The 57,671-nt window shown below is 41.1% G+C and carries 48 protein-coding genes and 1 riboswitch (2 of these 49 running past the window's edge); of the genes, 13 read left to right on the forward strand and 35 right to left on the reverse strand.

Annotated features, from left to right (window positions below; translation table 11 throughout):
• The 7 genes from CC97_RS01775 to CC97_RS01805 all read right to left on the reverse strand — a co-directional run.
• On the reverse strand, positions 1-1,727 hold the 5' portion of the coding sequence (locus CC97_RS01775) for a DUF262 domain-containing protein (RefSeq protein WP_044973461.1). 16 nt of this gene lie to the left of the window's left edge; 1,727 of the gene's 1,743 nt are visible here — the first part of the coding sequence; it begins with the start codon at positions 1,725-1,727; its stop codon lies beyond the left edge, outside the window.
• Positions 1,728-2,038: 311 nt separating this feature from the next.
• A complete protein-coding gene (locus CC97_RS01780) occupies positions 2,039-2,665 on the reverse strand; it encodes a hypothetical protein (protein WP_044973462.1) in 627 nt (208 codons plus the stop codon).
• Positions 2,666-2,725: 60 nt separating this feature from the next.
• Entirely contained in the window at positions 2,726-4,456 is a 1,731-nt protein-coding gene (locus CC97_RS01785) for a hypothetical protein (RefSeq protein WP_197021802.1), read from the reverse strand.
• 364 nt (positions 4,457-4,820) lie between these two features.
• Complete coding sequence (locus CC97_RS01790) at positions 4,821-5,036, reverse strand: hypothetical protein (RefSeq protein ID WP_044973464.1); 216 nt, start codon at positions 5,034-5,036, stop codon at positions 4,821-4,823.
• An 87-nt stretch (positions 5,037-5,123) separates the two neighbouring features.
• Positions 5,124-5,199: riboswitch (cyclic di-GMP riboswitch) on the reverse strand.
• A gap of 87 nt (positions 5,200-5,286) precedes the next feature.
• Positions 5,287-6,219, reverse strand: a complete 933-nt coding sequence (locus CC97_RS18435; RefSeq protein ID WP_049962613.1) for a competence protein CoiA family protein — start codon at positions 6,217-6,219, stop codon at positions 5,287-5,289.
• Between the two features lie 18 nt (positions 6,220-6,237).
• The gene (locus tag CC97_RS01800; RefSeq protein WP_156036735.1) at positions 6,238-7,395 is read right to left on the reverse strand and encodes a hypothetical protein; all 1,158 of its coding nucleotides are present in this window, start codon (positions 7,393-7,395) and stop codon (positions 6,238-6,240) included.
• 34 nt (positions 7,396-7,429) lie between these two features.
• A complete protein-coding gene (locus CC97_RS01805) occupies positions 7,430-7,756 on the reverse strand; it encodes a hypothetical protein (protein WP_044973466.1) in 327 nt (108 codons plus the stop codon).
• A gap of 158 nt (positions 7,757-7,914) precedes the next feature.
• Here CC97_RS01805 and CC97_RS01810 point away from each other — a divergent pair, with 158 nt between their 5' ends.
• Positions 7,915-9,237, forward strand: coding sequence for an IS1380 family transposase (locus CC97_RS01810; protein ID WP_044973808.1), 1,323 nt, complete (start codon positions 7,915-7,917; stop codon positions 9,235-9,237).
• Positions 9,238-9,371: 134 nt separating this feature from the next.
• Here CC97_RS01810 and CC97_RS01815 read toward each other — a convergent pair whose 3' ends face one another.
• Positions 9,372-9,878: an AraC family transcriptional regulator gene (locus CC97_RS01815; RefSeq protein ID WP_044973467.1), complete on the reverse strand. Its 507-nt coding sequence runs from the start codon at positions 9,876-9,878 to the stop codon at positions 9,372-9,374.
• Between the two features lie 266 nt (positions 9,879-10,144).
• A complete protein-coding gene (locus CC97_RS01820; protein ID WP_044973468.1) occupies positions 10,145-10,486 on the reverse strand; it encodes a hypothetical protein in 342 nt (113 codons plus the stop codon).
• Positions 10,487-10,966: 480 nt separating this feature from the next.
• Between CC97_RS01820 and CC97_RS18440 the strand changes: the two genes are divergently transcribed.
• The 3 genes from CC97_RS18440 to CC97_RS01835 all read left to right on the forward strand — a co-directional run bounded on the left by CC97_RS18440 (position 10,967) and on the right by CC97_RS01835 (position 14,067).
• Positions 10,967-11,731 carry a GNAT family N-acetyltransferase gene (locus CC97_RS18440; protein WP_049962614.1) on the forward strand — a complete coding sequence of 255 codons (765 nt, stop codon included), beginning with the start codon at positions 10,967-10,969 and terminating at the stop codon, positions 11,729-11,731.
• Between the two features lie 186 nt (positions 11,732-11,917).
• A complete protein-coding gene (locus tag CC97_RS01830) occupies positions 11,918-12,289 on the forward strand; it encodes a hypothetical protein (protein WP_044973469.1) in 372 nt (123 codons plus the stop codon).
• Positions 12,290-12,309: 20 nt separating this feature from the next.
• Positions 12,310-14,067 carry a transposase gene (locus tag CC97_RS01835; RefSeq protein ID WP_044973470.1) on the forward strand — a complete coding sequence of 586 codons (1,758 nt, stop codon included), beginning with the start codon at positions 12,310-12,312 and terminating at the stop codon, positions 14,065-14,067.
• A gap of 342 nt (positions 14,068-14,409) precedes the next feature.
• Here CC97_RS01835 and CC97_RS01840 read toward each other — a convergent pair whose 3' ends face one another.
• The 8 genes from CC97_RS01840 to recJ form a co-directional block, all read right to left on the reverse strand.
• Positions 14,410-15,582 carry an ATP-binding protein gene (locus CC97_RS01840; protein ID WP_049962616.1) on the reverse strand — a complete coding sequence of 391 codons (1,173 nt, stop codon included), beginning with the start codon at positions 15,580-15,582 and terminating at the stop codon, positions 14,410-14,412.
• A gap of 153 nt (positions 15,583-15,735) precedes the next feature.
• On the reverse strand, positions 15,736-15,984 hold the full coding sequence (locus tag CC97_RS01845; protein ID WP_044973471.1) for a hypothetical protein: 249 nt from the start codon (positions 15,982-15,984) through the stop codon (positions 15,736-15,738).
• Between the two features lie 139 nt (positions 15,985-16,123).
• Positions 16,124-16,549, reverse strand: a complete 426-nt coding sequence (locus CC97_RS01850) for a DUF3592 domain-containing protein (RefSeq protein WP_044973472.1) — start codon at positions 16,547-16,549, stop codon at positions 16,124-16,126.
• A 93-nt stretch (positions 16,550-16,642) separates the two neighbouring features.
• Positions 16,643-18,007 carry a 23S rRNA (uracil(1939)-C(5))-methyltransferase RlmD gene (gene rlmD, locus CC97_RS01855; RefSeq protein WP_049962617.1) on the reverse strand — a complete coding sequence of 455 codons (1,365 nt, stop codon included), beginning with the start codon at positions 18,005-18,007 and terminating at the stop codon, positions 16,643-16,645.
• Between the two features lie 38 nt (positions 18,008-18,045).
• Positions 18,046-19,497: a coproporphyrinogen dehydrogenase HemZ gene (gene hemZ / locus CC97_RS01860; RefSeq protein WP_044973473.1), complete on the reverse strand. Its 1,452-nt coding sequence runs from the start codon at positions 19,495-19,497 to the stop codon at positions 18,046-18,048.
• Positions 19,498-19,504: 7 nt separating this feature from the next.
• Complete coding sequence (locus CC97_RS01865; protein WP_044973474.1) at positions 19,505-20,134, reverse strand: MBL fold metallo-hydrolase; 630 nt, start codon at positions 20,132-20,134, stop codon at positions 19,505-19,507.
• Entirely contained in the window at positions 20,127-22,328 is a 2,202-nt protein-coding gene (locus CC97_RS01870; RefSeq protein ID WP_044973475.1) for a bifunctional (p)ppGpp synthetase/guanosine-3',5'-bis(diphosphate) 3'-pyrophosphohydrolase, read from the reverse strand. Before CC97_RS01870 ends, CC97_RS01865 begins: the two co-directional genes overlap by 8 nt.
• A complete protein-coding gene (gene recJ / locus CC97_RS01875; protein WP_044973476.1) occupies positions 22,304-24,358 on the reverse strand; it encodes a single-stranded-DNA-specific exonuclease RecJ in 2,055 nt (684 codons plus the stop codon). The genes CC97_RS01870 and recJ overlap by 25 nt, the downstream gene beginning before the upstream one ends.
• A 379-nt stretch (positions 24,359-24,737) precedes the next feature.
• On the opposite strand from recJ, the gene CC97_RS01880 reads away from it, so the two are divergent.
• From CC97_RS01880 to CC97_RS01895, 4 genes are all read left to right on the forward strand, one after another.
• The gene (locus CC97_RS01880) at positions 24,738-25,877 is read left to right on the forward strand and encodes a DNA repair exonuclease (RefSeq protein WP_044973477.1); all 1,140 of its coding nucleotides are present in this window, start codon (positions 24,738-24,740) and stop codon (positions 25,875-25,877) included.
• Entirely contained in the window at positions 25,867-28,527 is a 2,661-nt protein-coding gene (locus tag CC97_RS01885; RefSeq protein WP_044973478.1) for a hypothetical protein, read from the forward strand. Before CC97_RS01880 ends, CC97_RS01885 begins: the two co-directional genes overlap by 11 nt.
• Positions 28,528-28,722: 195 nt before the next feature.
• Positions 28,723-29,034 (forward strand): type II toxin-antitoxin system RelB/DinJ family antitoxin, encoded by a 312-nt coding sequence (locus tag CC97_RS01890; protein WP_044973479.1) that lies wholly within the window; start codon positions 28,723-28,725, stop codon positions 29,032-29,034.
• A complete protein-coding gene (locus CC97_RS01895) occupies positions 29,027-29,335 on the forward strand; it encodes a type II toxin-antitoxin system RelE/ParE family toxin (protein ID WP_044973480.1) in 309 nt (102 codons plus the stop codon). Before CC97_RS01890 ends, CC97_RS01895 begins: the two co-directional genes overlap by 8 nt.
• Before the next feature lie 175 nt (positions 29,336-29,510).
• Here CC97_RS01895 and CC97_RS01900 read toward each other — a convergent pair whose 3' ends face one another.
• From CC97_RS01900 to CC97_RS01960, 13 genes are all read right to left on the reverse strand, one after another.
• A complete protein-coding gene (locus tag CC97_RS01900) occupies positions 29,511-30,224 on the reverse strand; it encodes a hypothetical protein (protein ID WP_044973481.1) in 714 nt (237 codons plus the stop codon).
• Positions 30,225-30,333: 109 nt separating this feature from the next.
• Positions 30,334-31,698, reverse strand: coding sequence for a sensor histidine kinase (locus tag CC97_RS01905; RefSeq protein WP_044973482.1), 1,365 nt, complete (start codon positions 31,696-31,698; stop codon positions 30,334-30,336).
• Complete coding sequence (locus CC97_RS01910) at positions 31,691-32,404, reverse strand: LytTR family DNA-binding domain-containing protein (protein WP_044973483.1); 714 nt, start codon at positions 32,402-32,404, stop codon at positions 31,691-31,693. The genes CC97_RS01905 and CC97_RS01910 overlap by 8 nt, the downstream gene beginning before the upstream one ends.
• Before the next feature lie 249 nt (positions 32,405-32,653).
• Complete coding sequence (locus CC97_RS01915) at positions 32,654-32,845, reverse strand: hypothetical protein (RefSeq protein WP_044973484.1); 192 nt, start codon at positions 32,843-32,845, stop codon at positions 32,654-32,656.
• Between the two features lie 123 nt (positions 32,846-32,968).
• Positions 32,969-34,210 carry a folylpolyglutamate synthase/dihydrofolate synthase family protein gene (locus CC97_RS01920; protein ID WP_044973485.1) on the reverse strand — a complete coding sequence of 414 codons (1,242 nt, stop codon included), beginning with the start codon at positions 34,208-34,210 and terminating at the stop codon, positions 32,969-32,971.
• On the reverse strand, positions 34,210-36,828 hold the full coding sequence (locus CC97_RS01925) for a valine--tRNA ligase (protein ID WP_044973486.1): 2,619 nt from the start codon (positions 36,826-36,828) through the stop codon (positions 34,210-34,212). Before CC97_RS01925 ends, CC97_RS01920 begins: the two co-directional genes overlap by 1 nt.
• Positions 36,829-36,957: 129 nt before the next feature.
• Complete coding sequence (locus CC97_RS01930) at positions 36,958-38,223, reverse strand: DUF1015 domain-containing protein (RefSeq protein WP_044973487.1); 1,266 nt, start codon at positions 38,221-38,223, stop codon at positions 36,958-36,960.
• Between the two features lie 17 nt (positions 38,224-38,240).
• Positions 38,241-39,173, reverse strand: coding sequence for a GTP-binding protein (locus CC97_RS01935; RefSeq protein ID WP_049962618.1), 933 nt, complete (start codon positions 39,171-39,173; stop codon positions 38,241-38,243).
• Positions 39,174-39,272: 99 nt separating this feature from the next.
• Positions 39,273-40,457 carry a CobW family GTP-binding protein gene (locus CC97_RS01940; protein WP_044973488.1) on the reverse strand — a complete coding sequence of 395 codons (1,185 nt, stop codon included), beginning with the start codon at positions 40,455-40,457 and terminating at the stop codon, positions 39,273-39,275.
• Positions 40,381-40,755, reverse strand: a complete 375-nt coding sequence (locus CC97_RS01945; RefSeq protein WP_049962619.1) for a DUF1292 domain-containing protein — start codon at positions 40,753-40,755, stop codon at positions 40,381-40,383. Before CC97_RS01945 ends, CC97_RS01940 begins: the two co-directional genes overlap by 77 nt.
• 31 nt (positions 40,756-40,786) lie before the next feature.
• Positions 40,787-41,791: a rod shape-determining protein gene (locus tag CC97_RS01950; protein WP_044973489.1), complete on the reverse strand. Its 1,005-nt coding sequence runs from the start codon at positions 41,789-41,791 to the stop codon at positions 40,787-40,789.
• Between the two features lie 15 nt (positions 41,792-41,806).
• Positions 41,807-42,490 carry a phosphoribosyltransferase family protein gene (locus CC97_RS01955; RefSeq protein ID WP_044973490.1) on the reverse strand — a complete coding sequence of 228 codons (684 nt, stop codon included), beginning with the start codon at positions 42,488-42,490 and terminating at the stop codon, positions 41,807-41,809.
• Complete coding sequence (locus CC97_RS01960) at positions 42,462-44,666, reverse strand: ATP-dependent RecD-like DNA helicase (RefSeq protein WP_242848096.1); 2,205 nt, start codon at positions 44,664-44,666, stop codon at positions 42,462-42,464. The genes CC97_RS01955 and CC97_RS01960 overlap by 29 nt, the downstream gene beginning before the upstream one ends.
• Before the next feature lie 196 nt (positions 44,667-44,862).
• Between CC97_RS01960 and CC97_RS01965 the strand changes: the two genes are divergently transcribed.
• From CC97_RS01965 to CC97_RS01980, 4 genes are all read left to right on the forward strand, one after another.
• Positions 44,863-45,900 (forward strand): D-alanine--D-alanine ligase, encoded by a 1,038-nt coding sequence (locus CC97_RS01965; protein ID WP_044973492.1) that lies wholly within the window; start codon positions 44,863-44,865, stop codon positions 45,898-45,900.
• A gap of 42 nt (positions 45,901-45,942) precedes the next feature.
• Positions 45,943-47,301 carry a UDP-N-acetylmuramoyl-tripeptide--D-alanyl-D-alanine ligase gene (gene murF, locus CC97_RS01970; RefSeq protein WP_049962620.1) on the forward strand — a complete coding sequence of 453 codons (1,359 nt, stop codon included), beginning with the start codon at positions 45,943-45,945 and terminating at the stop codon, positions 47,299-47,301.
• A 256-nt stretch (positions 47,302-47,557) separates the two neighbouring features.
• On the forward strand, positions 47,558-49,657 hold the full coding sequence (locus tag CC97_RS01975) for a glutamine synthetase III (protein WP_044973494.1): 2,100 nt from the start codon (positions 47,558-47,560) through the stop codon (positions 49,655-49,657).
• Between the two features lie 75 nt (positions 49,658-49,732).
• Positions 49,733-51,286 carry an ABC-F family ATP-binding cassette domain-containing protein gene (locus tag CC97_RS01980; protein WP_044973495.1) on the forward strand — a complete coding sequence of 518 codons (1,554 nt, stop codon included), beginning with the start codon at positions 49,733-49,735 and terminating at the stop codon, positions 51,284-51,286.
• A gap of 198 nt (positions 51,287-51,484) precedes the next feature.
• Here the strand turns inward: CC97_RS01980 and CC97_RS01985 are convergent, their stop codons facing one another.
• Both CC97_RS01985 and CC97_RS01990 read right to left on the reverse strand, forming a co-directional pair.
• Positions 51,485-51,874 carry a serpin family protein gene (locus tag CC97_RS01985; RefSeq protein ID WP_044973496.1) on the reverse strand — a complete coding sequence of 130 codons (390 nt, stop codon included), beginning with the start codon at positions 51,872-51,874 and terminating at the stop codon, positions 51,485-51,487.
• Positions 51,840-53,456 (reverse strand): serpin family protein, encoded by a 1,617-nt coding sequence (locus CC97_RS01990; RefSeq protein ID WP_044973497.1) that lies wholly within the window; start codon positions 53,454-53,456, stop codon positions 51,840-51,842. The genes CC97_RS01985 and CC97_RS01990 overlap by 35 nt, the downstream gene beginning before the upstream one ends.
• A gap of 374 nt (positions 53,457-53,830) precedes the next feature.
• Between CC97_RS01990 and CC97_RS01995 the strand changes: the two genes are divergently transcribed.
• Complete coding sequence (locus tag CC97_RS01995) at positions 53,831-54,802, forward strand: GTP-binding protein (RefSeq protein WP_044973498.1); 972 nt, start codon at positions 53,831-53,833, stop codon at positions 54,800-54,802.
• Between the two features lie 137 nt (positions 54,803-54,939).
• Here CC97_RS01995 and CC97_RS02000 read toward each other — a convergent pair whose 3' ends face one another.
• From CC97_RS02000 to CC97_RS02010, 3 genes are all read right to left on the reverse strand, one after another.
• Positions 54,940-56,670: an alpha-amylase family glycosyl hydrolase gene (locus tag CC97_RS02000; protein WP_044973499.1), complete on the reverse strand. Its 1,731-nt coding sequence runs from the start codon at positions 56,668-56,670 to the stop codon at positions 54,940-54,942.
• 131 nt (positions 56,671-56,801) lie between these two features.
• Entirely contained in the window at positions 56,802-57,305 is a 504-nt protein-coding gene (locus tag CC97_RS02005; protein ID WP_044973500.1) for an NUDIX hydrolase, read from the reverse strand.
• A 50-nt stretch (positions 57,306-57,355) separates the two neighbouring features.
• A protein-coding gene (locus tag CC97_RS02010; RefSeq protein WP_044973501.1) for a GGDEF domain-containing phosphodiesterase crosses the window boundary here: on the reverse strand, positions 57,356-57,671 show its 3' portion. The gene runs 1,379 nt beyond the window's last position; 316 of the gene's 1,695 nt are visible here — the last part of the coding sequence; its start codon lies beyond the right edge, outside the window; it ends in the stop codon at positions 57,356-57,358.

The raw sequence follows: 57,671 nt of genomic DNA on the forward strand, positions 1-57,671 counted from the left end.
TTTGATTTAAGATATTCCATAAACGTATCCATTATCAGATTATATCTTGATACAATTTCTGATTCAGTAAAGTCGTAATCTGCTTTGTTACCGAGAACAACAAGCTCATGTACTTTACTTGCTTCTTTCTGCTGTCCTTTACTGTTTACAAAACCGACGTAATATTTCTTCTTATCTGAAAACTTATAATCAGACGCTCTAATATTGATTCTTTTTTCAAGAATCGCCTTGTTTCCGAGACTTTCAATATTATTACTATCTTTCAAAGGTTCGTTTTCATTTCTCTTTCTTGCGTAAATATGTTCGATCTCATAAACAGTATTTATATCAATAAGCTGCTGAGCGTTATCATTAAATGCCCACCATACAAGCATTGATTTTGTAATCGCTCTTGTATTTCCAAAAGCGTAGTTATCGAACTTGTTTCTTGTATTTGCCGTCTCAAAACAATAATCAGAAAAATCTACTGTTTCATTATTTATGATTTTAATCATCTCGGCATAAACAGGTGTTCTTAGAGCATTAACGCCCGGATTAACAACAGCATATGCCCAGATAAATGCAGTTATACGATTCAGAAAAGCATAAAACTTTTCATCTTCAAGAATGCCATTCTGATCTCTGTTCACCAGATAATAAACCGAAACAATATACGTCCACATACCATTTGGAGCATAGTTTAAAACAAACAGGCGACGTAAAATTCTATCCGAGAAGCGCTGATCATCCTGTTTAGCAACGTCATTCCAGAAGTTTGCGAGATCGATCAAATTCTCAAAAGTTTCTTCTTTTTTGAGCAAAGCATAATTATTTCTCTCGTAAAACTTTCGTAACGCTTCAGTTGTAGAAGATTTAACTCCTGCTTTTGCACGTTCATAGTACATATATCTTGTGAATGCTTCATCCATAGGTGTTCCGGAAATCGGATGATATATGTCGTTACAGAGAACTTCGAGATCTTTCCATCTCTTAATGAATTCATCTTTTTTACCTAAAGATGAATAATACTTATAGAACTGCGCTTTGAAAATATCAGCATCTGAAAGCGGTTTACCTCTGTCATTAAGAGTTGAGAAAATACGAAGAGCTGTATCCTGAGACTCAGCTTCAATCGGAAGCAAAACACAGTTATTCAGAATTCTGATTGGTAAGAAAGAGAAAAAGTCAGGATAACCATTAATGAAGTCGCTGATTTGCTTCTGGAAGAAACGATAGTTCTTAGCGTATACGCTCTTATTATTATCACTTACCGTTCCCGTCCTCAATATATCAAGAAATTCCTGCTTATCATTATCTGTAGCTACTTCTGAGTTAATCTTAAGCTTCGCCTTATCAGGTTCACCGAACTCATCTGTTTTCCAGAGACACTGTGAAATAATCTTTGCAGTTTTAATTGCTTTATCACTCTGCATGTTTCCGAATTTTGCGTAGAACGCTCTGAGTAACAGCATTAACGTTGTTAAACGCTGCTGACCATCTATGATTTCCATTTTTCCTTCTTCGTTTTTAAAAGTTACAACTGGTCCAAGGAAATACTCATCGTTATCACTGTCAAATTTATCACAGTCATCCTCCGGAAAAGCAAAAGCAAATATGTCATCCCATAATGTCTGACATTCTTTTTCTCCCCAGGCATAAGGACGCTGATAATCCGGAATCAAGAAATCCGATTTTTTGTCACTGAATAAGTCTTTGATTATTTTCTGATCAATGTTTAGTTTAGACATTACATACCCCTTTCAACGCCGTAATATGGCGATTTAAAAATCATTAATAATACCCCTTGGTTATATCGTATCATAATTCATAGTCCTATTGTCAGGACATTGAAAGTCAGCAAATCAATTTAGGTAAATTTGCACATAACCATATCATTTATTATAACATAATTTCATCAAATTTTCAATAGAACTATAACATTTTTACGTTTAATGAGTGGTTATGATTTTATTCAAATTTAAATGTGAATTATCAAAGAATCCCTGGCAACACGAATTGTCAGGGATTCACTCAAACCTAATCTATACTATCACTTTACTTACTCGTTTTTACTTTTCTTAGAGTAATCCTTTGGAAAATACTTTTTCCCAAGCTGCCATAAATATTTGTCGATTTCCTTAAGATCAAATTTTTCAAGGCGGTAATATTTCCTGAACTCGACAATGACTTTCTTGAACATCTCATAGTTTTTCAGATCCTTTTTCTTGAACGTAAAAAACTCATGATGATCTCGAAAATAACACAAAACCTTTTCAACATAGATATCGTAAATAGGATATTCCAAAGGAGAATGATGGCTACAGTACTTTGTTGCAAAAGAATAGAAATTCTTCACAACACCTTCTTTCACAGTAACTTTCTGTAAATTTGAGACTAATGTCATATCAGCCTTATTAAGACGCTTATCAATATTTAGTGATAAGATATGCTTCGCAACTGAATTTACAGAATAAATATTAGTGCTGTAAAAATCATTCAGAGTTGCAACCTTTAAAAGAATTTCTGACAGATCTTTGTTTTCAGGACAAAAATCCTTGAATAACTTATCAAGTGCTTTTTCCTGAAGATAATAGTTTTGCATATCATCTGCCTTGTCCCAGTCACGAAGATATTTTTCAACCTGCTTGATAGATGGACGAGGTATTTCTTTTTCTGCGTTTTTCATAACTTGATTCCTCCTGCTAATAATCGTTTCATTAATTCAATAGAATTTCTGTCTTTTTTACTACAAATTAGAAGCCATCTTCATTTTATCATACTGAGCAAGCTGAACGGCGCATTTCTCAGCACTTGCATATTCAAAATACTTTACAGGTATCTTCTTTGATCTGACTATCTCCATTATCTTACTGTACTTGTTATGTGGCATTGCATTTGTCTGCATCCATACAACATCAGCATTTCTTATAAGATTAACATCCGGTGTATCATAAGGATCAATAAACTTTACATTCGGAAGCAACTTCACAATCACTTTCAGCCATGTAGCGTGTCCGCCATAAACAACTACTCTTTCAGCAGTTTTATATGGGAATGTTACACCTGTTTCCTCAGTATCAGAATCATTTTCGCTGTCATTCTGAAGTTTGTAAATCAGTTCACGAAGTTCATAAAGTTCTTGGCTTTCCTCGGAAGACTGCTCCTTCATCTTTCTGATCGTTTCATTAAGCTTTTCGACTTCTTTTCCTGATGAGTACAGTTTACTGTTAAGCTCCTCAATTTCTTTATTCTTGAGGGCAATAATATCGCTTAGTTCCTTTACAGATGGTTTAATTTTATCTTCAGCTTTCTGGGCGTTGATTCTTTCTTCAGTGTACAGTACATTATGAAAATCATATTTGGCAGTTGCTGATCGTATTAATCCTTTATAAAATCGGAGGGTTTCTGCTTCTTCAGGGCTAAATCCTGAATCAATAAACGCTTCGACTGTTTCAAATTTTCTGCTCATAAATCTTGGCGGAACAATATACGAATCAGAATAGAGTATCTGAGCAATGTTACGAGGATCTAATTTATCCTGCTGAATATCTAGCCCGACACGGTGCCAAATGTATGCGTCGTTATATTTTAAATCATAATCTGCTTCATAATTCTTGTCATCATCATATAAATTCTCGGTTTCTGATATGTTTTTTCCATTCTTTTCATCCAAAGATTCTGTACAAAAAGATTCATCCAGAAGATCGTACATTTCATCATTTCGCAGTGCAAACCAAGGGAGCAGTTGCGAAGCATATCCACATATACAATCTGGAACTTGAGGAATCCATGCAAGATCATCACCTATATCAATGAGATAAAGAAATGCAAATATAATCTCATAAGGATTATTTATGCCGAATTTTCTGACACGTTTTTCTTCTGTCTTCTGTATAACCACAGCCATCGATGCATAAATTTCATAGCATGATTTTATTCGCTGGTACTTAAGTCTTTCAAGTTCTTCGAAGTAAGCGTCAATTTTCGAATTAATCCGTGATATTTCGTCTTCTTCGAATTTATCATAATCGTCATCTTCTGCAAATCTATTTTCAGGTTTATAAAAAAGAATACTATTCTGGACAATATCTTTGTCAGGTTTACTGCTAATTTGTTCAAGAACAGCTATTTCCTTTTTTATTTTTGGTATTAGTTCTCTGCTTTTTTGTTTGCACTCTGCAACTTTTTCCAATATGATATCAAAAAAATCGAAACTGAAGTTATGTATTCTGTTTACTGCACGTTCAATTATTTCCGGACGAATAAAAGAAATCAGCGCATAATATCGCTGACTGTCAGATAAACTTTCAGCATCCTGATAATATTCATCAGAAAGAGAAATATAATCTTCAACGTCATCAGTGTCTTTTATGTAGCTTCCGTACTCACAGAAATCAGATTTATCACATGTAATATTAACTGTTTCAGGTGTCCAGAATGTTTCTGTAGAACCGTGACGATTTTTTATCAGATACATTACTCCTTTTATAACATCATTCGAGAAAACAGCATCCTGAAATTTGTCTGGAAGATCAACACTGCTAATTCTTTCATCATGGGGAATGAAGTAAACTGCTCGGTCATAATTATTTGATTTCAGTAGAGAATCTAATATAAAGATTGAAGCAGCTAAGGTTAAATGGCACTGACTATCTATAGTTTCAGGAGTTCTTGTCAGTGTAGATGAAAAGAATCCACATAATTCTCGCTCAATACTAAAGTCTGGATACTTGTCCTCAAACTTTTCAGTAATCCCGATCAGAATTTCCAGTTCAGCTTTGATTCTTCTGTTTCGATAAGGAGCATCAATTTTCATATCCTTGTATTTTTCAAACCAACGTTCATCTGGACAATTCTGCTGATATTCCATTCGCTTTTTTTTCAGCCTGCTCATCATAAACTGTGCTACATAACGATTTGATTTTTTCTCTGTATCCAGGTTTGGAGCAATCAAATTTCTCTGAATCGTTAATTTTTTCAACCTGCTTGTAAAACACCTCATAAATGCCATTACTATTCTTCATAGCTTCTATATTTTTTCGTTTTTTACGTGGCATGGTTATCCCTCCCAATAAACGAATTTGCAATGTCTAAACCGCTAACAAAAAGCACCCCATAAAAGAGGTGCTAATAGTCCGTATAAATATTGCAGCTGGCTGACACCCCACAGTCCCTATAGCTTTGCGTCATACACTTTCGTGCATTTTGCCTTGTTATTAATTATTATTATACTTTATTTTTACGAATCAGTCAACAGAAAATAAAAGTTCTGTTTTCGCGCTGTACGATATAAAATTTTCTTCTCGTTTACAGGAACTTATTTTTAATTTCCAAAAGAAAATCACTAACTGAATATTCAGTTGCCGAAAAAGCTTTGAAACAGGATCTCTGAGCTATAGCGTCTCGATATTCAAGGTACAAAGCTTGTGAAGTAGCATCATATTTCTCTCCATTTCCATGAAGATCTTCAGCAATATACGAAGCAACATCACTGTCTATTTCATCATCACACCAGATAACTTTTTCAAGTTTTCCAGGATAGAATTCAAGAAAAACAGTAACATTTTTATCCACAGCAGGGTTATAGTGAATAAACGTCTTTAAAGGCCTTTTCCATTTCCATTCATATGTTTTTTTAGACGAAAACTTGTCATTGCAGTCATATAAATACTCGATACCATTGGAGTCACATGCGTCAGGAGAACCGAAAATGGCATGAAAAGCAGTAGCAACTCTATATTCTTTTATGATCCAATTGTTCTTTTGTTCTCCGTTTTCATATCGGTATCCATCAAATATATATTCTGGTTCCACTTTTGAAAAACACTTGGAATTATATTTTTCATTCACATCAAATACCCAAATTACCTTTTTACCGATTGAAGTATAAAACTTATTTCGTTCATCAAATTCTTCGGCTGATAAAGGCGAATGTTGAAATTCTATTACATACCCGTATGCCAGAACATCAGCTCTATGACACGGATTCTCGAAAGGTAGAGGTACTTCTTGATTCTTCAAAGGGAACTTATTTTGCCAGGCTTTATGCCATTCAGACATATCATGTGAAAATGTATCACATTCTTTACGGCTTTTATGAGCGAAATGAGCCGTAATAGTTTCTGATTTCTTTGCTTTTACTACCAGAGCACCATGACAAACCGGACAAAAGTATTTTTCAGTACCCGCCGCTTTTTCAATTGAAATCTCATTTTTATTTTCATCAAGAGCTTTAAACAATTATATCGCCTCCTCGAATTAATCATATATGTTTTCCCACAGATTCTCTAGATGCGCTGATGAAATTTCTTCATAACAATCAATACACATTCCGGTAAATACATTGCTAATGATTCCTGTAGACATAAATTCTTCAAGCAGCTTATCTTTACCGCAAACAATACAACCTATTTCATCTCTTCCAGGATCTCTTTTTTGAATATCATTCACCCAGTAATTGATAATTCTGTCCGGATTCTTAAGCCGCTCAGTACGGAATGAGTTCTTGAATCTTTCTTGTCTTGCTGCTTTTTCCTGATTAATTCTGATTGCGCGCTCACGTGCTTCTTTTGCAGCCTTTTCCTGTGCCGCTTTAAGTCGTTCTAATCTTTCACGCTCACGTTTTTCCTGTTCCATTTTCTCATGCAACGCACGTTCTCTGACTTCCTGTGCTATTTTTTCGTTCCTTATTCGTATTTTCTCCTGCTGTTCATTATAGTAAATTTTTGAACGTTCTATTATTAAAGGAAACTGTTCTTCCACATGTGCATTATAAAGCCAGTTATAAATTCTTTCGTTTCTGCGGAGATATTCAAAAAGCTTTTCCTTAGTACATTCCTGGATTCTCGTGCCTTCACCGCTAAGATTTAATTCAAGCGTTGAATAATCCTTATATCTCGATACTTTCCCGTATGCACAGGCCGTATCAGGTGGAGTAATTCTTATAGCAAGTTTGTGGTCATGCCAGGAAGCAATAATTGCTTCCGGTTTGCCATCATTACTTATGATTTCTGATTCTTCAAAAACGATCAGCTTTCTTGAAGTACAGTTGATTACATTTGAACCATTAACGTCTTCAGAAGTGATTCTTATTTTATCATAGATGTTTTCTTCGGTAATAAATGAATACTCAGATTTCTGATAGATTATATTAATCGCTGGAAGAAGGACTGGATTTCCTTTTTTAATATACTCATCCACAATCATATACAAGCCCATCATGTACGCATTAAGTTCATTACAGCCTTTTCCGCTGTGGGCAAAGTGATGAACTTTTATCTCTCCCATACGGGCTATAAATGGTTCTCTGCAGGCAGGACAAATACAATTACAATCAAGTCCTCTTTCTTCAAGAGGGACATCTTCAATCATTATTATCTGTTCGTTACGCAAAGCAAATGGATTCTTTAGCATCATTATTACCGCCTTTCAATGCTTAAGTGTTTGTAAATTAACCAAGTGTTAAATGATCAACACCTTTTTTATGCATCTCAGCCATTATAGGGTTTACGTTATAGTATTCACAGCCGAATTCCTCACAGATTTCATCAAGTTCTTCAGGTGTAATACCACATTCTATTGCTTTTTCAGTCTTAAAATCAATGTAGTTATTATCACTTTGATACTCTATCATTGTAATAAAGCATTGATTCAGAAGAATTCCGAAAGGAACTCCTATCTTTTCAGACACCTCTGAAATAGCGAGACATGTTGATGTATCAAAACCATATTCATCAGTTGCTCTGATAAATTCAAAAAAATAACCTGAATTATTCATCGCGGCATAAAGAAACTCTTTTCAGCCACATAATCATGTAATTTAAAAAGTTTTTCATGTTTCACCTAAAAAGTGAAGCTATGGTATAGAAAAAGAGCTTCAAATTTGTTATAATTGAAATCGCCAAACAACAAAATAACAAAGGAGAAGCTCTCATGATTAATAGTATAAGCGATTTTTCATTTAAATTCAATAGTTCTGTGAAATTTAATTTCGATGGTGGCGATTTAACGTCAGATTCCGGTGCCCTTTTGATAGAAGAATTCATGCATGTAACAGGTATAAAAAAGCTGTTTCAGCTGTTTAAAACAAAAGATTCCGCTGTTAGATTTCACACTGACGCAGATAATCTTCATCAGGCAATTTCACAGATTTTTCTTTCATACTACAACGATTACGATGCTAATGAGCTTGCTCATGAACATGTTCTCACAACTTCCCTAAACAAGGATCGCATTGCTTCACAGTCATCAATGTCAAGATTTTTCAGCCGCGCAGATGGAACTACAATCAAGCAGCTTAACTGTATACTGACTGAGTTAAGAAGAATAGCTTATGCAATTAAAAGACCTGAATTCATAGTCTTTGACTTGGATTCAACATTGCTTGATACTTATGGGAATCAGGAAGGCACAGCCTTCAACTTTCATTATCAGAACGTTGGATATCATCCATTACTATGCTATGATGCATTAACCAAAGACCTCATTGGAGCTGAATTACGCGAAGGATCAAAATACTGCAGTAAAGATGCTGCAGATTTTCTTGAACCAATATTCAAAGAGTATACTGAATCATATCCTGATATGAACTGTATGCTCAGAGGAGACAGCGGTTTTGCCGCTCCGGAAATATATGATCTTTGTGAAAAGTATGGTATCAGCTATGTAATCAGGCTGAAGGAAAATAATGTACTCAGACAGCTCGCAGAAGCTAAACTTAAAGATTTGAAAACAGCTGTAGATTTGAATTCGCTTGACTATGCATGTACATACGGAGAATTCGAATATCAGGCTTCCTCGTGGAAACACCCGAGACGTGTTGTTTTCAAAATTGAAAAACCATACGGCCAGATGATTTACATGTACACCTTTGTTGTTACTTCAATGAAAAGCGAAGCGCAGCAGCTCATCAATGCATACTGTAAACGCGGTGCTATGGAAAACTTCATCAAGGAAGGTAAGAACGAATTTGGATTCCGACATGTCAGCAGTAAGTCGATGACTGTAAACGCTAACCGATTTCTTATCCATGCGCTTGCATACAACATCTTCAATCTGTTTAGAAGATTTGCCTTGAGTAAAAGACTTAGAAACTGTAATGCCAATACTATACGTATGGCTATATTCAAAGTAGCAGGAAAAATTGTATGCAAGTCCAGATACAAATACTTTAAGTTCTGCAGCAATTGCGTACACAAGAGCGATATTATAGAAACGTATATCAATATTCAACAGCTTTATGTACAGCTGAATGAATAGTTGTGGAAAACCAAGTATTTTGAAAATCGAAAAATCAAAAAAAAATATATTTACAGGATAGGTGTACCATCTCGAACTGTTTTATAGTGGCAAATATTCCGAATTTTCACTTTTGAAAATTGATTTTTAGAAATTCATAATTTTTCACAGCGTTCCGAAGTTTCGTGAATTATTCGGGAATAATCATCTTCTGAAAATGTATTTTCATTAATCATCCCATCAATTGCATCCTGAAGTCTTTTCCCTATTGTTTCAGAAGGAGCCTTAAAATTAGATAAACGAAATCTATTGTCCTCAAGTCTGATTTGGTTTGTTCTGATATCTTTAGGGGTATGCTTGTAATATCTTTTCATTTCATTTGTAAACTTTGGCTGATCTGCATAACCATACTCCAGTGCGATTTCAGCAATAGGTTTTTCTGGGTAATCCACAAGTTCTTTGGCAGCAAAATAAGCTTTCCTCTTTTTAAAATAAGTACGTAGCGTGTCAACTCCGTTAGAGAAAATTGATATTGCCTTGGTAAACTGCATTTCTGAATAACCAGATACAGCATAAATCTCTTCTTTGATTTCAGTGAAATTTTTTCTGATATTTTCATCAATGATATTCATTACCTTATCAAAAATATTTACTTTATCCATGCTGAACCTCCTGAATTTGTTTTGGTATCATCATTATACCACGCTAAGCTCTTTAACTCTTGTCAGATAGTATATAAGAATCAACAAAAACAAATTATTTCACGTAAGTGAATCTACTTAAGATTATTATACCACATTCGTTGTGTCATTATCAGGACATTGACACAATTCTATTTCAAGGAAAATCAAAAGCTCCCTAACATCAATTTAAAATGTTAGGGAACTTAATAATTAATATTATCAAACCTATTGAACGTTTCAGTTTATTACAATATTATCATCTTTGTTTTTACCTTGTGCTTGGTTACTTTATTAAATGTTTGGTTACAAACACGGCACCTGTAAATTTTCACAGTATTATAATATGTGGTTTCAAATCGAACCCAATCTTCAATATAATATTTTGTTTCCGTTTCTGTATAGTTTGGTGTAGTAACGGTAGCTACTAATTCAATATGCTGATTATGATTAGGGCATGACGGATTAGCAACTGCATGAACCGTGTTCTGTAGTGCAACTGAATTGTTGTTTTTGTCAATTGCAGTTCCAGCTGCGATAAGTGTCATAGCCATAGCAATTGCAGAGATTTTTTTTAATACATTGTTCATTATGTAGTCCTTTCTGTGTATCTAGCAGATACACTCAAACATTGTATTATTAATCATAATACACAACAGGAAATATGTAAATGGAACATTCTTACTTGTTAAAGGTATTATTTTTAATTGTTTTACGAAAATCGTACGCATTTAGATTTACGCATGGTAATTTGACTGCTTTTTAGCATTATAAGCAAGTTAGTGAAATGGAACAAGAATTCTATTTGATTTTCAGTTGTCAGTAAATTATTTCGTTAGCTTTACTATTCTACATTTTAAAATATATGTATAAACTTTTCTTAACTGCCACTGTTCAAATCTGCTCAGCCATGAGCAGATTTTTCTATCGCGCCACAGGCGCATCCATTTATTCGGTACGCCTTCGGCGTACTATTTCTGATTGAAAATAACGAATAGTTATAGTATAATTGGTAATGTAAACAATCTGCAAAACCACTCGCATAATTTAAAACTCATGAGGAAAGACATATGGAAAAGCTGAATCCAACATCATACCAAAGTATCATACAGCAAATAGAAAAAACACCGTGCGGCACAGTTTATCCGCTCTCAATTGCAGAAATGAATCAGTATGGAGACATCTACAAAGATGATGATTCTGTTTTGATCTGGCACTATAGCGGATTCGCTTTCCTTTATGGTTCTTGCAGCAACTGCTTTCTTGAAGCGATTTACAATATGTTTTTAAGCCCATGCAATGATCTGCCAAGACGTTTTATACTGTTCTCAGCAAATACGAGAGTTATTGAATTTTTCCGAAACAAGCATGATATTGTACTCGGAAAGCGATATAATTTTGAATATCCTCTGGATAATCCTATTATTAGCAGTGAACTAAGCCCAGATTACGAGATATGTCAATTCAATGAGGATATGTTTAATAACTTACAGGGACGTATTACACCTCGTTTTTCCTGGAGAGATGCTTCTGAATTTTTGAATCATGGGATGGGTTATTGTGTCATGCATCAGAAAGGAGCTGTTTCATGGGCTTTTTCGGCTGCTGTAAGCAGAGATGAAATTGACATCGGAATTGAAACAGTTTCAGATTTTCGTCACATGGGACTTGGGCTGGCTGCAGCAGAAAAAATGATTCAATTTTGTTTTGAAAAGCACAAGCGCCCTGTCTGGTCGTGTGATGCAAATAATACAGCATCACAAAAAATAGCTGAAAAATTAGGATTTGTAAAACATTCAGAATACTTTGTTACTATTCACGGCCAAATAATGTAAAATAGAAAAATGATAATGGTGCTGAAAACATTGAAAATGCGATGTTTTCAGCACTGTTTTTTTACGTAAAAAAAGTACAAAAAAGCATAGTGGTATTTGTTTAAATAGATACCAATAAAACTATTGACATTTTCGTTGGTATGTGATATAATAATAAGTACCAAGTGTAGAAAGGAAGCTGAAATCATGTCGATTGTACGCTACACAGATAAGAAAACCGGAAGAGTGGTTCTTTATGAATCAACATCACACTACGACCCTGTAACCAAACAATCAAGACCAATACGCAAGTATCTTGGAGTGGAAGATCCGGTAACGGGAGAACTGATACCGTCTACAGGAAAGCCGGGACGAAAGGCTAAATCAGAATCAAATAGCAATACTGTTGAAACGAAGGTAACAGCAGAACCGGATTACAAGGAAATCATAAAAAAACTAAAAGAAGAAAGTATACAGAAAGATAAAAGAATCAGCGAACTTGAAAAACAAAATGCTATTCTTAAAAATCACTTACTGAACATAAAGGAATCAGCAGAAAGAGCGCTGGAACAGAAATAAAACAGAACAGGAAGCAAGCTATGAACAGGCAGTTTTTTATCAATACATCATTACAATATGAAAATAAAAGACTTAAACGTCTGGTAAAAGAATTTGAAAATGGTGAGAGATATAAAAAACTGCAGCATAATCATCATCTCATATATCTTGGATATCAGAGGCGGATAAAACAGCTTTGCAGACAAGTTCGGTCATCAAAAAATGCAGTGAAGAAAGTACGCGATATCTGGTATGAACAGCTTGTAATTGAATGCGAAAATCACACCAAAGAGCTTGATGAAAAGATAGATACAATCTGTAAATTAAGACAGGAAAACTATGATTTGTTCTGTGAGTATCAAAAAAAGCTTGCTAAGAAGGACGAAGAATATCAAAAAGCACTTGACGAGAAAGACACCATAATAGAAACACTTAAAGCCGAGATCCGGCATATGAAAGCGGTACAGGACAGAGATGGAACCAATACATCTCTGCCTACATCGCAGACACCAATCGGGAAATCAAAAGCAAGACCAAACAGCAGAGAAGAAACCGATAATTCCAAAGGAGGCCAAACAGGGCATAAAAGATCAGAGCTTGAACCACCTGCAGAAGAAGCAATAACTGATATAACGGAACATTGTTTAACTGAAGATGACTGTTGTCCGAAATGCAAAAAAGATGAGTTTGAATATACCGGAAAAACAGAAAATCGCTATGAAATAGAAGTAGAAGTTAAAGTAAAGAGGGTGAAGCATAAGTATTACGTCTACAAATGTAAGAATTGCGGGACCCTGGTGATCAGCAGAACGGCACCTGAAAAAAGAACGAAAGTAAGATATGGAGCAAACGTACAGGCAATGATACTTGTTTTGCTGAATATTATGAATTCGTCAATAAATAAGGTTCCTGTATTCTTTCAGGGCATAACAAACGGAGAGATCAGTCCGAGTGAAGGGTATGTAGCTAAAGTACAGGCCAGAGCCGCCAAAGCACTGGCAGTTTTTCATAATGATTTGCGAAGGGAGTTACTTAAAAGACTGCTCATTTACTGGGATGATACCGTGGTTTACGCCGATACCAAAAGAATCTGCCTGAGATTTTACGGAGACGAAAGAATCGCGTTCTTTGCAGCCCATGAAAACAAAGATATGAACGGAATTCTTCTGGATGGAATACTTGAAAATCTTTCTGCTGAAACATCTGTTATGCATGATCATAACAGCATCAATTACAATGAACGTTTTGTGTTCATAAATATTGAGTGTAATGCACATTTGCAGCGCGATCTTCAGAAACTTGCAGATGAAACCAATCATGAAGTACTGCTTGAAATAAAAGCATTGATATCAGCAACGATAAAAGACCGAAAGAATCTGATACAAGCAGGAACAACACGATTTGATGATGGATATCTTGAAAATTTTGAAAGCAAGCTTACAGAACTTCTGCAAAGAGCAGAAACGCTGGCAGAAGCGAATACATCAAAATATTCAGGCGGTCCGGAACGCGCTCTGATACGCAGAATCATAAAATATCGCAGCAATTACTTCGCCTGGGTATATGATTTCAGTCTGCCTACAACAAATAATCTCTCAGAACGAGCACTACGTGGGACGAAAACAAAAATGAAGGTGTCAGGTCAGTTCGCATCTTCAAAAACAGCAAATAACTATGCAATGATTCGTACATACATTGAAACATGCCGAAGAAATGGAATCAACGAATATGATGCATTAACAAGATTATGTGATGGTAACCCATATACTGTCGAAGAAATATTTGCTGAATGTGAATAATAAAAAATACAGCACCACCAGGCCGGTAATAAAACCGGTCCAGTGGTGTTGTTTTCTTTTGTACTGGGAAAATTAGGTCGTGAATAGTAACAATACTTTACTATCAGACGATAGATTCTGATAAAAGTACTTGACAAATCGGTATGCCTTCGGCATACTATTATAATTGCTGCGCAGCAGCCATTGTTTTTTCAGACCGTAGCCTCTATAAGTTTCTTTCCGTGAATATTTATTTCCTTTACTCCCTGTTCCTTATCTTTATTGAAATTAAAACTCAGCATATATCCTTTTTCAAGACCAAAGTAATCTAGATACTCACATATCTGCTGTTCGCCTTCGGCATTATACCGCGGTCCCCGCCATATCTTCATTTCGATTATAAAAAGCTTTCCATTCTTCTTCCGATGTGAACAGATTATAAAGACGTGTTTCAAATATACGGTTTGCTACTTTCACTTTATTGCCGTCATTTCTGATCAGGCCGTACATCTCCATGCACGCTATATCTTCCTGGTCAGAGATGTATGATAACGTTATACCGTCCATAAGGATACTGCGGAGTGCTGATTTTAGCTTTGGGTACAGCTTCAGATTTTTGGTCATCGTCTGAAACAGGGTATTATTCTCTGAAATCAGCATTTTGACAGCAGTCAGAAAGCCTTCCTTCGTCCACGCTTCTGACGGAGATATGTCCTTACATATCTTTTCATCGATCAGCTGACAGATACGGCTTACAAGAAACGGATATCCGCTCGTCTGGTCGTGTATAAGCTTCGCAATATATGCCGTGTCCATTCCGGTATGATGATCTGTCTCGTATTCATCAAGCATTCCTTTTATTCCGCTTTCCGACAGACTCATGTCTATATCAAAATCTGCCGAGATGTTCCACGGACTGTTTTCTCTGCCGTCATCGTCAGGTCTTATACTGCTTTTCAGATGTTTAACGTCGGTGACTCCTGCAAGAATAACTGAATGAAATGTTTTATATTTCGAAATTTTCTGCCTTTTAAGATAATTAGAACGAAGCTTTCCGAGAAAATCAAGAAATATCTGACTGTCGGATGCCTGATCAACTTCATCTATAATAAGAACAAGCTGTTTTGGATTCTTCCTGCACCATTTATCAAAAATGCGGAATATGTCACTTAATACAAGGTCTGACTGTACAGCTGACAGCTCTTTCAGATCTTTGTATATTTCATCAGGGACAGGAATCTCAACCGCATCATGAGTATCACAGATCACTGCCGCAAGCCCCTTTACAAAGGTGCTCTCGCTTTGGTACATTCCTTCAGTCAGATCCTGAAAATCAAGACTTATCACATCATACTCATCAGACAAATACTTATCAAGAGCAGTAAGTGTTGTCGTCTTTCCGTACTGACGCGCTCTGTTTACTGTAAAATACTTTTTTCCGTCTACAAGTTTTTTGATCTCCCTTACCCTGTCTGATATGTCCACCATATAGTTTTCTTCCGGTGTACAAACTGCCGTGGTATTGAATACCTTCATGTGTCAGTCTCTCCTTCCGTTCCTTAATTAATACACAGTATTAGTATAACACATTTCAGATCAAATACCAAACTGTTTTTATACTATTTAATTCCTCTAACCGGCTTTTAAGTAATACCTTTTTTCCGAATCCAAAATTATCACTCCCCGTATTTATTTAGATTTTTTCTTTTTCAGTAATACAAATACCCCTATTACAGTAAGAACAATACCAGCTATTATTGCACAAAGCAATGGTACACCGATCTTTCCTGCTAAAAAAATAGCTGTCGGTCCATCTGCACCACCTATTATCGATATTCCTGATCCGGATGTTGCATTAGCACTTAACAACGTTACTGTTCCTGCTAAGGCTATAATTAAGCCTATAGACAACAGCACTATTCCTGCAGTCTTTTTCATTTTATTCTTCTCCAGTAACATAAAAAATCGTAATTCAGATATTCAACACCTGATAATATCCCACTTATACCATTATTTGTAAAACCCTATAAACAGGGGCTTTTATTATAAAGTTCGCTATAATTTATCACTTTTTTGTTTAATAAGAATAAAAAACGACCATTACATAAAAACAGTCAAACATCACCAGAATCGGTATAAATAACGATACCGTTAAAAGGCTTTTAAGTTCACCTCTTAAACAAATGTCTGTCGGTTTATGCGGATTAATTTTTATAGTAGTTTCCATATTTTTTTCATAGCGATAACGGCTGGTACCGCATGACTCATAAGTCTGACCATTATATTCATATTTAAAAGTAACTCTGTAGCTATATGAATATTGTACTCTGCCAGTTTTTGAATCTTTATGTTCATGGACTTCCTCTGTTACGGACGTTACCTCAGCATCAACTTTTTTTCTGCATAAAATCAGTGTTTTTATTGATTTAGTTACGACCATCAGTTCCAGTACATGAAAAACTGCTAAAAGTAATCCGAAAAAAACAGGTCCTATATATTCCATTTGTTTTTACTCCTTTCATCATCTTTTCTCATACTTCAACTTTGATCCGATAGTAATTCTCCATCTTCACATAGAAATCTGCTTTTCGGTTGCTCACCGCTCTAAGAGCACGCAGCTTTCACAATGAAATGTGCCCGGGAAGAGATCTATGCCCTTTACTCTTTTGAGTTTATACCCGTTCTCCTCACTGCAGAGGATCTTACAGTCCCTTGCTGCTGTTGCCGGGTTGCATGAGATCATTACTATCTTTTCCGGAGCCATTTTTACGATCGCATCGAGGGTAAGTCCATCACAGCCTTTGCGCGGAGGATCGACTATGATCACGTCAGGTTTTCTGCCTTCCTTCTGAAGGCGGTCGGCTATTTCGCCTGCGTCGCCGCAGATGAAGTCTGCATTGGTCACACCGTTTGTCGCTGCGTTAGCCTTCGCATTTTCCACGGCCTGCTCAACTACCTCGACACCGGTCAGATGACTTACGCGGTCTGCCATGGAAAGGCCGATAGTACCCGCTCCGCAGTAGAGGTCGAAGAGTTCTTCGTTTCCTTTCAGGTCAGCAAATTCTGCAGCAATGCCGTACAGTTTTTCTGCCTGTTCGGTGTTGACCTGATAGAAGGACATCGGTGACAGTGTGATCCTGTTTCCGCACATAACGTCTTCAATGCAGTCGCTTCCGTAAACGGTTATATTGTTCTCACCGAGTATTACGTTTGTATTGTCCGGATTTACATTTACCACTACGCTTTTTATGTCAGGAAATTTTGCGAGGAAACCGGTTTCAGCTATCATCTGTTCCATAAGTTTTGCAGCCGACTTTGTTTTTGAAACAAGACAGACCATGATCTCGCCGCTGTGGAAACCTTTTCTGATGTAGATGTGACGGATAAGTCCCCTTCCCGTTGTTTCGTCGTAGGCAGGTATCTTGTTGTCGTTTATAAACTTCATTATATGGTCAACGATCTTCTTAAAGATGACCGGCTGAAGTCTGCAGGCTGTGTACGGGATGACACGGTGACTGCGGTTTGCGTAGAATCCGCACACTGCCTTTCCGTCCTGCATGGCAACAGGATACTGGGCCTTGTTGCGGTAACCGTTTATCTCACTGCATCCGAGGATCGGTTCGCATTCTATGTCAAAACCGCCGAGACGCTTAAAGCTGTCGCTTACAAAGTCACTCTTTACCCTGAGTTCCTCTTCGTAGTTTATGTGTCTGAAAGAGCATCCGCCGCACTGTCTGAATACAGGGCAGTCCGGTTCCTTTCTTGCAGGAGAAGGAGTTATTATTTCCTTTACAATACCGTAAGCGTAGCTTTTGAGTACTTTTACTATCTGAACCTTTATGACATCACCTGCGGCAGTCTGCGGTACAAATACGGCCATGCCATCAAGCCTGCCTACACCGCTTCCCTCGTTTGTGATGCCTGTGATTTCCATTTCAGCGATCTGATTTTTAGTGATCATTGTTCCTCCAAATTATCAGCGTATATACCGGAAACATTTCATTCAAAAAAATTCCGTATTTCGTCTTTCTTCTTCATAAGCTCGTCAAATCTTCTGATGTACTCATAAGGGAACTTGTAGTTCATTACCCTGCTTATCGAGTTGTTCACATCAACGAGCTTCGTGGATGCCGCACATCCTGCTCCGAGTATGGTCTGTGTCTCGTCCATTATGAAAATGTTGTAGAGCGATCCCTTGCCCGGCTTCGCGTAGCCGATGTTTTCAAGACCGTCGATGGTGTTTTTCTGACGGTACATGTAGTACGGATCATATCCGTGAGCGATAAGTTCACTTACAGCGTAGTCAGCCATGCGTGTCGCCGGATTGGATATGTTTTCATGGCCGGTCTGATAGAGTCCGGCTGATCTTTTAAGTGTAAGGGCGTGAACCGTTATTCCGTCCGGATCAAGAGCGATTATACGATCAAGTGTGTCCCTGAAGCTTTCGAAAGTGTCGGTCGGAAGTCCGGCTATAAGGTCCATGTTGATGTTGTCAAAGCCAAGTTTCCGCGCAAGTGCAAAGGCTTCGAGCACTTCTTCGGCTGTCCCCTTTCGTCCTATCACACGGAGCACGTCGTTGTTGAGTGTCTGCGGATTGACCGAGATCCTCGTTGCACCCATTTCCTTTATAACGGCAAGCTTTTCTTCAGTTATAGTATCAGCGCGTCCTGCTTCAACATTGTATTCACGTACCTGCGAAAGATCGAAGCACTCTGCTGTTTTCCGCATGATCTTTCCTAGTTCATCGGCAGATATGGAAGTCGGAGTGCCGCCGCCGTAGTAAACGGTATCGATCTTAAGTCCATACTCATCAACTATTTCACCGAGTATTTCAAGTTCCTTACAAAGATAGTCAAGATAGTCCGGAATAAGCTTGTACGCACTGTCCATCGAGTGGGAGACGAATGAACAGTAGCTGCAGCGCGTCGGACAGAACGGTATCGAAATGTAGATGCTGACTGTCTTTTTATCAAATTCCGGCAGAAGCGGATGCTGTACCATGGCTGTACGCCAGGCAATATCAGTCTTCTTCTCCGAAACGAAATACTTTCCGGTAAACTCCTTACGCACCTGTTCCTCATTCATGCCGTTTTCAAGCATGACATTTATCTTTCGCACAGGACGAATGCCGGTAAGCAGTCCCCACTGCGGCTTCGTGTTATAGAATCTGCACAGTAAAAGAAACAGAAGCCTGCAGATGATAAATTCTCCGTCCTTTTCGTCAAAGCTTTCAGCCGGTGCGGTGCATGAACTTCTCATTACACGGCCGTTTTCTCTTATGTACGCGTAGTAGTACACGTTTTTACGGCAGTGCTTGATCCTCGTCATGATGATGTCACCGTCTGAATTTCTCTCATCGGAGAGAAACTCAAACCTGACAGCCGGTATGAAAAGCTTGACGGTTGCTTCTGTTTCGTACTTGTATGTATTATTGTTTAATATGATCGTCATTAACTAATCACCGAAAATATGGATTGTATTTGATTTCACGTGAAAGCGTAGTATCTTCGTTGTGCCCCGGATAAACGTGATAATCTTTGTCTTTACCGAGCTCTGCAAGCTTATCAAGCGAGTCAAGCATCTGTGCATGACTGCTTCCCGGAAAATCAGTCCTTCCGACTGAACCGCAGAAGAGTGTATCACCCGAGAAGATCACATCATCGAGTATATAGCACACACCGCCCGGTGTATGGCCAGGTGTGTGAATAACCTTTATTTCAGTTCCGCAGAAATCAAGAACGTCACCGTCTGACACTGTGACAAAGTCGTTTACCGGCTTGAATTCCATTCCGCCGACGAAACGTGAAAGACACGCTTCAGGGTCAGTGAGCATGATCGCATCGTCACTGTGAATGTACACCTTTGCGCCTGTTTTTTCAGATACGTCAGCAACTCCCCTGATATGATCGAAATGACCGTGTGTAAGAAGTATCATTTTAAGCGTAAGACCGTTTTCCTCAAGATACTTCATAAAACGTTCGCTGTCTCCCCCGATATCAACTGCAAAAGCCTCACCGTTTTCATTTACCCCGATGTAGCTGTTTGCCTGAAAGAAAAACCCGAATGTGTGGGAGCTTATTTTAATCATCTACTTTACCGCCTTCGATTTTTGTAACTGAAATAACGTCATGGATCTTCTGTATTCTGTTGATAAGGGCGTTGAGCTGTTCCTTGCCTGTAACGGAAATAGTGAGCCTGATCTCCGCATTGCCGTTCTTTATTCTTCGTGAAGTTGAATTGTAGATCGGCACCTTGGACTCGGCAACGGCTGAAGCAACATGAACGAGAAGTCCGGTGGAGTCGATTGCAAGAACATCGATCTCGGAATAGAATGCAGACTTCGGAGTCTTTGCCCAGGTAACCTTTTTCCAGCGGTCCCTGTTCTCCGGTTCCATAACAGATGCCCTGTAGTGCGGGCAGTTTGTACGGTGCACCGAAACTCCGCGTCCTCTGGTGATATATCCGATTATGTCATCGCCCGGAAGCGGATTGCAGCATCTTGAAAATCTTACCGGAAGATCCTTCAGATCATCTTCAAGAATAACACCGCTGTCGTTCTTGCTTATGGTCTTTGTCGGAACGATCTCGTTTGTTTCCTCAGGCTTTTTATAGATCTTGTCGTAATTCTCCTTAAGTCTCTGCATCATCTTAGGAAGAACAACACCGCCGTAGCCGATAGCTGCGTAGAAGTCATCAAGGGTTTCGCAGTTGTGGCGCTTAAGGTCATCAGCAAGAAGCATGCCGATATCCTCTTCCGGAACGGTCATTCGGTAGTGTCTGAATTCCTTTTCTAGTTCGGCCTTGCCCTGAACGATGTTTTCCTCACGGCATTCCTTCTTGAACCACGCACGTATTTTTGCCTTGGCTTCATTTGTCTTCGCTATTTCAAGCCATGAACGGTTCGGTCCGCGGCTCTCATCCTTCGAGGTCTGTATCTCGATGATATCGCCGGTAGAAAGCTTGTAGTCAAGCGGAACTATCTTTCCGTCCACCTTGGCTCCTATCATTCTGTGACCTATCTGGGTGTGCACGCGGTAGGCAAAGTCGATTACCGTTGAGTCCACCGGAAGGGTGAATGAATCTGCTTTCGGCGTGAATACGGTTATGTCATCGGAAGTAAGGTCTGTCTTGATGATGCGGACGATCTCCTCAACGTCGTCGGTCACCTGCTGTGCTTCGAGCACCTGTCTTATCCAGGCAAGACGGCTCTCCATCTTGTCGCGGCTCTGAATACCTTCCTTGTACTTCCAGTGAGCAGCGATACCGTACTCGGCAACCTGATGCATTTCCCAGGTCCTTATCTGTACTTCGAAAGTGATACCTTCCTTGCTGATAACGGAAGTGTGGAGCGACTGGTACATGTTCGCCTTCGGTGTGGAGATGTAGTCCTTGAAACGGTTAGGAATAGGACGGAACATCTCGTGGATTATACCGAGGACGTTGTAGCATTCAAGCTGCGTGTCCACGATGATACGGACAGCATACTTGTCGTAAACCTCCTCGATGCTCTTTCTGTTTATATATATCTTCTTGTAGATGCCGTAAATACTCTTGACACGTCCGTCGATCTGCGGAGGTCTTTTGAAATTCTCGCTTTTGAAACGTTCCGATATTTTTTCCTTTATCTTTGCGATGAAGAGATCACGCTCATCCTTCTTGATTTCAAGAATATGCTCGATCTCGGAATAGGCATACGGATCAAGATAATGGAACGCAAGATCCTCAAGCTCGTCCTTGATGGACTTGATACCGAGTCTGTGTGCAATCGGAGCGTAGATATTCATTGTTTCAAGAGCGGCTTTTCTCTGCTTGGCGCCCGGCCTGCAGGCAAGAGTACGCATGTTGTGGAGACGGTCACAGAGCTTGATGAGCATTACTCTTATGTCGCGCGACATGGCAAGAAGGATCTTTCTTACGTTCTCGGCGAGCTGCTCGTCCTGATTGAAAATAGGAGCTTTTGAAAGCTTTGTTACACCGTCGACCAGGCACGCAACGTCCTGTCCGAATTTTTTCTGTATGTCTTCAAGGGTGGCGTCAGTATCCTCAACAACATCGTGGAGCATTGCAGCACAGATCGTGTCGGTATCCATACCGAGTTCAAGAAGAATGTAGGCAACGGAAACCGGATGAACGATATACGGTTCACCTGATGTTCTTTTCTGGCCTTCGTGTGCTTTTTCAGCAAATTCGTAGGCAGAAATTATTTTACTCATGTCATACTGCTTTTCCTCGTCGAGGATCTTCTGTATGACCATGTTTATTGTGCAGCTTTGGTTTTCCATTTGCTTCTAAGCCCCCTTAAAATTTCTGAATCTTCAAGATTTGACTTTTTATCGACCACAAGTCTGTGTGACCGGTCTGCAGCGTAGTCCATTTTGATAAGACCGAGTTCGCTGAAAACATCAAGACAAATCCTGAGTTTGCAAATATTTATATTAGCAGGGTCACTCTTCATGTAGAGCTGTTCTGTCATAATATCCTTGTCTGAAAGTGCTGTATACACTTTAATGAGTTCATTTCGTTCCGGAGTCATTCGTTTGTAGTAGGCTTCCGGAAGCGGTTCACTCCTCTTAAATTTTTCATATGCATCTTCCGCTGCAAAGAAGCGGTCCTGATTGATGCCGCTCTTTCTCATGTCAGCCACCTGAAGATCAACGGTTTCGTTTCCGCGGAAGCTGTTGATACCAAGAGATACGATGAAATCGTACTTCTGTCCTTTCAGCGATCTCATTTCATCAGTGTTTGTCCTGAACATGAGTGCGTAGAAGAATGATCCGCCGTAGTTCAGCTTAAGCTTTGTATGTGCACCGCCGGAAAGCGGGATGACATCATCGATAATGGCTCCGGCAAGAGCGAAATACGGTTTTTCGTTGTCCTGACCGAAAGGTTCGAGGATGCGGAGCCCTGCAACGTTCCGTACATTTATATCTGCCGGTTTAAGCACCTTTTCCGCTTTAAGAACATAGACCGGCATTGTTTCATGCGCTGAAGCGGCGTATTCCTGAAGCCTGTTTCTGAAAGCTTCAGTGTCGGAAGACTTAAGGGAAAATCCGCCGGCGCCCTTGTGTCCGCCGAATTTTGAAAGAATGTTCTCGCAGTATGTAAGGCATTCAAAAACTGAAAAGTCCCCGAACGCCCTAGCGGAACCCCTTGCGCTTTCTCCTTCGAGTGTAATAACAAAGCACGGTTTTCCGTACTTTTCAAGGAGTTTTGCTGCTACTATACCAATTACACCGTGATGCCAGTTTTCACCGCAGAAAACGAGCACGCGCTGTGAAAGCAGCTCCGGATTGTCATTTATCTGTTCAAAAATACAGTTTGTTATCTTTTCCTCGGCCTGTTTGCGTTCTTCGTTAAGTGCATTGAGCTCGGCCGCCATGTGTTCCGCTTCATCAGGATCATCACACATAAGGAGGTCGAAGGCCTGAACCGGAGAACCGAATCTTCCTGAGGCGTTTATTCTCGGAGCAATTGCAAAAGCCACAGATTCGGATGTAAGAGGCCTGCATTCTCCGTTTTCATCAAACAGCCCTGCAGCCTTCATGAGTTCGATAAGTCCGCAGCGTTCAGTGTTTCTGATCATCAGGAGTCCGTTTTCGACTATGAACCGGTTTTCTCCGGTAAGTGAAACGATATCGGCAACTGTTCCTATGGCAGCGAGATCGCCGAACTGTTCCAGAACACTGTCATAGTCTCCGCCTTCCATTGCGGCGATAAGCTTGAGTACCACACCGGCACCGCAGAGATATTTGAATGACGACGGGCAGTCTTTCTGATGAGGATCGACAACTGCAAGAGCCTCCGGTATCTCATCACCAGGCTGATGGTGATCAGTAATAACGAGATCCATTCCGAGTTCTTTTATAAGCTTTGCTTCACCGACAGCAGAAATACCGTTGTCCACGGTTACAATGAGCTCTGTTCCGCGTTCTGCCAGAACACGGACAGAATTTTCGTTAAGTCCGTAGCCTTCGGAACGTTCAGGTATATAGTAAGAGACATCGGCGCCGATACATTCAAGATAGGAGTAAAGCATTACCGTTGAAGTAATGCCGTCACAGTCATAATCACCGTAAATGCAGATCTTTCTGCCTTCTTCGGCAGCGCTGTTGATTATTTCAGCTGCTTTTTCCATATCCTTTATCTGAAAAGGTGATTCAAGTGAATCTGTCCTGATAAGTTCAGCAGCTGCTTTAAGATCTGTAATGCCTCTTGAAACAAGCACTTCCGCACACAGAGGTGTCAGGTCACTTCCTGAGGTGATCTTCCCGGAAATTCTGCTGTCCGGTTCTCCTATTATCCATTTTTTCATAGCCTCAAATATCTCTCCTGTTATGATCTTTCAGAATATAATTCAACTTATATTATAGCATTTTTTTCGCCTGAGCACAATAGGAAAAGCGTACATCTGCGCCGGCGAACTGTACTTTATTACTGTGAATTTGTCTTTAAGAGACTGAAAAACCGTCCGCAAGCCACGCATTTATTGCTGTCTGCGGACTTATTTATGCTGAAAAATGCTTAAATCAGTTTTAGGTTAAGTTTCAGTTTAGTTAAATATTCGTCGTTTTCACCGATATATGACGTTAAATTTATATTAACATCTGTTCATGAATCCTTTACTATTTTACTAAATCATGCTATAATTATATATAGTAAAAAAATATACTTTATGAAGGAGTTTATTTTTAATGAATGACCGAATAAAAATACTGCACTGCGCAGACCTTCATATTGGTGCTGAGCTGTCATTTCTGAACAACAAAGCTGCTTCAAGACAGGCCGAAATACTTAACACTTTCAAAAAGATCACCCGGATCTGTTCAGGTCAGGGTATCGAACTACTTATTATTGCAGGCGACCTGTTTGACAGCAATCATATTGACTCTGCCGCACTGACCGAAGTTAAAAACGCTCTTGCTGCAATTCCGGATACAACTGTCGTTATCACAGCTGGAAATCACGACTATTTTGCCATTGACTCCCCTTTCAGTGACGACAACTGGTCTCAGAACGTACACATTATTTTCAAGAAATACACCGTTCTTGAATTTCCTGAAAAGAACCTCAGAGTGTGCGGTTCTTCGTTCCTCGGAAGCTATCAGGAAGGCTGCGGAAAAGATATCAAGGCACCTGATGACAGTATGATAAACATTCTTGTTTACCACGGTGAACTCGTTAAAGACGAAAAATCAGGAAGATACAATCCTATTTCAGTAAAGGATATCGAAAATTCCGGATTTGACTATGTCGCCCTCGGTCACTATCACAGTGCAACGCCTGTGCTGAAAGCCGGAATGACCTCATACTCCTATTCAGGAACACCGGAAGGAAACGGATTTGACGAAAGCGGGAAAAAAGGCGTTTACGCAGGCTACGTTTACAAGCACCGCGCTGAACTTGCTTTTGTGGAAACATCATGCCGTACCTATGAAAACGTTTCAGTCGATATAAGCAGTCTGACTACAAATTCAAAGATAATCAGCAGAATTCATGATGTACTGAAAGAAAAATACGGTGAAAACTACGCAGAAAATCTTTACAGGATCTCCCTGACCGGAAAAATACCGGACGGATTTGTGCCGGCATCTGCCCAGATATGCACTGAACTTTCCGAAACCCTTTACTACGTCAGAGTATATAACAAAACAAGACCTGATATCGACATTAACATTCTTGCCGCAGACTTTTCACTTAAAGGGATCTTTGTAAAGAAAATGCTTGAAAAGATCAGTTCCTGCAGTTCCGACGAGGAGAAGGAGCAGTACGAAAACGCGCTCTACATAGGACTTAAAGCATTTGATGGTGAGGTAAGTTTCTATGAAGATTAAAGAACTACACATTACTAAATTCGGTAACATAAGAAATTTTGACGTAAAAGCAGAAGATAAAATGAATTACCTCTACGGACTTGACGATGAGAACAGAACTGCGGTTATGGATTTCATTCTTGTCATGTTCTACGGCACCGTAAACAACTTCCGCGAGGATATACGCGAAAAGTACCTTCCGCTTGACGGATCTGACATAACCGGATCAATGGTTTTTGAATACCTCGGCGACGATTATCTGCTAGAAAGAGTATTCAACGCAGGAAGATACAAAAAGGACACTATCACCCTTACAAATAAAACAAAGGGAACATCCGAGAAACTCGCCTACAACGTTAAACCGGGTGAATATCTTTTCAGAGTCAGCAAGGAAATGTTTGTCCGAAATTCCTACGTAAACTACAGTGACAACCTTCCGAAGTCCGCAAAGAACTACAATGCAGCAATGCAGAAGCTGCTTTCAAACATAATTTCCACTTCCTCGGAACTCATTTCTGTTTCAAGCGTCGCAAAAATGCTCAACAGTTACTGTGACGAAGATTTCCCGGGAAGTCTGAGCAGTTCAATGCGCAGCAAACGTAATGAAATGGCTGAACTCGAGGAAACACTGAAAAGTGCGAGAAACATCGAAAATGACAAGATCGCTCATCAGAATCACTGCAACGAACTGTATTCAAAGTTCAATATGCAGAAAAGAAAATTCCAGAAGATAAAGGAAAACCTGAAGCTTCAGGATATGATAACGGAACTTGAATCGCTTAATGACTGTTCTGAAAACAGCGAGCTTTCCTTCAAGGCAGCATCGGAAAACTACAACAGGCTGAATCAGAAGCTTAAAAAGGAAAAAATACTTGAGCACAGAGAAGCTTTTGACAGATCATGCGAGAATTACAAGCGTATTTCAAAGCTTAGAAAAGAACTTGATGCTGAACTTCAGAAAAAGACAAACCTGAGCGTTGATCTCGGCAGATATACTCCAAAGGGTGACAACTCAGCGCTTCAGAATGTTATTACACTGCAGAGCAGCATTGAGAACACTGAAGAAACCATAAGGACACTTCATGTTCAGCTTGATGAAAAGCGTAATGAACGTAATCAGCTTGCCGAAAAACTCCGTGCAGCAAAGGATAAAATGGAGGATGCTGACCAGGCTCTCCGCAGGCAGGAAGAAATGACGCGCAGCAAACTCGCCCAGGCTGAATCTCAGCTTCATGATTCGAGTTACACTGTTAATACACAGGCAGTAAACAAGAGTAAAAACCTTATTCTGGCTATATTCCTCCTTGCATTTCTTATTACTCTTCTGATAATTTTCCTTACAAATATCGTTGCAGTTGTTATAATCGGCATTGCGATCTTCTCTGATCTTTATGCTATCATATCAAAGCTCGGAAAAGAAAAGAAGGTCAGCAAAATTGCCCGTGTTGACGAAGTAACACTGCGTGAACGTGAAAGAAAATTCAGGGATCTGCGTACAGCTTGTTCAACTGAACGTGACAATTACGTTGCAAAGGCTGCTATCGCAAGAAATCAGTACGATGAAATAAAACGCAAAGATACATCACTTAAAAAGCAGCTTGCTTCTCTTGAAAATGAGATAAAATCTTCTGAGGAAAATCTGAAGCAGTTCATTGCCGGTAAGGAAGGTTCCGAAAAGAACATATCTTCACCGGATCCGATTTTCTATCAGATCCGCTCTGAGATCAACGAGATTGAAAGAAGCGCTGAGCTTCATCAGCAGAATATTGAGGAACTTGAAAAATCAGTACTTTCCTCACTCGCTCCGATCAGACAGTTTGCGGAATATTCCGATGCTGAAGAGTTCATCCGCCAGAGTATTGATATTCTCGCGGAATATGACAAGCTCAGTGAAAGACTGAGTATTCTCGGTGACAAGGAAAAGGCCGGAATGGTCGCTGCAGGAAACAAAATACGTATCGATCAGCTCAACGAGCAGATAAAGAAATTATCCGGCGGAAAGCCTGTAAAGAAGCTTACGACTGATGAATACAGATCACTGCAGACTATGGCTGATTCACTCGAGCAGGAAAACAGCAGGATCAGAGACGAATATATTGATGCGATAACCCGACTCAAGATAAAATATAATGACAGCACATGTGTTGCCAATACCGAACACAGAATACACAGACTTCAGCGCGAGATCAACAGAACAGATGAAAATCTGAATTCTGTAAAACTTGCCATTGAGTCATACAACAGCACACTTGAAGAGATACATGACAAATACGCTCCGCAGGTAGCACACCGCACCTCAGAGATCCTTTCGGAAATCACAAAGGGAAAATATGCATCAGTATCAGTCAAGGGCGGGAAACTTGTAGTCCGTGACAAAGATAAGAATATTATCGCTTTTGAAAAGTTAAGTTCTTCAGCATGCAACATCGTATATTTCGCACTTCGTCTTGCAGTAGCAGAAATCACATGCTGCGACATGGATTATCCGATCATACTGAATGACTACTACCTCAGAGTAAGCGAAGCAAAAGTCGCTGAACTTCTGAAATTCCTGAAAAAATACTCTGAAAAGAATCAGGTCATCATTTTCAGCCCGACAAACAGAATTTCAAGCGTAGCTCTAAACGAGCAGATCAGTATTGACGATGTCAATCTTTCATCACTAACATAAAACAAAGAACTCTCCTGACTTTCCGGGAGAGTTCTTTGTTTTGACTGTATAATATTATGATATTATAATTCTTTTAAAATTTATAGCTTAAAGCTTGCTTTAAGCTATCTTCAATGCTATAATTATAGTGAACACATAAAAAATTTTTACGATAACAGCACATGTACTAAAATCAATTTTTCAGAGGTGATCATTATGTCAAGAGAAGCAACAAGAACTGCTACAATCTATACACGCGTTGATCCGGAAACAAAAGAAAAAGCCGAATCAATTTTATCTCAGCTTGGAATTCCAATGTCAAATGCCGTAGGCATGTTCCTGAAACAGATAGTTTTACAGAATGGTATTCCTTTTGAGATGAAACTTCCAGCACCGGATCCTGTTATTATCCGCTCAAAAGACGACCTTATCGTTAAGCTTAATGAAGCAGAAGCTGATATTGAAAGCGGCAATTATTCAGATGCAAAAGAAACACTAGGCAGAATAAGGAAAAAGCACAATGTATAATGTCATTACCTCATCGTCATTTGAAAAAGATCTTGATAATATTACAGATTATTTCATTAACAGTTTGAATAGTAAAAATGCTGCTACCCATTTACTCGACTGCACTGAAGAAATTATTTCACATATTTCTGAAAATCCTTATATGTATCCTGTCTATCATGACAAAGACATCGCTGAACGCGGCTACCATTATTCTGTTATAGGAAACTTTCTGCTATTTTACGCTATTAATGAAATCAATAAAACAGTAGTTTTATCAAGATTATTATACGGAAGAAGAAACATTCCCGAAATAATATAAGCAATACTACGAACACAAATGTACGCCTGCGGCGTGCTATCTAAAAAAGGGGCTGTAAAAAAAGTCCTGAACACAACAAAATCTGCATATCTTACTCACGTAAATACGTGGGTTCAGATATGCTGATTTGCTTTTAAGGAGAGTTTCTTAACATCTCCTTTAATTTTTTTAGATTTTACATCAGCGCAGCCATTTCTGACATCATTTCCTCTTCAGGTGTAGCATCACGGTCTTCAGCTCGGCCGAGGTGAGACTCTGCTTCTTTTAAAAGTGCTTCTGCTACTTTATATGAAGCTTCGTCCACATCCCATCCTGCCTGCTTTCCTTCATCACATTCTTTCAGGTCTGACTTTATAAGTTCCATCACCCGCTTAACCTGTGCTTTGGTTTTGGCGGCTGCAAGCATACGAGCAAGTTTGGCAGCGTTTATTGCCATACAGCAATTGACTTTTTCAGATTCAGTTTCCGAATCTTCCTCTTCTTCGATTTCTTTGTTCTGTGATTCCTTCATTTCTTCTATTGCCTTACTCAGCATATTTGCAAGAGCACTGCCTTCATCACCGGAAGGGTCATCAGAATTTTCTGCCCTTTCTATAAGTTCTTTGATTTTTTCTGCTAACTCTGCATTTTTCTCTTTGATCTGTTCAAACAGATCAGGATATTTCTCGTTCAGACATAACAGAGATTTTGAAGAAACTGAGCCGTCTTTACTTTTCTTCAATGCTTCATCAGAAAAATCAACCTTATCCTGCCTTACGGAACAGCTGGTTTCGTTTTCTTTATCACTGTCGGAGACACTTATTAATTTCTCGTTCTTTAAATCAGAACATTTACGTCCGTTCACCTTGTTCTGAGAAGTTCCGGCTGACTGTAATGAATTTATCATCATAATATCAAATCCTTTCTGATACCTGCCACAGGCTTTTCTATAAATTATATCGCCCGGTAAAACACGTATTCAAGGAATATGCCGTGAAAAGACCTTTTTATGACGTGAATCACATCATCAGCATAACTGAAAGTGTAAATTCTCTTTCATCAAAGGAAAAATCAATACCGCCGTGATATTTTTCAGCTGTATTTTTTATATTAACAAGCCCAAAACCATGTTCGGAGCTGTTCGGTTTGGTTGTTTTAAGAAGTTCACCTTCTGTAACTGTCTGCTTTTCACAGCAGCTGTTCCGTATCGTTATCAGAAATGCATTTTTCTTTTTACAGGATTTCAAAGAAATAAATCTGTTATCTTCAGGACACTTTTCTGCTGCTTCTATAGCATTGTTAAGAGCATTATTCAGAATTATACTCATATCGAGTTCGTGACCGCGGAGACCATCAGGATAATGAAAATCAGATTCAAACATTATTCCGCGTTTCTCAGCTTCATTTCTCTTTTCTGAAATGATAATATCAGATACCGGATTTCCGCTGTTTTCTCCGGCATCTGCATCTATTCGTTCTGAAACCTCACCGAGATATTTCTCAAAGGCTTCATTTTCTCCGTGCATGTGCAGTCTCTGAAGTACTGTCAGGTGATTACGCATATCATGTCGTATTGCTCTGATATCACGATACAGGTTCTCAGCCCCGCTGATATAATCGCGGATATTTTCAGTCTGTACTGAAAGCATGGCGTCCTCAATCTCTTTCTGTCCGACCGCTTTGATCTGTTCATAAAAGTAAATGACAATAATAAGAACTGCATACAAAGCAATATAGAATGCTACTGCAGCAAAATCATAAGTTTTAATACTGATATCAGCCGAATCCACACTGTTAAAGTAAAGTGCGGTCCGGTAACTGAAAACACCGACAATACTTGGAAGAATAAGTATCAGCGCTTCCTTTATGCTCATTTTTTCATCTTTGCTGATATATACTTTATGAAAAATTCTGATAAGAACATACATTACTCCGGCGATAATTACTGCTTCTATGATGTTAAAAATAATATCCATCAGAATAAGGTGAGATCCGTCAGCAAACCATTCAGTAAATAATCCTGATATCCGGACATGAAGTTTTAACCATAATGCCGTACTTATCGCTCCTGTAAACCAGCGTATCGAAAAAAATGAAAACATAAGAAAGACCTTCTGAGCTTTGTTTTTTCTGTCGAACAAAGTAAATACTGAAAATGCTGCTGCATCTGCCAGTGCATATGCTATAAGATTACTGAATTCAAATGGTTTGAGAAAAAACACGAGCATTATGATCTCATACACAGCACCTGAAACAAATCGCGCAGTTTTAAGTTTTGTAAATGGTTTCAGAAACCCTGTCAGTCCGACAGAATAAACAGTGATAGTCATTATTATGGTGAGCATAAGACTGATGTTCATATATTCTGTAAGAACGCTATTCATCTTTGTTCTCCGTTTTTATATAATTCATGTATGACCTTACAAGTTCAGGATATCTCTTTTTTGAAAGCAGAATACTGTCTCCGTTATCCATTATTACTTCAGAAGAAGTGTATTTTTCAAGATACCGCAGATTGATAAGATACGAACGATGTGTACGGAAAAATGTTCTGTCAGTTTGTTTTTCAAATTTACCAATGCGTTCACGATATTCAATTTTCCCTTTTAACGTATGCAGAATCAGAATATGATCCAGCGCTTCAGCGTAAATAATTTCTCCAAGTGAAAGTTTTGCGGTGGTTCCGCCTGACTTCACAATAATAGTTTTATCGTTTTCAGAGTTCAGTTCAGATCTGCAGCTGATGTCGGCTGCTTTTTTTATGATCTCACTAAGTCTTTCTTCTGAAACAGGCTTAACAAGGAAATGAAAAGCTCCTACATCAAATGCTTCAAAAACACGGTTTTCATATGCAGTCACAAAGATAATAACAGCCTTACAGCCGTAATCACGAAGTTTTGCAGCTACCTGCATTCCGTCAGTACCATGCAGTTCTATATCAAGAAATATTATTTCAAATTCATTATACGATTTGATCAGTTCTTCACCCGATAAAAACTCCGTCACAGATGCATCCGAATAAATCTTCTTTATTTTTTCCGAGATGTCCCTGCAGATTTCCTTTTCATCATCACAGACAGCAAACCTCACCGTTACCCTCCCCTTTTCATAAATAGCAATGTCGGGCGCGAAGAGTCCGACATTACCTTTTCTACTGAAGCGCAGCTTCAGTGATTGTCTTTATATTATACAGTATTTCGTATATAAATCTATAGTATTAAAAAATCAGTACGGTCGATAAACCATACTGATAATTCTCTTTGTTATTACAAAAGCAAATACATGAACTTGCAGCTTGCGTCATAACGCGGTTTCAGACGCTTGTGTAAATCTTTTTCTTCATCTTCCGGTAAACATCTTCCTATGCTTCTCCCTTTCTATCAGCATCTGTCTTTCAAGCTCGTCAGCTTCTTGCTCCATTTTATCCCAATCAGGCGCAGGAGTAGAAAGAATTGTTCTGAAAATTCTCGTTCCGAGATCCTTCGGGAGATTCGTCATGTTAGGTTTACCAAATTCAGTTGTAGTAGCCATATGAGTCCTCCTTTCAAGCTCTTTTGTATATTATACATCAAATCCAGGAAAAATGCAACCAAAAAACGGCGAACTCATTGAGTCGCCGTTTTTTATGTTAATAATGATTTCCGAGATTTACGTTCAGATCATCTTTCTGAAAAGCTCTGTCATGTAGAGTGAGCCGCAGATGACTATCGGGCAGTTTTCGGATTTTGCTATCATCTTTGCAAGACGGAGAGCATTATCAATTGGTGAAACGTATTTTTCACAGGTGATCATGGATGCGAGGGTCTCGCGGTCTACGGAATTGTATGCGAAGCCGTCTGTGCAGACAACTGCTTTGGCGTAGGATGAAAGGAGCATTGCTGCTGACTTTGAATCCTTGGTACTTACCATGCCGAAGATGAATACCGGACGTACAATGTTCATGGAAGTAAGTGCCGAAAGAAGAGCACTTATACCTGCAGGATTGTGTCCGCCGTCGATAACTATGTCGGGATCGCCCTTTATATGTTCGACTCTTGAAAGTACCTGTACTTCGGAAAACGCTTTCTGAATATTCTTTTCGCCTATTTCAAAGCCTTCAGCTTCGATAACTTCAAGTGCCTTGAGTGCGGTTGCAGCGTTTATAATCTGATGTCTGCCGTGCATTTTAAGGTCATACTTTGCACAGTTGTACTCAAAATGTCCGCCTGTTTCATCAGTGTCAATGTTTTCAAGCTCATCTTCAAGAGGCATTATCAAAAGTGAATCCTTGAAAATACACTCCTTCTGAAAGATCTGCATGACCTGTCTGTTATCCCATGAGATAACCACCGGTCTTCCCCTTTTGATTATACCCGCCTTCTGCATGGCGATCTCATGAACAGTCTTTCCGAGAATGTCGGTATGATCAAGTGAAATAGAGGTAATGACCGAGACGATCGGTTCTTCTATGATGTTCGTGCAGTCGAGAAGTCCGCCTATTCCCGCTTCAAGGAATACGATATCACATTTTTCCTCTGCAAAGTAGAGCATGGCTATGGCCATTGTGATCTCAAACTGTGAGTAAAGATCCTCACCTGCTGCTTGTGAAACTCTGGTGCAGTACTTCGCAACAGCTTCCTCAGGTATGTTCTGCGAATTGATCCTGATACGGTCCTCATAGACACGCATGAACGGTGAAGTGAACTGACCTGTCTTATAGCCGGCATTTATTAAGGACTGCGACATGAGCTCAAGAGTTGAGCCCTTGCCGTTAGTACCTGCTATGTGAACAAATTTTAAATTTTTATGCGGATCACCGAGCTTTGCCATGAGTGTTTCAGCACGGCTTAAGTCTCTGACCTTTCCGCCGGATTTGGTATATCCGTCGATATACGCTCTCGCTTCTTTATAGTCCATTATTTAAAGCTCTCGATAGACTGGTTGATCTTCTGCATCTTTTCCTCTGCCTTTGCAAGCTTTGCCTTTTCAGCTTCGATAAGCTTTTCAGGAGCCTTTGCAACGAATCCAGGATTGTTGAGCTTTCCTGAGAGGAAGTCGATGTCCTTCTGAACCTTTTCCTTTTCCTTTGTAAGACGTGCAATTTCCTTGTCCTTGTCAACGAGTTCGTTCATCGGGATAAATGCTCTTGCACTGTCTGTTACTGCAGTTACTGCATCTTCAAGTTCAATCTTTGAATCAACCTTTACTGATGAAGCAAACGCAAGCTTTTCAAAGAACATTGAGCAACTTTCGAAAAGATCCTTAAGCTCTGTTTCGATGAATACCTGTGCCTTTACTGACGGAGGTATATTCATTTCTGTTCTTCTGTTTCTGATCTCACGGATAACAGCGATTACCTTCTCGAATGCTTCCTCTTCAGCCTTGTATGAGAGTGATTCCTCGAATACAGGGAACTTTTCAAGCATGAGAGGTGTCTTTCCGTCTGTGAGTGTCTGCCAGATCTCTTCAGTTATGAAAGGCATGAACGGGTGGAGGAGCTTGAGCATTCCCTGCATGATGAATACAAGAACAGCCTGTGCTGAATCCTTTGTTTCGCCGCCTGCCATGATTCTTGGCTTTGTAAGCTCGATGTACCAGTCGCAGTAAACATCCCAGATGAAGTCGTAGAGCTTTGATACTGCCACACCGAGTTCATATCCTTCAAGGTTGTCATTAACAGCCTTTGCAAGATCATTGAACTTGCTGATGATCCACTTGTCCTCGATAGTGAGGTTTTCCGGAAGTCCTGTGAACTTAAAGTCTTCAGGAAGGTTCATCATAACGAAACGTGAAGCGTTCCAGATCTTGTTTGCGAAGTTTCTTGAAGCCTTTACCTTTTCATCGCTGTAACGCATGTCGTTACCCGGAGCATTACCTGTTGCAAGAGTAAATCTGAGTGCGTCAGCACCGTATTCAGCGATAACTTCAAGCGGGTCGATACCGTTGCCGAGTGACTTGGACATCTTTCTGCCCTGTGAGTCACGTACAAGACCGTGAATGAGAACTGTATCGAAAGGTACCTTGCCCATGTGCTCGATACCTGAGAACATCATTCTTACTACCCAGAAGAAGATGATGTCGTAACCTGTAACGAGAGTGTTTGTAGGATAGAAGAAGTCAAGGTCATCAGTCTTGTCCGGCCAGCCGAGTGTTGAGAACGGCCAGAGTGCTGAACTGAACCATGTGTCAAGAGTATCAGGATCCTGACGCATCGGCTTGCCGCACTTAGGACAAACTGCTGAGTTTTCCTTTGTAACTACCATTTCACCGCAGTCATCGCAGTAGAATGCAGGAATCTGATGGCCCCACCAGAGCTGACGTGAAATACACCAGTCCTTGATGTTTTCAAGCCAGTGGAAATAGATCTTGTTGAAACGTTCAGGAACGAACTTTGTTTCGTTGTTCTTTACAGCATCGATAGCAGGCTTTGCAAGAGGTTCCATCTTAACGAACCACTGCTTTGAAACTCTTGGTTCAACTGTTGTTGAGCAGCGGTAGCATGTACCTACGTTGTGGCTGTAGTCTTCTATTCTTACAAGTGCGCCTTCGGCTTCGAGGTCAGCAACGATAGCCTTTCTTGCTTCGTATCTGTCCATGCCTGCGTACTTAGGATATTCTTCTGTGATCTTTGCGTCGTCTGTCATGACGTTGAGTACAGGAAGATTGTGACGGAGACCTACTTCAAAGTCGTTAGGGTCGTGAGCAGGAGTGATCTTAACAACACCTGTACCGAAGTCCATTTCAACATAATCGTCAGCGATGATCGGGATCTCTCTGTGAACGAGAGGAAGAATTACGTTCTTGCCTACAAGATCCTTGTATCTTTCATCGTTCGGGTTTACTGCAACAGCTGTATCGCCGAGGAGTGTTTCCGGACGTGTTGTAGCGAGTTCGATATAGCCTGAACCGTCAGCAAGCTTATATCTGAGGTGCCAGAAATGTCCTGCCTGATCCTCGTATTCAACTTCGGCATCAGAGATGGATGTCTTACACTTAGGGCACCAGTTGATGATTCTTTCACCGCGGTAGATAAGGCCCTTGTCATATAACTTAACGAAAACTTCCTTAACAGCCTTGTTACAGCCTTCGTCCATTGTGAAGCGTTCTCTTGACCAGTCACATGAAGAACCGAGCTTCTTGAGCTGTTCAACGATACGTCCGCCGTACTGTTCCTTCCACTTCCATGCACGTTCCATGAATCCGTCACGGCCGATCTGTTCCTTGGTAACGCCTTCTTTTCTCATTGCTTCAACGATCTTGGCTTCTGTTGCAATGGAAGCGTGGTCAGTACCAGGAAGCCAGAGAGTAGCATAGCCTGACATTCTCTTGTATCTTATAAGGATATCCTGAAGTGTTTCGTCAAGGGCATGTCCCATGTGGAGCTGGCCTGTGATGTTCGGAGGCGGGATAACGATAGTATACGGCTTCTTTGTTCTGTCAGCTTCTGCTCTGAAGCATCCGCCGTCGTTCCAGTATTTGTAGATCCTGTCCTCAAAGTTACCAGGAATATAAACTTTATCAAGTTCTTTTTTCATTACAAAAATCATCCTTCTGTTTATTTATTATATGAGATACACTGATTAAACCGGAAATACGGCTTTGTCGTATTCCAATCGGAGGAACTGCGGGACTGAAACCCCGTGCCCATGCTGATAAGCTCCTGATTACTCAGTGATCTTTCTTGCTTCTATGTAGTAGCGCTTGTCCCATGCGTGACCCATTGAGAAAGTCTTTCTCGGAAGGGCACCGTCACAGATTACTGTCGGGAAAAGTTCTGACTTTGCCATGTCAGGAAGTATGAATCCGATGCTTCCGTCGTTCATTGAAAGCTTTTCAACTACTTCTGTTCCGTGGATATAGTCGATCTTTGCTCCGCTCTCCTTCAGGTATCCGTCAAGAAACTGCTGAAGGCTTCCGACTGTGAGCTTTGAAGAAGGCTTTGTGATACCGACAGTCTTCTTTACGCCCTTTACCACGTATTCAAACTTCTGACTGCAGTCTGCGGCATTATCGGTAAGTCCGAGAGCTTCAGTCATTTTCTTCATAAGGTCATCGGTATCGGCTTCAGTCACTATTCTGTGGATAGCCTCAAATTCAAGAGCCGGTGAATGAAGATTTACAAGCTCAACAAGAGCATATCTTGCCGGATGAGAACTCATGTCCTTTCCCGGATTGTTTTTCTTAAGCTCCTCGTAGAATTCCTTCGCAGTTGCAAGTGAGTGGTTTCCGTCACCCATAGCAAATACAAGCGGATTCTTCTCGTCAAGAGAATATTTTTTATTAAATTCCGTAATGTCTGCAAGTCCGTCAAGAGCCTTAAGTATTTCTGCCTGATCACTTTCAGGTATCAGCCATCCTGATGCGTGACCGCCCTTCTGCATAAGGTCAAAGTCATATACTTTTTCAAGTTTGTCTTTCTTTCCTGCAAGAGGTTCAATAACTGTTCCCTTTTCATCATCAATAAGGATCATGATGTGCGGAAGTTCAAGTTCAGCACCTCGTCTTACTGCAATTCTCGGAGGAATTCTTTCGATAACAGTTGCCTCTGTTGCACGAACCGGAGAAACTGAACCTTTTCTGTAGTCATAGTCTTCAAGGTCGATACAGCCCACAAGACCTGCACGTACTTTTCCGTCGTCCTGTGTTCTTTCAAGGTAGATCATTGAGTTTTTATATTCTCTGAAAATCCCCTTTGAAAGTGCATTCTTCATTGAAGACTGGATCTTCTTTATACGGTCGGCAACGTCGCTGTCTTCAAGATAAACTTCAGGAAGAATAAGATTATATGCTGAAGGAGCACCTGCCGATATACGTGCTGTCTCCTTCCAGTAGTCAGGTTCGCTTGTATACTGGTCACATGCCACGACTGCCCATTTGCTCATATCTGCGTCTGCCGGCAGAAGAATGTCTGCATTTCTGAAAGTATTCATAAATCACTGCCCTTTCATTAATTAAAGTAAACGTACTCTGAGTCCGGTGCTTCAGCCTTTTCAACGTTCTTTACGTTGAATACAGGTGAAGGTGCATCCATACCTTCAGGCATTACGAAACGGACATCAGCTGTGACTGTTACCCAGTCTCCTTCAACGATCTTCACGTCACCGGGAGCCACGCAGAGAAGCTTGAGATATTCAAGGTCATCTGCACAGCACTGCATAGCGTAGCGGTAAACAAGGAAACTTGTCATAGGATAGCCCTTAGGCCTTGTTATCTGTCCCTTGAACTGAACGGTTTTGTTATTGTATCTTTCACAGTTTTCAAAAATATCAATAAACCAGAGACCGAAGTCCATGTCTTCTATTTTTACAACAGGAGCGTCAATATCGAAAGGAAGCTCATCCAGTTCATCGTCTGCCGTTCCGTCGTTTCTTAAGAACATGAGTGAAGCCTCAGGATTTAAAGACTTTACGACAGCACGAAGATTAAGCTTCTTTGTGTTTTCGTCACAGCGGTTGAATACAACGACCGTTGCATACTTAAACTGTTCGTTCATGATCTGGCGCATGCATCTGAGCTGTTCATCAAACTTTGATGCATCGATCATAGCTGATATCTGAACTATATCCCAGTTCTCAGGCCATTCAAGCTCCATAAGCTCGTCAACGCTCTGCATACAGTTGTTTTCAAGAAGAACAGCTGTCGGGGTTTCATTTCTTTCAATGTCCTGAATGTACATGGATGTGAGGTCATCCTTGTTTTCCACCATGTAAAGCACAACATTGTCCGCAAGGTTTTCGTATTCGGTAAAACCGTCTTCACAGCAGATGATAACGACCTTTTCCTGTTCCTTAAAGAAATCCTGTGTAAGCCATCTCTGGATCATGGTCGTCTTGCCGCTCTCGACAAATCCAGTAAATATAAATACCGGAGTTGGTTCCATTATTTATCGCTCCTTTGCTATAGTGATCAGTAAGCCGATATCTGATTAAACAGTACATCCGGTTCCGCCGGATGTACTGAAGCCGGGACATGTCACGCTTTACTGCTTTTTAAATATCTTTGTAAGTTCGTCCTTCTTAAGATCAGTACCGATAACCACGATATGACCTGTAACATCAGCGCTTCCGAAACGTACTTCGTATTCATCCGGAACATAGTCAAAGTGGATCCACTTTCCGTCTGTCGAAGGAACGATACCCTTCGCTCTGATTACCATACCGTATTTTTCTGTATTTGTAAGATCAGAGAGAATATCCTTCATTTCGCTCTCTCCGAACTTTCTTACTGTTTCTATGCCCATGCTTGTGAACACGTCATCGGCATGGTGATGATGGTGATGGTGTCCGTCCTCGTGATCGTGACCGCAGCAGCATTCCTCACCGTCTTCGTGGTGGTGGTGATGATGCTCATGTTCATCGTCATCGTGGTGATGACCACAGCAGCATTCCTCATCGTCATCGTGGTGGTGGTGATGATGCTCATGTTCGTCATCGTGATCGTGTCCGCAGCAGCATTCTTCATCATCGTCATGGTGATGGTGGTGATGATGTTCATGTTCGTCATCGTGATCATGACCGCAGCAGCATCCGTCTTCATCAAAATCAAGTTCATCAAAATATTCGTCTTCGGCATCAAGATCAAATCCGCTTTCCATAACTTCCTTGATCTGCTTACCGTCTATTTCATCCCAGTCTGTTGTAATGATAAGTGCATTAGGATTGAGCTCGTTGAGAGCATCAGTGCATTTCTCAAGTTCGTGCTCGTCAATATCCTTTGTACGGCTGAGAATAACAAGCCCTGCACTCTGGATCTGGTCGATAAAGAATTCTCCGAAAAGCTTGATGTACTTTGCGTATTTCTTTACATCGACAACAGCTGTGTATGAATTGAGAATGATAGGTGTATCTTCAGCAACACCTTCAACAGCCTTAAGGACATCAGAAAGCTTGCCTACACCTGAAGGCTCGATGATGATACGGTCAGGAGAATAATCTTCAACAACCTTTCTGAGTGACTTTCCGAAGTCACCTACAAGTGAGCAGCAGATGCAGCCTGAATTCATCTCAGTGATCTCAACGCCGGCATCCTTAAGGAAACCGCCGTCAATGCTTATCTCACCGAATTCATTTTCGATAAGAACTACCTTTTCACCTGCATAGGCTTCCTTTATCATTTTCTTGATAAGTGTTGTTTTGCCTGCGCCGAGGAAGCCGGAAAAAAACATCGACAGGAATAAGACCTTCTTCCTGCTCGTCGCACCATTTTTCAAATGCATTGAATACATCGTTGAGTTCATGCTTGTCTTCAATGTTAATAAGTTCAATGTCATTTTCAGCGATCTCCCTGAAGCCATAAAGGAACACGTCCCCTTCAGTTTCAGGTTCAACAGGAACAAGCGCTATATAATCCTTACCGTTGCATTCAAGTGCAGTAAGAACATTACACTCCATTACACTGTCATCTTCAAGTGTAAGTTTTATTGTGTCGTGATGACCATGAAGGATTTCTTCTTTGTTGCTCATATTATATTAGTCCTTTCTGGAATATTGTGATTTATTTATAGACCGGAACATATTCAAATCCGTCCCGGAGAGTATCCATGTTTCTGTATACAAGGGCTGTTCCCCTTGCAACACAGTGATCAGCATTTTCCGCTATCCTGCATTTAATTCCTGTCTCGGAACATATAAAAAGATCAAGACGTCCGAGATGTGCGCCTCCGCCGGTAAGGACAATACCGTTGTCATAAATATCCGCGATCAGCTCAGGCGGGGTCTGTTCAAACACATGACGTATCGCCTCGGTTATATCTGCAAGGTGCTCCTCAACGGCAAGATGAAGATCCAGCTCGCTTATCTCGACTGATTCAGGCATTCCCGTATAAATGTTTTTGCCGCCTATCGTCATCTTTCTGCTGATGCCAGGATCGTAAAGATTTGAAATATTCATCTTTGCATTTTCCGCAGTGCGTTCACCGACATTGACCTTATACCTTGCGGCAAGATATTTCATTACAGCCTGATCAAACTTGTTTCCGGCTGTTGTGACCGAATGGGAAACGACTACACCGTTAAGGGAGACAACCGCAATATCCGTTGTTCCTCCGCCTATGTCTATTACCATGTTTCCCGAAGGTTTCGAGATATCGACCCCTGCCCCGAGAAGAGCAGCGATAGGTTCTTGAATAAGATAGACCTTTCTGGCACCGGCACTTACTGCAGCTTCAATAACTGCACGTCCTTCTATGTCGGTGATGAATGAAGGAACACAGATAACTATTCTCGGTCTCAGCGGCTGGCTGCCCAGAACTCTGAGAATAAATGTCTTTATCATGTATTCAGCCATGCCGTCATCGGAAATAACTCCGTCGGCAAGCGGCCTTACTATTTTGATATAATCAGGAGTCCTGCCTATCATGTTATAGGCTTCAAGACCAACTGCCACGACTTCCTTACGATACATGTGGTATGCCACAACAGAAGGCTCACTGAGTACAACACCGGCATTGTCTCTTGTAATGACGATGTTGGTCGTGCCAAGGTCTATTCCTATATCCACTTTTCAGTTCCTCCTTTACCGAAGTTTTGTACCGGCTGCGACTGCTGCAAAAACAGTCTCCGCTCCGGAATTTTTCAGAAGCCGCGCACATCGGTTTATGGTGCTTCCTGTTGTTATTACATCGTCACAGATGATTATCCTCTTTCCTGTAAGATCAGTTTCCCTTATCTTAATGGCGGAAATATTCTTCATTCGCTGCGACTTGTTCAGATAATGCTGTGAAGAGTCAGTATCCTGCTTAATGAGAACATCAGTCACAAGCGGAATATCAAGTGCTGACGCTATCTCACCGGCTATTATTTCAGCCTGATTGAAACCGCGTTTCCGGAATGATGTCGGCGACATCGGAACAGGCATGACCATATCAAACTGCAGTTCTGACATTTCATTTTTCAGAATGCCTGCAATAAGTTTTCCTGTGTACTCACCGAAATTTTTGTTGTTTCCGCGTTTTAGTGAAAGAACGCCTTCCTTTACCAGATTTTCGTACCTTAAAGGGACCAGGGCTCTGTCGTAGAAATTATCCTCAGAACACATACATGGTTCCCTGCCGCATACAGGGCACGCCTTTTCATACACGGTCTCAATGGAACTGTGACATTTTCCGCAGATCAGTTTGTCCCATCTTATGAAACCGTCGCAGCACGGACATCTGTTAGGAAAAAACAGATCAGTCAGGAAGCGCGACGCTGTGTTCATTGGTTATCTCACTTTCAAGCATTTCTTTCAGACAGGTGTAACGGTATGTCTTGCGTGCATTGTCCACCATCTGGCAGAGCTTTTTCTGTGATCCTACAACAATAAGCATTTTCTTTGCACGCGTAACTGCAGTATAGAGAAGATTACGGTAGTAAAGCTTTTCGAAACCGCCGAGTACCGGAAGTATGACAATATCAAACTCGCTGCCCTGGCTCTTGTGCACCGTAATGGCATAGGCAAGTTCGATCTGTTCGAGGAGTTCAAACGTGTAGGTGCATATTCTGCCGTCAAAGTCAATGACCGCAATCCTGTCGGCCTTGTTAATGGCTTTTATGGTGCCTATGTCACCGTTGAAGATACCTGTTCCGTGTTCACTGTCACGGCTCCATTCGATATCATAGTTGTTTCTGGTCTGCATTACCTTGTCACCGCAGCGGAAGGTGTAGACCATGTTTTTTACTTCTGTCCTGTCTTTTGCGGAAGGATTGAGCTTCTGCTGAAGGCGCTTGTTGAGCTCAATTACTCCGAGAGTTCCTTTTCTTGAAGGACAAAGAATCTGAATATCTTCAACCGGGGAGATGCCGTACGCCTTCGGAAGTCTGGTGCTGCAGAGATCTGTCACGAAAGCGGATGCCTCCTCGAAGGAAAGGCGCTGGAAAAAGAAGAAATCATTGTTCTTCTGGGTCAGATCAGGATATTCACCGTTTATGATCCTGTGCGCGTTTGTGATTATACAGCTTTTCTGCGCCTGCCGGAAGATCTCCTTAAGCTCGACGACCGGTATTCTGTGACTGTCGATCATGTCCTTGAGAATATTGCCGGCACCTACTGAAGGAAGCTGGTCACTGTCCCCTACCATGATAAGCCGGCAGCTGATCTTCAGGGCACGCAGAAGGCTCTCGAAGAGCAGTGTATCGACCATAGACATCTCATCGACCACAAGAACCCCGCAGTTCAACGGATTGGATTCGTTATGTGCAAAACGGAGCCGCCCGTCCATATCGTACTGAACTTCAAGAAGTCTGTGTATCGTCTTTGCCTCGTAGCCCGTTAGGTCGGAAATACGCTTGGCTGCACGTCCTGTAGGAGCCGCGATCATCACCTTTTCACCCTTTTTCACGTACATGGAAATAATGGCGTTGAGCGTAGTTGTTTTTCCTGTACCAGGACCGCCTGTGAGAATGAGAATTCCCTTCGAAAGGGCAGCTGAAATGGCAAGGCGCTGTAGTTTTTCGTATCTGATACCGGTAAGTGCCTCGTTGTCACTTATCATTTTTTCATAGTCATAAGTATCAGGTGACGAAAACGCCTGCATAACTCCGAGTCTTCCGGCTATGTAGCGTTCTGCATCGTAGTAGTCGGAAAGGAATGAATAGTTTCTGTTCTTTGATTCCTTGAAGTACTCGGTAAAGTTTCCGTTCTCAACTTCAGTACTGTAGGCCGAGTCAAAGTTTTCTTCTGTAATTTTAAGATATTCACATACTTTGGCCTTAAGCTTCTCATGCGGAAGACATGTATGGCCGTTGTTTGCATTTTCAAGCAGGACATATGTGATTCCTGCTCTGATCCTCATCGGTGAATCGTGCGGTATTCCGACGGATTCAGCTATCTGTTCAGCCTTTGAAAATTCAAGTTCAACACCGTATGAACAGAGTCTGTAAGGATCTGCTTCAATTATCTCCATGCTCTGGAAGCTCCATTTTTTAAAAGCCTTCATCGCATATTTGGCTTTGATCCCGAACTTTGCAAGATAGGTCATGAGCCTTCTTAAGTTAAAGATCTGCTTTAATTCGCTGGTTATACTCTCGCATTTTTTCGGTGATATTCCTCTTATACACAGCAGACGCTGGGGTTCGTTTTCCATTATCTCAAGGGTTCTGTCACCGAACTCGTCCACTATTTTTTTCGCAAGTGAAGGACCGATGCCCTTTATAACGCCGGAAGAAAGGTATTTTCTGATCTGAAGAGCAGTACCCGGAAGCATTCTCTCACAGTATTCAGCCTGAAACTGCATACCGAATTTTGCGTGGGTAACATAATTTCCTTCGAGCTTAAGCTTCTCGCCTTCTTCTATGTCACCGAGCTCTCCTACGGCTGTTATGAGCTCTCCGCCTGCGTCAAGATCAAATACAACATAGCCGTTGTCTTCATTTCTGAAAAGAACATCCTCAACCACGCCCTCGATCGTTAGCGTTCTCTGCTCCAGAGTGCATACCTCCCGATAATAAATATAACCTTTTCTATTATACCAACTTTTTTACTAAAATGCAACATCAAAAAAATTTGCTTTTTCAGAATAAAGATAGTATAATTAGATATTGGTGTTATGAACACTTACGGAAACAATTAAACACCCTACGGAGGATTGGTTTATGAATATAACAGTATTATGCGGTGGTCTCAGCGGTGAAAGAGACGTAAGTCTTACTTCAGGTCTTATGTGCGCAAAGGCACTCAGCAAAAAGGGACACGAAGTTTTTCTTCTTGATGTTTTCATGGGAACTGACTTCCCTCCTGAAAAGGCTTTTGCCGAAAGACAGGACTTTTCAGACGTAACATCTTCGATCGCTGCTGATGCACCTGACCTTGAAGAGGTAAAGAGACTCAGAGGCGAAAGCCCTGACGGATTCTTTGGAAAGAACGTTATCGACATATGCAAAAAATCAGACATCGTATTCATGGCACTTCACGGATGCAACGGTGAGGACGGAAAGATCCAGGCAACATTTGACCTGCTCGGCATTCCTTATACCGGTTCTGACTATCTCGGAAGTGCAAATGCCATGAACAAGGGCATAACACGAAGACTTCTGATAGCTGACGGTATCAATATGGCAAACGGCGCTCACTATACAAAGAATGATTATGAAACAGGAAAGACTAACGAATGGAGCTCATTCCCTTGTATCGTAAAACCTTGCTGCGGCGGTTCAAGTATCGGTGTTTCAAAGGCAGAAAACAAGGAAGAATTCGAAAAGGCTCTTAAGAACTGCTTTAAGTACGAAGATGAAGCCATCGTCGAGGAATTCATAAGCGGACGCGAATTTTCGATCGGTGTTATCGAAGGGAAGGCACTTCCTGTTATCGAGATTATCGCTGACGGATTCTACGACTATAAGAACAAATACTCAGGCAAGACCCGCGAAGTCTGCCCGGCTGAAATAGACGAAGAAACAAACAAAAAGCTTCAGGCTGCTGCCGAAAAAGCATTTGCTTCACTTAAGCTCAACATTTACGCAAGAATCGACTTCATACTCAACAGCAAAAACAACGAACCTTACTGTCTTGAGGCAAACACTCTTCCGGGCATGACTCCGGCATCTCTCCTTCCTCAGGAAGCAAGAGCTGTAGGAATCGAATATCCTGATCTCTGCGAGCTTATCGTAAACAAGTCACTCGCAAGATTTTAAAAATTTAAGTCCTGTAAAGGAGGACAACTGAAGTTGAGATCCATGACACTTAAAGAGATAGCATCCGCCTGCGGCGGAAGACTTGTCTCTTCTGAAAATGCTAATGAACTTACAATTAACGACATTACAATAGACAGCCGTACAGTGAAGGAAGGCTCGCTCTACATTCCGATAAAGGGACAGAGATTTGACGGGCATGATTTTATTGATCAGGTTTTTGAAAACGGCGCTGTATGCACCCTTACAGAATCAGAAAGAACTGACCTTACAAAGCCGCAGATAGTAGTTGAATCCACTGCTGCAGCATTAAGGGACATTGCAGAATACTACAGAAGTCTGTTTGGAAACCTTAAAGTCATCGGTGTAACAGGCAGTTCAGGAAAGACATCCACCAAGGAAATGATATATTCCGTTCTTTCAGAACACTTTAATGTCCTTAAAACGGAAGGAAACCTTAACAACGAGATCGGCGTTCCGAAAACTATTTTCAGAATAACCGATGAACATGAGGTTGCCATAATCGAAATGGGTATCAACCACTTCGGTGAAATGACACGTCTTGCAAAGATGGTACGTCCGGACATTGCTGTTATTACAAACATCGGCACAGCTCATCTTGAATTTCTTGAAAGCCGTGACGGCATTTTAAAGGCGAAGACAGAAATGCTTCCTTTCCTCGCAAAAGACGGTACTGCAGTGCTCAACGGTGATGACGACAAGCTCTGCACAGTTGATTCAGTTAAGACAAGCTTTTTTGGCTTCGGTGAGAAGAATGACATAAGGGCTGAGAATATAGTTCAGAAAGGCATTGACGGCACTTCGTTTACCATTGTCACAAAGGATATCCGTCTCAATGCATTTGTTCCTGCCCTGGGAAAACATATGGTCATGAACGCTGTCGCAGCTTTCCGCATCTCCGAACTTCTCGGCATGCCTGCCGGAAAGGCTCTTGAAGGAATCTCGCACTTTAAAAATATTGACGGCCGTTTCAACGTAATAAAAACTGACAGTTTCACTCTTATCAATGACTGCTACAATGCAAATCCTGATTCGGTAAAAGCTTCACTTAAGGTAATAGGAACTCTTCCGGGAAGAAAAGCCGCTGTGCTCGCTGATATGAAGGAACTCGGTGAGGACTCAGAAAAGATGCACCGCGAGACCGGAGCCTTTGCAGCTGAATGCCTCGACACTCTTATATGCATAGGACCGGAAGCACTTTTCACTTACGAAGAAGCGAAAAAAGCAAATCCGTATCTGAAAGCTGTTCACTACAATAACAATGATGAAGCAAAGGCTGATATGCTGAATATCCTTGAAAAATCCGATACTGTACTGATAAAGGGTTCACACTCAATGAATTTATCTGAAATCACTTCGTTTTTAAAGGAAACATGTATATAATCCACAAAAAACATGCTTTACTATTGACAAACAGAACAAATTAATATATCATATATTTATATACTTTAAATTGGAACAATGGCGTTTCAGTTTCGTCTATAATATCTGTAACTAAGGGAATAATACTGTTCGGTGCTTCACTGCGAAGCTTCCCGCATATGCTGGGCTGGAGCCGTACATATTTTTCCTGAAATTATAATCCGTTATTTTATTATGATGAAATTGAAACGCCTTTTTAACAGGAGGATAAATTATTATGGAAGAATCAAAGAGCGTCGCATCAATGTTCGGCTGTAATGTATTCAATCAGCAGGTAATGAGAGAACGTCTTACAAAGGATGTTTACAAGGCTGTAATGCAGACCAAGAAAATGGGTACGCCTCTCAACAGTGGTGTGGCAAGCGTAGTTGCAAATGCCATGAAGAACTGGGCTGTTGAAAAAGGTGCCACACATTACACACACTGGTTCCACCCTATGACAGGCGTAACAGCTGAAAAGCATGACGCTTTTCTTTCACCGAACTCAGACGGAACTATTATTCTTGAATTTTCAGGCAAGGAACTCATAAAGGGCGAACCTGACGCATCATCATTCCCTTCAGGCGGTCTCCGTTCAACATTTGAAGCAAGAGGATATACCGCATGGGATCCTACTTCCGATGCATTTATCAAGGACGGAACACTTTACATTCCGACAGCCTTCTGTTCATACACAGGCGAGACTCTCGACAAGAAGACTCCTCTCCTTCGTTCAATGGATGTACTCAGCGAACAGGCTCTCAGAATTCTCAGACTGTTCGGCAACACCACAGCAACAAGAGTATTCTCCACAGCAGGTGCTGAACAGGAATATTTCCTCGTTGACAAGGCTCTCTACGACAAACGTGAAGACCTCGTGATCACAGGCAGAACACTTTTCGGTGCAAAGCCTCCGAAGGGTCAGGAACTTGAAGACCACTACTTCGGCAACATCAAGGAAAGAATCTCAGCTTACATGCACGAACTTGACGAGGAACTCTGGAAACTCGGAATTCCTGCAAAAACAAAGCACAACGAAGTTGCTCCGGCTCAGCATGAGCTCGCTCCTGTTTTCGAAACAACAAACATTGCTTCCGACCACAACCAGCTTACAATGGAACTCATGAAGAAGATCGCTCTCAAGCACGGTCTTGTTTGTCTCCTCCACGAAAAGCCATTTGCAGGCGTTAACGGTTCAGGAAAGCACAACAACTGGTCAATGTCTTCAAACGACGGACAGAATCTTCTCGATCCGGGCGACACACCTACTGAAAACACACAGTTCCTTACATTCCTCGTAGCATTCATCAAAGCAGTAAACAAGTACTCCGACCTTCTCAGACTTTCAGCAGCAAGTGCCGGCAACGACCACCGTCTCGGTGCAAACGAAGCTCCTCCGGCTATTGTTTCAATGTTCCTCGGTGACGAACTTCAGGGCATACTTGACGCTCTTGAAAACGACACCAAGGCAGAAGCAAACTCAAACATCAAGTTCAAGATAGGCGTTGACGCTCTTCCTTCATTCAAGAAGGACAACACAGACCGTAACAGAACTTCACCTATGGCATTCACAGGCAACAAGTTTGAATTCAGAATGCTCGGTTCTGCAGACTCCATCTCATGCACAAACGTTATCATCAACACTGCAGTTGCAGATGTTCTCTGTGAATTTGCCGATGAACTCGAAGGCGCTGAAAACTTCAACGAAAAATTAAGGGAAATACTCGTTAGGACATACAAGGAAAACAAGCAGATCATTTTCAACGGAAACGGCTACTCAGATGAATGGGTAAAGGAAGCTACCGAGGTAAGAGGTCTTCCGAACTACGTTTCAACTGTTGACTGTCTCCCTGAATACCTTGCTGAAAAGAACGTTGCCATGTTCGAAAAGTTTAAGGTTTATTCAAAGGTTGAGGTTGCTTCAAGAACTGAAGTGCTTCTTGACAACTACTGCAAGGTGATCAACATAGAAGCTCTTACAATGATCGATATGGTAAAGAAGCAGATCTACCCTGCTGTTATGGAATACACAAAGGACGTATGCAATGCGCTTACTTCAATGAGAAATGCCGGCCTTGAAAATCCTGCACAGGAAAAGCTTGCTCACAAGCTTTCAGGTTCACTTAACTGTCTGAACAGTGCAGTTACTGAACTTGAACAGGTACTTCTCAATGCCAAGGATAATGCTGAAGATCTGTACAAGCTTTCACGCTTCTACCGTGATGAAGTATTCAGCAAAATGCAGTCTCTCAGAGCTGTTGCAGATGAACTTGAAACCATTGTTTCAGATAAATACTGGCCGTTCCCGGTTTACTCAGAACTCATGTTCAAGATCTGATCAGTTTAAAAAAACAGTTTTTTCTGACAGAGGGGGCTTTTGCCCCCTCTGTCTTATGTAAAGGAGAAATTTTAAATGAGCATACTCAATGTTGAACACGTTACCCACGGTTTTGGTGCAAGACAGATACTTGACGATTCCTCCTTCAGACTTCTTAAGGGTGAACACGTTGGTCTTGTTGGTGCTAACGGTGAAGGTAAATCAACATTTCTCAATATAATCACAGGTAAACTTCAGCCGGATGAAGGTAAGATCGAATGGTGCCGTCACATCACCACCGGTTATCTCGACCAGTACAGCACACTCACACCGGGCAAAACTATTCGTGAAGTACTAAGGGAAGCTTTCCAGCATCTTTCCGACCTTGAACAGGAAATGCTTGAGCTTTACGAAAAGATGGGCGATGCAGATGAAGACGAAATGAACGCCATGATGGAAGACGTCGGTGAAATACAGGAGATACTCGACCAGAGCGGTTACTACACCATCGACAGCAAAATAACTGAATATGCCAACGGTCTCGGCCTCGGCGAGATCGGACTTGACCACGACGTTTCCGAGCTTTCGGGCGGTCAGCGTATGAAGGTTCTGCTTACAAAGCTTCTTCTTGAAAACCCGATGATCCTCATTCTCGACGAGCCGACCAACTTCCTTGACGAGAACCATATCGCATGGCTTCAGAACTTCCTGCAGAACTACGAAAACGCATTTATTCTTGTTTCACATGACGTTCCGTTCATGAACTCTGTAGTCAATGTCATCTACAACATTGAGCATGCCGTTCTGACAAGATACACCGGAAACTACGAAGACTTCAAAAGAATGTATGAACTCAAGAAACGCCAGACTGAACAGGCTTATGAAAAGCAGCAGAAGGAGATTGCACATCTTCAGGAATTCATTGCAAAGAACAAGGCAAGAGCTGCTACTGCGACAATGGCACGTTCACGTCAAAAGAAGCTTGAAGGCATGGAGATAATCACTATCGAAAAGGAAAAGATCAAGCCTTCCTTCTCATTCAAATCAGCAAGAACTCCGGGTAAGGTCGTAATTGAGGGAAAAGACATCATAATCGGATATGACGAGCCTCTCACACGTGCAGTAGACTTCCAGGTTGAACGCAACCAGAAGATCGCCATAAAGGGCGTAAACGGTCTTGGCAAATCAACACTTATAAAGACCATGCTTGGGATCCTGAAGCCTATTCAGGGTACAGTTGAACATGACCAGTTCGTTCAGTACGGCTACTTCCAGCAGGAGGAATCAGCATCTGACAAGACAGCTCTTCAGGAAATCTGGGATGAGTTTCCTGCCATGACAAACGCCGAAGTACGTGCCGCTCTTGCAAAGTGCGGACTTACAAATGAACACATCACATCCCAGATGCGTGTTCTCTCCGGCGGTGAAAACGCTAAGGTACGTCTGTGCCGTCTCATGCTTCGTGAATACAATCTTCTCGTTCTCGACGAACCGACCAACCACCTTGACGTTGACGCAAAGGAATCACTCCGTGATGCACTTGCAAAGTTCAAGGGTACTGTTATCCTCGTAAGCCACGAACCTGAATTCTACGAAGGTGTTGTGACAGACATCTGGAACCTCGAAAACTGGACTACAAAGATAATATGATCTGAATTTCTGCAGAAACACTGATCAAACCGGAAACCCGGCTTCGCCGGATTTCCGGAAAAGGGATTTGCGGGGCTTCGCCCCGGATCCCCACTCTGATTCATAAATGGATCAGAGTTTCACTAAAAAACCTCCGTAATACGTGAACTGATCAGCCGTATTACGGAGGTTTTTTGTTATTTATCAGTGTTTATATGGTCACTGGTTCTTTTCAAGCGGATCGTTGATGATACCGGCGAAAAGCGGTGTGCCGTTCTGATCGGAAATATAGTAGAAGAACGGTCTGTCAAGTTCGAAGTAAACTGGTTCCGAAGGATCAGGAGCTGCTGAAGTAGCTGCTATACTTATGAGAGTATATGCTGCCGCTTCACAGCCTTCCTCGTCGATAGTTACCTTTGCTTCGTGAGTGATTTCATCGATAAATGCGCCGCCAATACCGTTATTCTCATAATCAATAACACCGCTGAAATCGGCATTATCCTTGTCGAATGCTGAATTTATTCCGATAGTTTTGGCTGCCTCAATAAGATCAAACTTTGAAGCCACATCAAACTTAGGTACTGAAAAAAACAGTTTTCCGGGTCTCATACTTGATTTCATCTCCGTAGATCTCATTAATTGTATCACTGTCAGCAATGAGATCATCAATGCTCACGCCCTCGTCAGGAAGGATGAAATTCATTCTGAATCCGTCGTCCATCTGTTCATAGCATTTCATATATTTATCTGCAAAAGCGACCTGTTTGTAATCAGCTTCATATCCCATGAAATCACATGTTATCTTGCTGCCGTCCTTCAGGGTAAATTCATCAGGAGAAGCCTTTCCGAATTTACTGCTCCATGTTTCCTTGAAAGTTACAGTATTTATGATCTTCATAATATCCAGCTCCGGATCGACTTTGATTTTCGGAGTGAACTTTCCGGAAGTATTTTTGTTTATCCACATTGATATCTCATCCGGAACAGCCGGATCTGAGAAATCTCTGCCGAATGCAACAGCGTAATATTTGTCAGCCAGAGTGTCAAGAGTATCCTGCTCAAGCTTCCACTTATTATTGAACCAGATCGAGTTCGCGATCTTGCAGAATGCAGTATAATCGTCAAAATAAAGGGATTTAAACAGTGAAGCATTTTCTTTTCTGAGATCATCCATATCTTCTGCACCAAGTGCTTCTGTAAATTCATTCTGTGTTGTTCCTGATGCACACTCTGCAGCCATGGAAAGAGCCATATAGTAACTCAGCGGAGAGTAAACCGTATTCTCCGGCCCGTTTGTGTCTTCAGTATCAAGAAGCACGGCTGCTGCTGAATTCGCGGCAAATTTCATATATCCGTCAGCTTCCGGCTGGGCTGTCTCTCTTTTGAATTTCTTAAGGTCAGGTGCTGCAAGGGCACCGTCAACAGATGCTCCGAGAACAGAAGTTCTCGGTTCCAGGATCTCGTTCTTAAGAAGGATGAAGTCACGGATATCAAGGCCACCGTCAAAGGTCTCATCAGCTCTGGCAGCTTCGTCATCCTTAAGCTCCTTACCGCCGTTCATGTAGAGATTCATTAAAAGCACATCTGCCGAATCTATTTTTCCGTCGTTTGTAAGATCACCGATATATTCAAACTTATTCTCATATTTATCAGCATATTTTTCCGCAATGGATCCGCTGTGACCGCGCACGATCACATCAGGAGCAAAGCGCTGATCTTCAAGCTTTGTAACACTGTCAGCAATTGCAACAGACTTAGCTTCCTTATCAAGCATCAGTGCATCTTTCTCAATATTCATAATACCGTCAGGAATAATAACTGCTGACGATCCTATGGCATCAACACAGCCTGTATCAAGATTAAATATACGGCTTTCATCATAATTTTCGCGGTACCATTCCGGTTCGCTGTCCTCCGATTTAAACACAGTCGGAACGATAAATGTTTCCGGATTATTCTTTGCAGTTATTCTACGGGCTGTATTGTATTTACAGTACTTGTTGTCGATCATTATGTACTGATATCCCATTTCGTCAATCAGCACGTCATATTCCATAGTGTCCGAAGCCGCAGCCTTTACCTTTACTGTTTCAGTTTCTGAAAACATACCAACTGTTCCGGAAGCAAAACAGCTGTAAGTAAGTGAAAGTGCTGAAACAAATGCTGTTGTTTTTCTTAAAACATGATTCATAATAATCCCGTTCCTTTCTCTTTTTCATAACCTGGATATACTTTTTACCTATAACCTGATTGCATCGCTGCGCAGTGCAATGCATTTTTGTAGTTATAGTGTATAAAAAAAGTGATGCTCGCCTATATAAAAAATTATAGACCGTTACAAATAATTTGTCAATCAGAATTTGTACGTTTAATAAAAAAGAACATATTCTGTCCTATATTAAATATAACAACAATTCAGAAGAGAAATTACAGTTTTAATTATTACAATTCGGTTACAGTTTCTGATAAATCCGGATAAAAGCCGTAATGCTGTGATATACTTTGTTATGGAACGCATGGTTTTTCAGCGCTCAATGACATATACAGAAAGGCGATGACAGGAAAATGACTAAAGTAGACCTTATTACAGGAATGCTTGGTTCCGGAAAGACTACATTTATTCGTAAATACGCAGAATATCATCTTGGCAAAGGGAGCCGCATTGCTATTCTACTGAATGACTACGGTGCCGTGAACATCGACATGGTCATGCTGAAGGATCTTGAATGCGACCGCTGTGAGGTATCAATGGTCGTAGGCGGAGCTGATGCTGACTGCCATAAAAGAAGATTCAAGACACAGCTTATCAACCTCGGAATGCAGCATTTCGACCGCGTGATAATCGAACCGTCCGGACTTTTCGATATGGATGAATACTTCGATACTCTGTACGAATCCCCGCTTGACAGATGGTATGAAAAAGGAAGCATAATAACAATAGCTGATCCGTTTTCCGACGACGATCTTTCCGATGAAATAAAATTCATAATGGGATCAGAAAGCTCGTGCTGCGGCAGTCTTATCGTCAGCAAGCTTAAGGGAGATGAACCGTCGTCAGTAACTAAGAATCTTACTGCGCGCCTTAATTCATCCCTTGAATTTATCGGATGCAGACGACGTTTTTCCGTAAGCGACATGATTGCCAGGCCATGGGATAAGCTTACAGATGAAGATTTTCAGAAAATATCATCTTCCGGTTACAGGAACGAAAGTTACACCAAACTCTATAACCGTGACACACTGAGTACCCGTGTACACTATTTTATGCACGTACACATTCCGGAAGATCACATAACCGGTCTTGTAAAGGATATATTCACCGATCCTTCCTGCGGAAAAATATACAGGATAAAAGGCTCGCTGCAGTCCGGAAACGGCAGCTGGCTCCGCCTGAACGCAACACCTGCCACGATGTCATTAACACCAGCAGATGACGGCCAGGCAGTGCTGATCGTTATCGGTGATGAACTTGATCTTTCTTCAATAAACGATCATATTCGTCCGCTTAACACTGATCCGGAATATGTTTCGATATAATAATTTTTGCATAACTGTAAAAATGCAGCTAAGGAAACGCTGATTTATTCATAAATCAGCATTTTTCTATATATTGCACAGAAAGACCACTCCTGTTTAAAGAGTGGTCTTTTTCGTTTACTATAAATTTCTGAAAATTATCTGAAACTCTTCACCCAGTTAAGAAGTGAATTCGGATAAACATTTTCAGCTACTTCTTTTCTCATTCTGTCAGTAACAGGGCCGTTCTTTGCAAGCTTTTCGAGAATGCATGCCTGAAGTTCCTCTACGGACATTTCTTCGTACGGCTTGTTAAGATCGAGCTTCTTTTCAGAAGGTTTTGTCTTCGAAGCTTTCTTTTCTGCTGTCGGTTTTGCTTCTTCCGGCTTCTTTTCAGGTGAAACAGCCTTTGCAGGTTCTTCCTTCGGCTTAACATTTTCTGTCTTTGCCGGTTCTGGCGTGGCTTCTGTTTTAACTGGTTCTTCGCACTTTACCTTAACAGGTTCGGCTGCTTTTATTTCTACCGGAACGGCCTTTGCGTCAGCATCTGACGGTACCCAGATATCGCCGGAGCATCCGAGCATGCTTATTGTAAGATTTCCGCCGTTAGCCTTTAGCTTTGTTCCGGAAAGCATGCCGACATATTCGCCGTGCGATGCCGGTACTGTAACTGAAGCACAGTTATCATCATTGTTTACCGCAACTATTACCTGTACACCGTTATAGTTTCTCGCAAACGCATACTGTCTGTTGGTAAGTCTGAGTTCACGGTAATCGCCGTAGGAAAGTGCCGGAGTTGACTGTCTTATCTTTCCGAGAGCCGAAATAAGCTCCGTGCACGGATTCTTTGTGTATGAATCAGCAAAATCCTTTAAATCAAGTTCCGGTCTGAGTGAATCGTCCGAAAACTTTTCCTTTTTGCCTTCAATTCCGAATTCCGATCCGTAGTAAACGGAAGGCACGCCCGGAAGAGTATACAGAAGAATGTGTACCGGAGCGAAGAATGTCTTGTTGTTAAGCTTTGTTATTATTCTTTCAACGTCGTGATTGTCAACAAAGTTGTATAACTTAAGGCCGTCAGGCTTACAGCCGCCCATTTCGTAGAGACGCTTAACCGTATGGGCTATCTCGAAATAGTTGTGGTCGTTGTGTCCTGAATACAGTGCTTTGTGAAGTGCGTAGTTTGTAACGGAATGAAGAGTCTCGCCGTTTACCCAGCGGCTGTAGTCGCCGTGGATAACTTCACCCATGAGCCAGAATTCAGGTTTTACTTCATTGGCCGTGCGCCTTAATTCCTTCATGAAATCAAAATCAAGTACGTCAGCAGCATCAAGTCTGATACCGTCAACGTCAAACTCGCTTACCCAGAAACGGATAACGTCACAGATATAATCCTTGACTTCCGGATTTCTCTGGTTGAGCTTTACGAGAAGGTTGTATCCTCCCCAGTTGTCATATGAAAAGCCGTCATTATACTCATTGTTTCCGCTGAAGTTCACATTGCAGTACCAGTTTCGGTACTGTGAAGCCTCACGCTTTTCCTTAATGTCCTTAAACGCGAAGAAGTCACGTCCGGTGTGATTGAATACACCGTCAAAGATAACTCTGATACCTGCCTTGTGACACTCTGCAACAAAGTTTTTAAGATCTTCGTTAGTTCCAAGTCTGCTGTCAAGTTTTTTGTAGTCAGTCGTTTCATAACCGTGTCCGACTGATTCGAAGAGCGGTCCGATATAAACAGCATTAAACCCTGTTTTTTTCAGATGATCTATCCACGGGATAAGCTTATTAAGCCTGTGTTCAGGTTCTCCGTAGCTGTTCTGCTTTGGAGCTCCTGTAAGTCCGAGCGGATAAATGTGATAAAATACTGCTTCATCATACCATGCCATGTCTATTCCCCCTATAACAAATTTTTATAAGAAAACACTGATGCCGTGTCCGATAAGCAGTGCGGATTTTAATGAGATATTCTCCCGTTCCCGCACTGACCGGAAGGCAGTCAGCGTTTTTTTTGGTGTGATTAAACTTCAAATACTCTCTTTATGCTGTCGTAGTGAAGGAAAATACCTTCATCGGCAAGAGCTTTGATCTCTTCAGGTGATGCGATCCTGTATCCGAGTGTCTCAGCTTCCTGAAGCTTAAGATCACTCTCGTCAAAATCCATTTCATAACGATAGATGTCCACGAAATAATTATCGCCTTCGCCCGGATTTTCGCGCTTGTAGGTGAAAACATATCCGCCTTTTGCACCTTCTACATCAAGTCCGGTCTCTTCTTTTATTTCGCGCTTTACCGCTTCTTCTGATTCTTCACCGGCCTGTGCTGCACCGCCGGATACTTCCCACCAGCCCGGTGCCCATGCCTTGGTCATTACACGCTGGGTTATAAGAAATTTTCCGTCAGGACGCATAATTACGCCAAGAACTGTAAGATGGTACTCACCGTCTTTTAATATCCAGTCGTTTCTTTTCATTTTACGTCCTGTCTTCTTTTTATCTGAATCGTAAATGTCCCAGTATTCCATTGTTAAAGTGTACCTCCGATACGAATATAAAAATATAATGAAAACGCTGATCAGATCAGCATTGTATTTTCTCTGAGATAATCCTCAAAATTCTCTTCGGATAAAGGACGGGAATATAGATATCCCTGTATAGCATCTACGCCGAGCCTGCAGAGCATGTCTGACTGTTCCTTTTTCTCAACACCCTCCGAAACAGTCTTGTAGCCCAGTTCCCTTGCAAGATCGATACAGGCTGCAAGCACTTTGGTCCTTTTTTCATTGCCGAACTGTTTCATAAATGACATATCCAGCTTTACAACATCTATCGGCAGTGAACTGAGAATATTGAGTGACGAATAGCCGGTTCCGAAATCATCAAGTTCGATC

This window comes from Ruminococcus sp. HUN007 (genome assembly GCF_000712055.1).
Taxonomy (GTDB): Bacteria; Bacillota; Clostridia; order Oscillospirales; family Ruminococcaceae; genus HUN007.

What these genes read in the sequence shown, in the direction of transcription:
- CC97_RS01985 (WP_044973496.1), bottom strand. Translation starts at nt 51,874, where the DNA reads ATGAGACCCGGAAAACTGTTTTTTTCAGTACCTAAGTTTGATGTGGCT.
- CC97_RS01805 (WP_044973466.1), bottom strand. Translation starts at nt 7,756, where the DNA reads ATGAATAATTCAGGTTATTTTTTTGAATTTATCAGAGCAACTGATGAA.
- CC97_RS01915 (WP_044973484.1), bottom strand. Translation starts at nt 32,845, where the DNA reads ATGGCTACTACAACTGAATTTGGTAAACCTAACATGACGAATCTCCCG.
- CC97_RS01900 (WP_044973481.1), bottom strand. Translation starts at nt 30,224, where the DNA reads ATGATGATAAATTCATTACAGTCAGCCGGAACTTCTCAGAACAAGGTG.
- recJ (WP_044973476.1), bottom strand. Translation starts at nt 24,358, where the DNA reads ATGAAAAAATGGATAATAGGAGAACCGGACAGCAGAATTTCCGGGAAG.
- CC97_RS01780 (WP_044973462.1), bottom strand. Translation starts at nt 2,665, where the DNA reads ATGAAAAACGCAGAAAAAGAAATACCTCGTCCATCTATCAAGCAGGTT.
- CC97_RS01895 (WP_044973480.1), top strand. Translation starts at nt 29,027, where the DNA reads ATGTATAATGTCATTACCTCATCGTCATTTGAAAAAGATCTTGATAAT.
- CC97_RS01790 (WP_044973464.1), bottom strand. Translation starts at nt 5,036, where the DNA reads ATGCCACGTAAAAAACGAAAAAATATAGAAGCTATGAAGAATAGTAAT.
- CC97_RS01845 (WP_044973471.1), bottom strand. Translation starts at nt 15,984, where the DNA reads ATGAAAAAGACTGCAGGAATAGTGCTGTTGTCTATAGGCTTAATTATA.
- CC97_RS01865 (WP_044973474.1), bottom strand. Translation starts at nt 20,134, where the DNA reads ATGATTAAAATAAGCTCCCACACATTCGGGTTTTTCTTTCAGGCAAAC.
- CC97_RS01930 (WP_044973487.1), bottom strand. Translation starts at nt 38,223, where the DNA reads ATGAATACTTTCAGAAATGCAGACATTCTTCTGCCGGCAGACGCAGAT.
- CC97_RS01995 (WP_044973498.1), top strand. Translation starts at nt 53,831, where the DNA reads ATGACTAAAGTAGACCTTATTACAGGAATGCTTGGTTCCGGAAAGACT.
- CC97_RS01925 (WP_044973486.1), bottom strand. Translation starts at nt 36,828, where the DNA reads ATGAAAAAAGAACTTGATAAAGTTTATATTCCTGGTAACTTTGAGGAC.
- CC97_RS01800 (WP_156036735.1), bottom strand. Translation starts at nt 7,395, where the DNA reads ATGATGCTAAAGAATCCATTTGCTTTGCGTAACGAACAGATAATAATG.
- CC97_RS01965 (WP_044973492.1), top strand. Translation starts at nt 44,863, where the DNA reads ATGAATATAACAGTATTATGCGGTGGTCTCAGCGGTGAAAGAGACGTA.
- CC97_RS01870 (WP_044973475.1), bottom strand. Translation starts at nt 22,328, where the DNA reads ATGGAAAACCAAAGCTGCACAATAAACATGGTCATACAGAAGATCCTC.
- rlmD (WP_049962617.1), bottom strand. Translation starts at nt 18,007, where the DNA reads ATGATCACTAAAAATCAGATCGCTGAAATGGAAATCACAGGCATCACA.
- CC97_RS02000 (WP_044973499.1), bottom strand. Translation starts at nt 56,670, where the DNA reads ATGGCATGGTATGATGAAGCAGTATTTTATCACATTTATCCGCTCGGA.
- CC97_RS01835 (WP_044973470.1), top strand. Translation starts at nt 12,310, where the DNA reads ATGAACAGGCAGTTTTTTATCAATACATCATTACAATATGAAAATAAA.
- CC97_RS01850 (WP_044973472.1), bottom strand. Translation starts at nt 16,549, where the DNA reads ATGGAATATATAGGACCTGTTTTTTTCGGATTACTTTTAGCAGTTTTT.
- CC97_RS01880 (WP_044973477.1), top strand. Translation starts at nt 24,738, where the DNA reads ATGAATGACCGAATAAAAATACTGCACTGCGCAGACCTTCATATTGGT.
- CC97_RS01890 (WP_044973479.1), top strand. Translation starts at nt 28,723, where the DNA reads ATGTCAAGAGAAGCAACAAGAACTGCTACAATCTATACACGCGTTGAT.
- CC97_RS01955 (WP_044973490.1), bottom strand. Translation starts at nt 42,490, where the DNA reads ATGAACACAGCGTCGCGCTTCCTGACTGATCTGTTTTTTCCTAACAGA.
- CC97_RS01920 (WP_044973485.1), bottom strand. Translation starts at nt 34,210, where the DNA reads ATGGACTATAAAGAAGCGAGAGCGTATATCGACGGATATACCAAATCC.
- CC97_RS01905 (WP_044973482.1), bottom strand. Translation starts at nt 31,698, where the DNA reads ATGAATAGCGTTCTTACAGAATATATGAACATCAGTCTTATGCTCACC.
- CC97_RS18440 (WP_049962614.1), top strand. Translation starts at nt 10,967, where the DNA reads ATGGAAAAGCTGAATCCAACATCATACCAAAGTATCATACAGCAAATA.
- CC97_RS01975 (WP_044973494.1), top strand. Translation starts at nt 47,558, where the DNA reads ATGGAAGAATCAAAGAGCGTCGCATCAATGTTCGGCTGTAATGTATTC.
- CC97_RS01815 (WP_044973467.1), bottom strand. Translation starts at nt 9,878, where the DNA reads ATGGATAAAGTAAATATTTTTGATAAGGTAATGAATATCATTGATGAA.
- CC97_RS02005 (WP_044973500.1), bottom strand. Translation starts at nt 57,305, where the DNA reads ATGGAATACTGGGACATTTACGATTCAGATAAAAAGAAGACAGGACGT.
- hemZ (WP_044973473.1), bottom strand. Translation starts at nt 19,497, where the DNA reads ATGACGATCATATTAAACAATAATACATACAAGTACGAAACAGAAGCA.
- CC97_RS01940 (WP_044973488.1), bottom strand. Translation starts at nt 40,457, where the DNA reads ATGTTTTTTTCCGGCTTCCTCGGCGCAGGCAAAACAACACTTATCAAG.
- CC97_RS01990 (WP_044973497.1), bottom strand. Translation starts at nt 53,456, where the DNA reads ATGAATCATGTTTTAAGAAAAACAACAGCATTTGTTTCAGCACTTTCA.
- CC97_RS01980 (WP_044973495.1), top strand. Translation starts at nt 49,733, where the DNA reads ATGAGCATACTCAATGTTGAACACGTTACCCACGGTTTTGGTGCAAGA.
- CC97_RS01840 (WP_049962616.1), bottom strand. Translation starts at nt 15,582, where the DNA reads ATGAAGGTATTCAATACCACGGCAGTTTGTACACCGGAAGAAAACTAT.
- CC97_RS01785 (WP_197021802.1), bottom strand. Translation starts at nt 4,456, where the DNA reads ATGTATCTGATAAAAAATCGTCACGGTTCTACAGAAACATTCTGGACA.
- CC97_RS01820 (WP_044973468.1), bottom strand. Translation starts at nt 10,486, where the DNA reads ATGAACAATGTATTAAAAAAAATCTCTGCAATTGCTATGGCTATGACA.
- CC97_RS01935 (WP_049962618.1), bottom strand. Translation starts at nt 39,173, where the DNA reads ATGGAACCAACTCCGGTATTTATATTTACTGGATTTGTCGAGAGCGGC.
- murF (WP_049962620.1), top strand. Translation starts at nt 45,943, where the DNA reads ATGACACTTAAAGAGATAGCATCCGCCTGCGGCGGAAGACTTGTCTCT.
- CC97_RS01885 (WP_044973478.1), top strand. Translation starts at nt 25,867, where the DNA reads ATGAAGATTAAAGAACTACACATTACTAAATTCGGTAACATAAGAAAT.
- CC97_RS01830 (WP_044973469.1), top strand. Translation starts at nt 11,918, where the DNA reads ATGTCGATTGTACGCTACACAGATAAGAAAACCGGAAGAGTGGTTCTT.
- CC97_RS01945 (WP_049962619.1), bottom strand. Translation starts at nt 40,755, where the DNA reads ATGAGCAACAAAGAAGAAATCCTTCATGGTCATCACGACACAATAAAA.